Genomic DNA, 56,871 nt, shown 5'->3' on the forward strand with positions numbered 1-56,871 from the left:
CGCGTATTCGGCGTATCGCTGGTCCTGCCAGGGATGACCGCTGCTCATGACCGTGTAGGGCGCTGCGGCGTCGATGCCGGGACCGAGCCAGCTGTCGCGGATGGTCAGGGACGGCCAGGCGGTCGGGTTCGAGCCGGGGACCCACGGCCGTGAGAGCTTGTACTCGGCGTCGCCCGCGGCCGAGGTCACGCGGCAGCCGGTGGCCAAGTAGCCGTGTTCGAACTCGCGCGATGTCGAAGGCGCCCAGGGCATGCCCTTCGGGGTGAAGGTCACGTCCCGTTCGACGCAGTGGATCTCGCAGCGGTCGAAGACCGCCGTGCCGCGCCCGAAGATGAAGTCGACGTCGCCTTCGATGTGGCAGTGCCGGTAGTACTGGCGCGCCGCCACGGCCACCGCCGAGCTGTCGGCGTACAGCGTGTCCTGGTGGCCGAGGAAGCGGCAGTGGTAGAACGCCGAGCGGTCGCCGCGCACGCGGCAGGCGACGGCCTGGGTGCCGCTCATGCCGGGGTGGTCGGCGCGGAGCCAGTCGTTCGAGAAGGTGACGGCGCGGGCGGTGAAGCCGGCGCCGTCGAGCTTCACCGTGGCGGAACCGGCGGTGCCGACAGTGGTGCCGTCCGGGTTGAGCGTGCCCGCGGCGAGGTCGAAGACGATCACGACGTCGCGCGGGTCGTCGGTCGCGCCGACGAACGTGAGGCCGGTCTGCGCGGCCGTGACCTGCACGAGCTCGCGATAGGTGCCCGCGGCGATGACGACCGTTGAGCCGGGCGCGGCGGCGGAGACGGCGGCCTGCACCGTCGTGTGGTCGCCGCGGCCTCCTGGGTGGACGTAGAGGGTGTCGGCGCTGAGGCGGTCGTCCGGCGCGCCGTAGCGGCCGAATGGACCCCGGTGCGCTTGGGCCGCAGCGGGAACGGCAGCGGCGGCGGCCGTGGCGGCGCCTGCGGCGAGGAAGAGGCGGCGCGAGAGCGGAGGGGCCATGGCGACTGCTTTCGGGAGGGAGGGACAGCGCTTACCTCGCACACGGTAACCGATTGCCTCATTATATTCAAGTCTTTCGATGGACTTGCCGGCTCGCAACGCCGAACGGCCCCGCGAGACGCGGGGCCGTTGCAGCGCGCCGCTGGGACTCGGCTCCTTCGCGGTCATCCTCGGTCCCACCGGTCCGCCCGCGCGCCCGGTCCGGTCAGTCGTTGACGGCCCGCAGGACGGGCTTCGCGGTCAGCGCCTGCCGGAGTTCGGGCGAGGCGGCGATGGCATCGCTGGTGACGGTGAAGGTCGCGTGCTCGCCGGGGAGGAGCGTGATGAGGGCCTTGTCGACCAGCGCGTCAGGGTCGAGCCGGTCGGCGAAGAGGCACAGGTCGCGCAGGACGCTCTCGGCGTGGACGGTGACGGCGACCCCGCCCTCGGCCACGGCGACCTCGGTCGTGCACCGGGCCTTCGGCCAGTCCATGTCCTTGTCCTCCTTGGTGAACCAGGCCGCGCGCGGGAAATCCTCGCGGCCGGTCACCAGGAATTCGCCGTCCTTGGGGATCGCGCCGGGTTCGAGTTCGAGCACGGCGGTGTCGCGCGCGTCGATCTCCAGCTGCACGAGCGCGCGGCCGATGATGCGGCCTTCGGGGTTGCACTTCCAGAAGCCGATCACGCCGTTCCAGGCTTCGGCGGCGTCGTTGACGACGACCATGTTCAGGCCGTCGCCGTGGGGCTGGAAGGTCACCAAGCGCTCGGCGAAGGCGTCCCGCAGCGCGTACCAGAGCGGTTTGAGCCGCTCTTCGCCGTCGATCGCGGCCCAGGAGGTGACGGGCCAGCAGTCGTTGAGCTGCCACACGATCGCGCCGGTGCAGTATGGCTGGAGGGAGCGGAAGCGCTCGAGGCCGAGGCGGATCGCGCGGGCCTGGTTGACCTGCGTGTAGTACAGCCAGTCGTCGAAGTCGCGCACGGGCGGCAGGTGGGCGTCGAGGCCGCGCTGGAGCTTGGCCTGACCGTTCTGGGCCTTCTGGTGCCAGAGCATCGCGGCGCTGTCGGCGGTGAGGGGGTCGTCGGTGACCATGCGCCGCACCGTGGCCCAGGTGGGCGGGGCCTGGTAGCCGAACTCGGCGACGAAGCGCGGCTTCCAGTCGCGGTAGTGCGTGTAGTCGAGCTCGTTCCAGACGTCCCAGATGTGGACGGTGCCGTGCGCCTGCTCGTTCGGGTGCAGTTCGCGCGTGCCGGAGTAGGGGCTGCCGGGCCAGTACGGTCGGGTGCCGTCCACTTCGGCCACGAGCTTGGGGAGGAGGTCGTGGTAGTACCCGGCACCCCAGGTGCGGTCGCCGAGGCGGTCCTGCCAGTTCCAGTCGTGCCAGCCCCAGAGGTTCTCGTTGTTGCCCGTCCAGGTGACCAGGCTCGGATGCGGGGCGAGGCGGGCGAGGTTGTCGCGTGCCTCGGCCTCCACTTCGGACCAGAAGGGCGCTTCCTCGGGGTAGGCGGCGCACGCGAACGCGAAGTCCTGGCCCACGAGGAGGCCGAGCCCGTCGCAGATCCGGTAGAAGGCCTCGGACTCGTACACACCGCCGCCCCACACGCGGATGTAGTTGACCCCGGCCGCGACCGCTTGGCGCAGGCGCCGTTCGATGCGCGCGGGGTCGATGCGTCCGGACATCGCCTCGTCGGGGATCCAGTTGACGCCCTTGATCCAGACCGGTTCGCCGTTCACCTTCAGGCGGTACGGGCGGCCGTCCGCGTCGGGCTCGGTGTCGAGTTCGACGGTGCGGAAGCCGATCCGGCGTTCCCACGAGTCGAGCACCTCGTCGCCGGCGACGACGGCGACCGTCGCCTCGTACAGCGTCCGTCGGCCGTAGCCGTGCGGGCGCCACCGCTCCGGCGCGTCGACTTCGAGCCGCACGGTCGCGGTGTCGCTCCCTGCGGGGACCTGGACGTTCGCCTCCGCGACGAAGTGCCCGTCGCCGGAGGCCGAGTTCCGTCCGATGGCGCACTCGAGGACGACACCGGTCTCGGCGGCCCTCTTCAGGCGCACCTCGAGTTCGACGACGCCGATTCCGTCCTCAAGGGAGACTCGCGGCACGACCTCCTCGATGCGTGCGGTGTCCCAGCACTCCAAGCGCACCGGCCGCCAGATCCCGGCGCCCGCGAGGTTCGGGCCCCAGTCCCAGCCGAAGTCGCAGGCGGCCTTGCGGATGAAGTTGCCGGGCTCGGGGTAGGCGTTCGGCCGGTCGCCGAGCCGGTCCCGCTGCGCCTCGGCGTACGTGTACGGGGCCGTGAAGTGGACCTCGAGTTCGTTGGCGCCCTGGCGGATCGCGTCGCGCGTGTCGAAGCGGTAGCGGCGGTGCATGTTCGCGGTCTCGCCGAGGACGGTGCCGTTGAGGCTCACCCGGGCCACGGTGTCGAGCCCGTCGAAGACCAGGTCGATCCCGTCCCAGTCGCCTTGGTGGTCGAACGAGGTCCGGTAGGTCCAGTCGCTGCGGCCGACCCAGGCCAGGTCGCGCTCGGCCCCGTCCGTGTAGGGGTCGCTGATGAGCCCGGCGGCCAGCAGGTCGGCCACCACTTCGCCGGGCACGGCCGCCGGCGTCGCGGTGACGGCCACCGGGGCACCGGGGTCACCGGTGACGGTCCAGTCCTCGTGCAGGGTTCGCTTGGCGCTCAAAGAGACTCCTATGCGTTGGTCGACGGCGGGGCGCAGTGCGCCGCGCACCGGTCGGGCTCGTGCCTTGCCGCCCGAGAGGTCACCGCCCATGATGCCGCGCCGGTGCCGCCAGGAACTGGCGACGAGTAGCTTAACCGGATAAGCAGGCCGTACGCTACAGTCGGGGCACCGGCGGCCGGCGGCGCATCCCTTGCGCGACCGTGCCCGCAGCACACCTGAGAGGACCACCGATGGCCAGGCGAGTCACCATCGCCGACATCGCCGCCGCGGCGGGCGTGTCGAAGGGCGCGGTCTCCTACGCCCTCAACGGAAGGCCCGGCGTCTCCGAGGCCACGCGCACGAAGATCCTCGCCATCGCCGCCGAGATGGGGTTCGTCCCCAATCGCGCCGCCCGCTCCCTCTCGGTCTCCTCCGCGCAGACCGTCGGCATCGCCCTGCGCCGCCCCGCCCGGACCATCGGCATCGAGCCGTACTTCATGGAGCTCATCAGCGGCATCGAAGCGACCCTCTCGGGCGGGTCCTTCGGACTGACCCTGCAGATCGTGGGCACGGTCCAGGAGGAGCTCGAGGTCTACCGGCGCTGGTGGGCCGAGCGGCGCGTCGACGGGGTCTTCCTGTGCGACCTCGGCACCAGCGACCTGCGGCTCGACTTCGTCGCCGACCTCGGCCTCCCCGCCGTCGCCGTGGGCGGCCCGGTCGAGGGCGCGCGGTTCCCCGCCGTCTGGCACGACGACGTCGAGCCGAGCCGCGACATCCTCGAGTACCTGTACACCCTGGGCCACCGGCGCGTCGCCCGCATCGCGGGCATCCCCGGCCTCCTGCACACCGCGATCCGCGACGAGGCCTGCGCGGAGACCGCGGCCGGCCTCGACTTCGAGTCCGCCACCATGGTCCACAGCGACTACACCGGCGAGCAGGGCGCGCAGATCACAAGACGGCTGCTCAGCTCCGCCAACCGCCCCACCGCGATCGTCTACGACAACGACGTCATGGCCGTGGCCGGCCTCGGCGTCGCCCACGAGCTCGGCCTCGAGATCCCCGAGCAGCTCTCCCTCGTCGCCTGGGACGACTCGCCGCTGTGCCGCCTCACCCACCCCGCCCTCACCTCGCTCACCCGGGACATCCCCGCCTACGGCGCCAAGTGCGCCGAAGTGCTCCTGACGCTGATCGGCGCGGCCGAGGCGAGCGCGCCCCCGGGCCCCGAGGCCCGCGCTTTCTCGGTTCAGTGCAAGCCCGCCCAGCTGTCCCCGCGCGGCTCGACGGGTCCCGCCCTCGTCTGAACTGCGGTGCGCCGCAGCCCAATTCGGAACACGTCTTGAACCCCACCCATATTTATGATTCTCTATGTTGAGGTGTTGATTAACCGCTTCACCTGCAACCCGGATCTACAGATGGGATCGACATGGAACACGGCACCCCCGACGCCGCCCCGGCACGGCGTCGAACGCCCGGTCGCCGCCGCATGCGCAAGTGGCTCATGGCCGTCGCCGCCGCGCTCGCCGTCGTCTTCGCGGGCGTCTGGCAGCTCGTCCCCGCGGGCGCGCAGCAGGCCGGCGGCTTCTCGATCGACGGCACACAGCTCATCGACGCCAACGGCAACCCGTTCATCATGCGCGGCTCCACCCACCCCGACGTCTGGTACCAGGGCGAGTTCGCGAGCTTCGGCGAGATCTCCGACCTCGGCGCCAACACCGTCCGCGTCGTCCTCGGCTCGGGCCAGCGCAACTGGGGCGTCACCAGCGCCGCCCGCGTGCAGCAGATCGTCGACGAGTGCAAGGCGCAGCGCCTCATCTGCGTCCTCGAAGTCCACGACACCACCGGCTATGGCGAGGAGGCGGGCGCGGCCACCCTCGACCAGGCCGTCACCTACTGGGAGGGCCTGTACTCCGTCCTCGAGGGCGAAGAGGCCTACGTGCTCATCAACATCGGCAACGAGCCGATCGGCAACACCAACCCGGCGCAGTGGACGCAGGCGACGGTGAACGCCGTGGACCGCATGCGCGACATCGGCTTCGAGCACACCCTCGTCGTGGACGCGCCGAACTGGGGCCAGGACTGGACCAACACCATGCGGGCCAACGCCCCCACGGTCGCGGCGGCCGACCCGCTCGGCAACACCCTGTTCTCGGTGCACATGTACCAGGTGTACAGCTCCCCGCAGACCGTCATCGACTACTTCGACGCGTTCGAGGCGATGAATCTGCCGCTCATCGTCGGCGAGTACGCCGACACCCACCAGGGCTCCACGGTCGCGTGGGAGACCATCCAGTCCGAGGCGCACCAGCGCGGCATCGGCTGGATCGCGTGGTCGTACTCGGGCAACTCGGACCCGATCCTCGACCAGGTGCTCAGCTTCGACCCGAACCAGATGACCACTTACGGCCAGCGGGTCTTCGACTCCACCTACGGCATCGGGAACACCGCCGAGCGCGCCACGGTCTACGGCGACGACCCCGACCCGACCACCCCGACCTCGAGCCCCACCGAGAACCCGACCACGGGCGGTCCGACCGAGGGCGACTGCACCGCGAAGATCACCGTGGTCAGCTCCTGGAGCGGCGGCTGGCAGGGGAACGTCAGCATCACCGCCGACCAGGGCGCGGTCGACGGCTGGCGGCTGACCTGGACGTGGGCCGGGGCCACCCGGATCACCAGCAGCTGGAACGCCGACCTGACGGCCTCGGGCGCGGACGTCACCGCGGAGGACGTGGGCTGGAACGCCGCCGTCGCCGGCGGCCAGAGCCGCGAGGTCTTCGGGTTCATCGCCTCCAGTCCGACCGGCACCCCGGTTGTGACCTGCGAATCCATCTAGTAGTGCGGAGATGAGCGACGGGCGGCGGACCATCTGGTCCGCCGCCCGTTGCAGTACGACGCTGTCCGACTCGAACCGGCGCTTAGCCGTTCTTGGTCGGGAGCTGGAACTTGCCGACCCCGCCCTTCGGCATCTGGGAGCGGACGCTGCCCTTCTTGTTGCCGATGGCCTTGTGGCCGGTCTTCTCGGCCTTCTTGCCGCGGGCGAGCGCACGGCGCTGCTCGCGGTTCAAGGGCTCTTCGACAGTGGTTTCTTCAGCGGCTTCTTCGGCCTTGGGAGCTTCGGCGGTCATACGCTTCCCCTTTTCGGGTAGAGAGTGAAGAGACGTGAGCGCGAAACGGAGTCAAACTCGACGTCTCGAGAACTTGGCACTCAGTCGTATTGGCGGCCTCATCGACGGAGGCGGCCGAATCTCTTCTAAAAGATCATGCCGCCCACTCTAGCGGCTGCGCGTCCCGGGCACAACGGGCTTTGCGACGCGCCGAGCGGTGACTACCCTCATACGCATGAGCCGGAACCCTCCCGCGAGCCTCCCGCGCGTGCGCACCGCCGCGCAGGACGCGATGCGCGGCGCCCGCTGGTGGACGCTCCTGGACCTCGAGCGCAACCTGCGGTCCGACACCGAGTTCTGGCGCGACCTCTGGGCGCCCTCGCTCGCCATCGCTGCCCACAAGGTCGGCCTCAAGGGCGCGCGCTCGCGCCTGGACGAGGCGATCGAGGCCGGGTTCCACCAGATCGACCTGTTCGAGCCCGAGCTCTCGGCCGCGTTCGGCACGGACCCGGACTGGAAGCAGGTGCTCGAGCGCGCCCGCGCGAACGTCCCCGAGCCGGCCCTGCGGATCACGGCCTGGCCCGAGCCCGGCCCGGCCGCGCCCCTGCGCCTCGACCGCCCCGAGCCCCACCGCGAACCGCAACTGCTGCCGCGCCTCCCGAAGCCCCTGCCGGGCGCATGGGACACCGCCAAGCGGCTCCTGGGGTGGACGGCGGGACTGTGGCGGCACGCCAACACCCGCATCAACGCCGGCGACGCGCTCGATGTGCTCGAGCAGGTCGCGAACGGCGCCCGCTACTCGTGTGTCGAGTACTCGATCGTGCTCGCCCAGGGGCTCAACGTGCTCCGCGTCCCGGCCCGCCGCGTGTGGCTGCGGCGCGGGGACTACCACGACGGCGTGGGTCAGGGCCATGCCGTCGCCGAGGCCTGGATCGACGACCTCGACCAGTGGGTGCTCCTCGACGGGCAGCACGGCGCGTACTGGGCCGACGAGGACGGCCGGCCGCTGAGCCTGCCCGAACTCCAGGCGCGCGAACGCCCCGCGCGGCCGGTGCACGTCGGACCGCGCGCGCTGATGAAGGACCCGGGACTGTGGGCGGCGTACTTCCAGCACGCCTCGGTCACCGGGATCGCTTGGGAGCCCGAGGGTTTCGTGCCGGTGTTCCAGGACGGCCAGGTCCTCGCGACCGAACGGCTCGTCCGCGACAGCAGCGAGGCCTACCCGCGCCTCTCCGACCTCGCCATCGGCGTCACCGGCCTCGGCGGCTCCCCGGCTGTCGAGCTGAAGCCGGTGCACCCGTATGCGATCGGCGGCACCTGGAACGGCGAGGTCATCGCCGCACACGGACGCCAGCGCTTCGCCCAGGCCCTCGACCGCGAACCGGGCGAGCACAAAGCGGCGATCGCCGCCCTGACACCCTACGGCCCCTTGGCCTCCCGAGAGCTGCGCTGGACCGCCGCCTAGCGGCCGGCCGCCCGAGACAGCGCCGCCGAAATCTCCTTCGATTATTCCTAGTCTTATAGTAGGAATACTGCTACGCTCGAATCATGAAGCCCGCCAACGTCCTCGCACAGCGGCGCGAAGTCGACCAGATGCGCGTCGCCAGCGCCCTCTGTCGCTGACTCCCCGCCGGCTCGCGCGCCGCTCCTCCCTGCGGCGCCGATCCGAGTCGGCCCCCACTTCCGTCCTCCGGTCCGCCGCCGCTCCCGGCCGCATCCGACCGACCCGTTCGGCCGCTCGGCTTCGCCCTGCCCACCGACGGTTCCCGTCCGCACCTGCTTCCATCCCACCGCACCGCAAGGAGCGTCATGTCCTCCAACACCTCCCTTTCCCGCCGCGCCGTCATCGCCGCCGCACCGGTCGCCGCCGCCGGCATCGCGGTCGGCACCGCGTCCCCGGCCGCCGCGACGACTGCCACCGGCCCGTCGGCCGCCGCGCTGAGCTGGTTCGACACCACCGACGCCACGGTCACCGCCGTGCCCTCCCCGGTCCAGGTCGCCAACAGCCGCACCTGGGCCATCGCGTGGCTCGCCGCGGCGCGCGCCGTGCGCCGCGTGCCGAACGGCGTCCACGCGGGGCACTACCGCGAGGCCGCGCTGGCCTCGGCGGTGCACCGCGCGCTCGCGGCCATCACGCCGTCTCGCGTCACCGAACTCGATGCGGCGCTTGAGGAAGCGCTCGCACTCGTCCCTGACGGCAAGGCCAAGCGCAAAGGCGTTCTGGCCGGTCGCGACCGGGCCGACGCGCTGCTGGCCGAGCGCGAGGGCGACGGTCTCGACCCGGCATCGGTGAGCCCGCCCTTCACGGTCCCGCCCGCCGCGCCGGGCGTGTGGCAGCCGACTCCGACCGGCTACGCCCCAGCGGCGCAGGCGGGGACGCGCTTCGCCGCGCCGTTCGCGCTCGACAGCGCCGACCAGTTCCGCCTGCAGGCGCCGCCCGCGCTCGGCTCGGAGGCCTACCGGGCGGACCTGGCGGAGCTGTACGAGTTCGGCGGGCTGGCCAGCACGTCGCGCACGCAGGCGCAGACCGACACCGCGCAGTTCTGGTACGGCAGCTCCTTCGTGCTGTACACGCCGGTGCTGCGGGCGGCGCTCGAGCACCACACGGGGTCGCTGCGCGACCAGGTGGAACTGGTCGCGCTGTTCCACGTCGCGTCGGTGGACACGCAGATCGCCACGTCGGACTCGAAGTACGCGCACTTCCGGTGGCGTCCGGTCACCGCGATCGCCGGGCCGGTGGACGACGGCGACCCGCGGACCGTGCCCGACCCGGACTGGGCGCCACTGCACAACACGCCCGCGCACCCGGACTACCCGAGCGGCCACACCACGTACTCGGGTTCGGCCGAGGAGGTCCTGACGCAGCTGGTCGGCGACGGACCCGGTGCGGCGTACACGATCCCGAGCCCGAGCGCGCCCGGCGCGACCCGCACCTACACGACCTGGCACCCGCTCACGACCGAGAACGTCGACGCGCGCGTGTGGTCGGGCATCCACTCCCGCTCCGCGGACCTCGCGGGCGTGGAGCTGAGCACCGCCGTGGCCTCGTACGTGCTGAGCCGCGCGGGCGACCTGCTCGCCTGAGTCTTCGCTCCTGAAGAGGACGCCCCGGTCGACGCGCAGACGGCCGGGGCGTCCTGTTGCCCTGTACTGCGCGCCGATCGGATCGAACCGCCCACTGAACGTGATATTGACATTTGCCTATGTATTGACAGGCAAGCGCTCGCCCGGTAGGTTTGCTTTCACTTCCCTCAAAACCATCAGGAAGCCGCACTTGGCGGCGCTCACCAGATCTGCGAACGGCGACCGAACCCTTCCGTCGTCGTCTGGGAGCGCTCCACCGCGCGGTTCGCTTGGCCCCCGAGGCCTTGCAGCACAGGCGAAGACCCCCCGGCCCCCGGCTCGTCGGCGGGTCTTCGCCGCGCCAGGGCCCGGAACGGCCTAGCGCAGCGCCTCGTCCAGGATGTACCGCTCGGCGTCCAGCAGCCGCAGGTCCCGCGCGGGGCGGCGCAGGTGTCCCTTCTCGACGATCCGCTCGAACGCGGGGTCGCCCGCCTGGGCCATCCGCCGGATGCCCTCGATGTGGTCCACGATCCGCTTGCGGATCACCTTGATGAACCGCTGCCGGTCGCGGTCGGAGAGGCCGTACGCGTCCGCGAACATCCGCAGCCGCCGCGCCCGGTCGGGCTTCTTCCAGCCCAGCGTGATCGAGTCCCGGTCGGTGAAGATCGGCACCCAGGTCCAGGCCGCGTACGCGACGTCGTAGATCCGCGCGCCCGGGCTCGCCAGGTCGAAGTCGATGAGCGAGAGGGTCCCGTCCGGCCGCCACACCACGTTGTGCGGCGCGGCGTCGTGGTGGCAGATGACCTCGGTGTCCGGCGGCGGCGGCCCGAAGGACCGCCAGGTCGCGCCCTGCGGCGGGCGGAAGCCGTACTGCGCGTCGTGGAACATCCGCAGCATCTTCGCGACGGCGGCCATGGTCTCGTCGGTCGTCCAGTGCGGCGCCAGCGGGTACTTGCCCGGCTCGCCCTCGACGAACGACAGCACCTCCCGGGCGTGCTCGTCGATGCCGAGCACCCGCGGCGCGCCGGTGAAACCGGCCCCGTCGAGGTGCCGCAGCAACGCGTGCACCGCAGGCGTCCAGGGTCCCGTGTTCCGGCGGACGGTGTCGCCCAGCCGGACGACCGTGCTCGTGTTGCCGCCGATCAGCGGAATCTCGTCTTGGCTCACCGGTCCCCGCAGTGCCTGCCGTGGTCGTTGAAAAGGGGCGTCAGGACTCGTCGCCGGCGCTGCCGTCGACAATGGCGTCGACGAACGCTCCGACTTCGAACGGGGCCAGGTCGTCCGGCCCCTCCCCGAGTCCGACCAGCTTAACCGGTACCCCCAACTGCCGCTGAACCGCGATCACGATCCCGCCCTTGGCGCTGCCGTCGAGTTTGGTGAGCACGATGCCGGTGACGTCGCAGACCTCGCCGAAGACCTTCGCCTGCTGCAGACCGTTCTGCCCGGTCGTGGCGTCGAGCACGAGCAGGGTCTCGGCGACCGGGCCCTGCTTCTCGATGACCCGCTTGACCTTCCCGAGCTCGTCCATCAGCCCGGCCTTGTTCTGGAGCCGCCCCGCGGTGTCCACCAGGACGACGTCGGCGCCCTCCTCGGCCCCGGCCCTCACCGCGTCGAACGCGACCGAGGCGGGGTCGGCGCCCTCGCCGCGGCGCACCACCTTCGCGCCCACGCGAGAGCCCCAGGTCTCGAGCTGCTCGGCGGCGGCCGCGCGGAACGTGTCCGCCGCGCCCATGAGCACCGTCTGGCCCTCGGCGATGAGCACGCGGGCGACGCGGCCGCACGTCGTGGTCTTGCCGGAGCCGTTGACCCCGACCATCATGATCACGGCCGGGCCCTCGCCCGACGGCGAGACCGTCGCGATCGAGCGGTCGAGCTCCGGCTCCAGGACGGCGGTCAGCTCGGCCTTCAGCAGGCGCCGCAGCTCCTCGGGGTCGCGGGTGCCGAGGACCTTCACGCGCTCGCGCAGCCGCTCGACCACCGCGGTCGTGTCCGCGATGCCGACGTCGGCGGTCAGCAGGGTCTCCTCGACCTCGTCCCACACGTCGTCGTCGAGCTTGTCGCTCGCCAGCAGCGCCAGCAGGCCCTTCCCGAGCGCGTTGTTCGAACGGGCCAGACGCGAGCGCAGCCGCACCAGGCGGCCCTCGACCGGCTCGGGCTTCTCGATGGCAGGAGCGGCCGGCTTCGGGGTCTCCGCCTCCGGCTCAGCCTCCTTGGGGGCCTCGACCTGCGGTTCCTCGTCGGGAGCCTCGACTTGCGGCGCCTTCGAGCGGGACGCGCGAACGCCGAACGCGATGCCGACCGCCGCAGCGATCACGACGACGGCCGCGACCAGCCAGATCCACAGGTTGTCCACAGGAAAGTCCTCCACAGGTTCGAGTGCACGACCACTGTACTGGGGCGCGCTCAGTCCTCTTCGCGGGAGAACTTCTGGCTGATGACCTGCGTGACACCCGCGCGCATCGTCACGCCGTACAGCGCGTCGCCGATCTCCATCGTGCGCTTCTGGTGCGTGATGATGAGCAGCTGCGAGTTCTCTTGCAGCTGCCGCAGCAGGTCGAGCAGGCGGCCCAGGTTCACGTCGTCGAGCGCCGCCTCCACCTCGTCCATCAGGTAGAACGGGCTGGGGCGGGCGCGGAAGATCGCCACCAGCAGCGCCAGCGCGGTCAGCGACCGCTCGCCGCCCGAGAGCAGCGAGAGCCGCTTGACCTTCTTGCCGGGCGGGCGGGCCTCGACCTCGACACCGGTGCGCAGCAGGTCGTCGGGGTCGGTGAGCAGGATGCGGCCCTCGCCGCCGGGGAAGACGGTCTGGAAGACCATCTCGAACTCGCGGGCGGTGTCGGCGAAGGCCTCCGCGAAGACCTGCTGGATGCGGTCGTCCACTTCCTTGACGACCGTGGTGAGGTCGGCGCGGGTCTTCTTGACGTCCTCGAGCTGCTCATTGAGGAACTTGTACCGCTCCTCGAGGGCCGCGAACTCCTCGAGCGCGAGCGGGTTGACCTTGCCGAGGAGCTTGAGCTCGCGCTCGCCGCGGGCGGCGCGCTTCTCCATGGTGGCGCGGTCGAACTCGTACGGCTCGGGCTCGGGCCTGCCCTTCTCGAGGGCGGCGTTGACCTCTTCGGCGCTGGGCGGCACGGGCTGGTCGGGGCCGTACTCGGCGAGCAGGGTCTCGATGTCGACGCCGAACTCGGCGCCGGCCTTCTCCTCGAGCTGCTCGATGCGCAGGCGCTGCTCGGCGCGGGCGACCTCGTCGCGGTGCGCGGCGGAGGTGATTCGCTCGAGTTCGGCGGCGGTGGCCGCGGCGCGGGTGCGAAGGTCGGCGAGGGCGGCTTCGCGGCGGGCCTGCTCGGCGCCGATGCGGTCGCGTTCGATCGCCGCGGCCTCGAGGGAGTCGGTGAGCTGGACGCCGGCGTCCCCGGCGGCTTCGGCGACGAGCGCGGCCACTTTGGCGCCGCGGGCGCGGGCGGCCCGGCGGGCTTCGGCGCGGGCGCGGGCAGCGCGTTCGGACTGGGCCTGGCGGGCGAGCGCGTCGGCGCGGCCGGCCAGCGCTGAGGCGCGCTCTTCGGCGGTGCGGACGGAGAGGCGGGTCTCCATCTCGTTCTGGCGGGCGGCGTCGAGGGCCCGGGAGAGGACGTCACGCTCGTCGGTCGAGGGCTCTTCGATCTCGGGGAGCGCTTCGAGCGCTTCGAGTTGCGATTCGAGGCCTTCGAGGCCGGCGGTGTCGGTCTCGCGGGCGGCCTGGGCGCGGTCCTTGGCCTGCTGGAGGCGGGCGACCTCGGCTTCGGCGCTGCGGGCGGCGGCGCCGAGTTCGGCGAGGCGGCGGGCGACGACGGAGTGGGCGGCCTCGGCCTGGCGCTGCGCGGTGCGCACGGCTTCGGCGGCGGCTTCGGCTTCGGCGTGGGCTTCGCGGGCGGCCTCGAGCTGCTCGCCCAGTTGGGCGGCGGTGGATTCGGCGCCGAGCTTGCGGTCGCGGGCCTCGTCGACGGCGGCCTGGATCTCGATGTAGGACTGGGCCTTCGCGGAGCCACCGAAGGCTTCGGCCGCGCCGAGCACGTCGCCGTCGCGGGTGACGGCGGTGAGCTGCGGGTGGGCGTCCACAATGGCGCGGGCGGATGCGAGGTCGTCGGCGACGACCATCCCGGCGAGCACGGCGCGGACGGTGGAGGCGAGTTCGGCGGGGGCGGCGACGGTGTCGGCGACGGCCCTGCAGCCGGACGGGATGTCCATATGCGACTGCGCGCCGGCGACCAGGAACCCTGCTTGCCCCCCGTCCTCGTCGCGGAGGAACTGCATCGCCTGGGCGGCACTGGCGGGGTTGGCGACGGCGATGGCGTCGGCGAGGCGGCCGAGCGCGGCCGCGAGCACGGCCTCGTAGCCGGGCTCGACCGTGAGCAAGGCGGCGACCGACCCGAGCACACCCGGCACGGCGTCGGCGCGGGCGAGCAGTGCGGCGGCGCCGTCCTTGCGGCGCAGTCCGACGGCGAGGGCTTCTTCGCGCGCGGCCCACTGGGTGGCCTCGCGGTCGGCCTCGCGTTCGGCGGCCTGGAGCCGGTCCACTTCGGCCTTGGCGGCGGCGACGCGGGCCTTGGCCTCGGCGACGGCCTCGTCGAACTCGGCGTTCGACTCGACCGCTTCGTTCTCGGCCTCGGCTTCGGCGTGCGCCTCGGCGGCGGCTTCGGCGCGCTCGCGGGCCTCGGCGAGGGCGATGCTGGCGCGTTCGAGCTCTTCGGCCGCGGCGGCGGTGCGGGTCTGGAGCGAGTCGACGCGGCCGCGCAGTGTGGCGAGGGCTTCGCGGCGCTCGGCGGCGGCCTTCACGGCGGTGACGATACGCTGCTCGGCTTCGGCCAGCGCGGTCTCGGTCTCCTCGCGGGCCTCGACGGCGGAGGCGAGGCGTTCGGAGTCCTCGGCAATGGACTCGCGCAGTTCGACCTCCTGCTCGCGGATGCGCTCGGCCTCGGTCTCGAGGACGTCGGGGTCGCGTCCGGCGCGGTCGTCGCCGCTGTCCTCGGAGAGGTAGCGGCGGCGCTCGGCGGCGAGCTGCGCGGTCGAGCGGAGCCGCTCGGCGACGGCCTGGAGGCGGTACCAGGTCTCCTGGAGGCGGGCCAGGCGCGGCTTGTCGGCGGCGTGCGCGGCCTCGACCTCGCCCACTTGGGCGGCGAGGCGTTCGTGCTCGTCGGCGAGGACGGCCCTGCGCTCCTTGAGGGCCTCTTCGTCGGCGAGGTCTTTGGCGATGTTGCCGCGCAGGGAGGTGAGGTCGTCGGCGAGGAGGCGCAGGCGGGCCTCGCGCAGGTCCATCTGGATGGTCTGGGCGCGGCGGGCGAGTTCGGCCTGGCGGCCGAGGGGCTTGAGCTGGCGGCGCAGCTCGCCGGTGAGGTCGGCGAGGCGGTCGAGGTTGCCCTGCATGCCCTCGAGCTTGCGGAGGGCCTTCTCCTTGCGCTTGCGGTGCTTGAGGACGCCGGCGGCCTCTTCGATGAACGCGCGGCGGTCCTCGGGACGGGCGTGCAGATAGGAGTCGAGCTTGCCCTGGCCGACCAGGACGTGCATCTCGCGGCCGATGCCGGCGTCGGAGAGGAGGTCCTGCACGTCGAGGAGGCGGCAGCGGTCGCCGTTGATCTCGTATTCGCCCTCGCCGGAGCGGAACATGCGGCGGGTGATCGAGACTTCGGAGTAGTCGATGGGGATGGCGCCGTCGGAGTTGTCGATCGTGAGGGTGACCTCGGCGCGGCCGAGCGCGGGGCGGCCGGTGGTGCCCGCGAAGATGACGTCCTCCATCTTGCCGCCGCGCAGGGACTTCGCGCCCTGCTCGCCGAGGACCCAGGCGATGGCGTCGACGACATTGGACTTCCCGGAGCCGTTCGGGCCCACGACGCAGGTGATGCCCGGTTCGAAGCGCAGGGTCGTGGCCGAGGCGAAGGACTTGAAGCCCTTCAGCGTGAGGCTCTTCAGGTACAACGGTCGCTCCGGGCTGGTGTGCTGCGGTTCGGGTGCGGGACCGTCCCAGCCTACAAGGCGCGCGTCGGGGAGGGTGGCATATCAAAGGCCCCAAAGGGGACGAACCAGGGAGGGAGTGAGGGAAAGCGGTCCAGACATGACAATGCGCGCCGGCTGTCCCGCAGCAGGCGCGCTGATGTTTCGTTGTCGCGAGACGAACTAAGTCAACGCGGGCTCTTGCAGCCGCATCAACTCCTCGACATGATCGTGCTCGATCTCGTCCTCACGGGCCCGCATCTCGGCGAGCTCGGACTCGAGGTTGCGTACTCGCGCGCGTAGCTGGACCACTTCTTCGAGCAGGCGCTTGTTCGGAGCCTGGCCGAGGTGGCCGTAGAGGGCTTTCGCCATGGTTTCTCCTTGCGATCACGTCGGGTGGTGGCGTTGGCGTACGCACCACGAAAACGTCGCATTTGCTGAGTGAATTTTTTTAGCCGCTGGGGCCGATTGCCCCTAGCCGGACCAGTGGAGCACGGCTCGTGAACACTGGCCGTCTCCTGACATCATCCGCCTAATCGACGGTTCTCGTCAAGCTTTGCACATGCTTTGCCCACTGGATTCGACGGGGGTCACACCCGAGGGGGGTCCCTCACGCCTGCGCGCGCCCGATCGACGCGTGCGCGGCCCGCGAGAACCTGGTAGGGTCCCGCAAATCCGAATGATTTCCACGTAACCCCACGTGACGAGGCCGTACCCCCATGCGAAGACTCCAGGGCGGGCGCCACCGCGACCGCGCCGAACTCCGCCGCCGGATGCTCATGGTCATCCCCGCGGTCTTCGGCCTCACCGCGGGCGCGACGTCACTGTGGGCGCTCGGATCGCCACTCGACGGCATCGCCGCCTCCGACGCCGACCCCACCACCGCGGCGGTCGAGACTACCGGCGCCGAGGAGCCCGCCTCGCCTGGGGCCCAGGTGGAGGACGCGCCCGGCGAAGCGGGCATGCGCACGCAAGAGGCCGAGGAAGTCCCCACCACCGAGACGCCCGAGGAGACCTCCGCGGCACCGACCGAATCGGACGAGGGCGACTCCGGCGGCGGCGAGAACGAAGGCCCGACCGGCGAATACGCCGACGTCGAAGCCGCCGTGGCCGACCTCGTCGACCAGGAGCGGGCCGAAGCCGGCTGCGGCGCACTGGAACGCGACGACCGCCTCGACGCCGCCGCGCGCCTCCACGCCGAGGACATGGCCGCCCACGACTACTTCGACCACACCTCCCAGAACGGCCGCGGCCCCACCGAGCGCGCCGCCGCGCAGGGCTACGAAGGCGGCGTCGGCGAGAACATCGCCGCCGGCTACCCCGACGCCGCATCCGTCATGGAGGGCTGGATGAACTCCGAAGGTCACCGCGCCAACATCCTCAACTGCGACTACGACGTGCTCGGCGTCGGCGTCGCCGACCGCGACGGCACTCTCTACTGGGTCCAGAACTTCGGCTGAGGCGCCTGCATTATCGCAGGTGAAAGGCACTCGAACCTCTTACTGTCGTGCATCCGACTCAACGCTGGACGGGGCGATTACCAGCAGTCATGCTGGGGTGGCCGCCCGCTGAGGCGCGCATCTGGGGAGGCGACCGAAAATACCTGAAGGACGAGGTGCCAACCGTGCGTGTCATGCTGTACGACCCGAACCGGGTCTTCTCCGCCAGCATTCGACCCCTGCTCCACCGACGCGGTGACATCCCAGTCGAGGCCAGGACCGCGAAAGCGCTCGTGGCCGCGGATGCGCAGATCGACTGCTGCCTGGTCGCCCTCGAGGCGGTCTCCCGGAACCGGGTCCTGACCGACTGCAAGCGACCGGTCTTCCTCATCACCGACCGCGAGGACGGCTCCGTCCTCCGCAAAGCCGTCTCGGTCTCGGCCGCAGGCATAGCCAACACCCACATCATGCCCGGGGACCTGCTCGACGCGATCGACCGCGGCCTGCTCAGTCCGCCCTATTACGACCCGCAGCTGCTGCGCGCGGCCCTCCAGCCCGCTCCGCTCCTCGGCGAGCACGACGCGCTCGAACTCGCACACCACCTGACGCCCCGGGAGGACGACGTCCTGCGCCGCATCGTCCGCGGCGAGCCCACGGCCCAGATGGCCACCCAGATGGGCGTATCCGTGTCGACCGTCCGCTCGCACGTCCAGAACGTGCTCGGCAAGCTCGGCGTGAACTCCCGCCTCGCGGCCATCGCCTTCGCCATCAACTACGGCATCGACACGGTCCGGGAGCAGCACCCGCAGCTCAGCTGAGCCGCCGGGGCCGCGCGCGGCCGGGGGACCATACTTGAGGGGTGCCAGAGCTTCCCGAAGTAGAGACCGTCCGCCGCGGGGTCGACGAGGCCTTCCGAGGCGGACTCATCCGCGCCGCCGAGGTCTACAACCCCCGGACCGTGCGCCGCCACGTCACCGGCATCGACGACTTCCAGCTGAGCCTCAAGGGCCTGCAGGTGACCGGCAGCGGACGGCGCGGCAAGTTCATGTGGCTGACCCTCGCAGAACCGGTTGACGGCTCGCAAGCGTCGCCGCAGGGTGGCCGGGCGCTCGTGTGCCACCTGGGCATGAGCGGCCAGCTGCACGTCGTGACCGACGGCCGCGAGGCGCACAAGCACCTCCGCGGCCGCCTCAGGTTCGCCGACGAGCGCGAGCTGTGGTTCATCGACCAGCGCACCTTCGGGTACTGGGACCTCGCCGAACTCGAGGATGCGGTCCCGAAGACCATGGCGCACATCGCCCCCGACGTGTTCGAGGCCCAGTTCGACGCGACACTGGCGGCCGAGCGGCTGCTGCGCCGGACCATCGAGGTCAAGAAGGCCCTGCTCGACCAGACGTGGATCAGCGGCGTCGGCAACATCTACGCCGACGAGGCCCTGTGGCGGGCGCGGCTGCGCGGGCGACGGAGCGGCGACTCGCTCTCGAAGCGCAAGGCCCTCGAGCTGCTCGGGCATGTGAAGGACGTGCTCACCGAATCGCTGGCGGTCGGCGGCACCTCCTTCGACGAGCTGTACGTCGACGCCCGCGGCGAGGCTGGCTACTTCGCCCGCGAACTCGCCGTCTACGGCCGCGCCGGCCAACCGTGCAAGCGCTGCGGCACCGCGATCAAACGCGAGGTCATCGGCGACCGCTCGGCCCACTACTGCCCGAAATGCCAGCGCTAGCTCGCGCCCGCTCCCTGCCGCCATCACGGCCATCGCGTCATGCTTTCGGGTGACATTCCGGCCCGCAAGGCCGTTCGCGGCTCTTTCTTGTCGGACCGCCCCGGGAAGATCGCCCCATACGATCTTTCCCCTCCAGTGGTGGGTGGGGGCTGTGGACGGCCGAACGGCGACAACGCCGAAACGCGAGGGGCGGCACCGGAAACCGGTGCCGCCCCTCGCGATGCGAGCCTTAACGCTGTTTGACGCCCAAGCGCTCGGACAGCACTTGCCAAGCGAGCTTGGCGGCGATCTGCTCGGCGTCCTTCTTCGAACCGCCGGAGCCGTCGCCGAACTCCTCGCCCGCCACGACCGCCCAAGCGGTGAACTGCTTGGCGTGGTCGGGACCAGACTCGGTGATCCGGTACTCGGGCACGCCGAGACCGGAGTCGGCCGTCAGCTCCTGGAGGCTGGTCTTCCAGTCCAGGGCCGCGCCCTGGCCGGCCGCGGCCTCCATGAGCGGGTCGAAGAACCGGTGCACCACGACCTTGGCGGTCTCCACGCCGTACTGCAGGTAGACCGCGCCGAGCAGCGCTTCCACCGCGTCGGCGAGGATCGAGTTCTTGCCGCGCCCGCCCGAGGTCTCCTCGCCCTTGCCGAGCAGGAGGTACGGGCCGATGCCGCCCGCGCCCATGCGACGCGCCACACCGGCCAGCGCCTTCATGTTCACCACCGACGCGCGCAGGCGCGCGAGCTGCCCTTCGGGCAGGTCGGGGTGATCCTGGTAGAGCGCGGTGGTGACCACCAGGCTGAGCACGGAGTCCCCGAGGAACTCCAGGCGCTCATTGGTGGGCAGTCCGCCGTGCTCGTAGGCGTAGGACCGGTGCGTCAGGGCGAGACGCAGCAGTTCGGGGTCGATATCTCGAACCCCGAACACCGCTTCGAAATGTTGTACTGCCTTGTCGCCCATGCGCGGGAGGACTTAGGCCTCGAGGACCTGACGGCCCCTGTACGTGCCGCAGACCTCGCAGACCTGGTGGCCGCGCTTCTTGGCGTGGCACTGCGGGCACTCGACCAGCTGGACGGCGACAGCCTTCCACTGCGACCGACGGTGCCGGGTGTTGCTGCGCGACATACGACGCTTCGGAACAGCCACTTCAGAACTCCATACCTATACGCTTACGCTGTGCTATTTCGGTTCGCCGTCATTGTCGGCGAGCCGAAGCTTCTCCAAGCCCGCCCAACGGGGGTCCACGGTCTCGTGAACGTGGTCGTCGGGCAGTTCATCCCAGGGCACGCCGCATTCGGCGCACAATCCCGGGCAGTCAGGTCGGCACAGCGGGGTGACTGGCATCGCCAGCACCAGCGCGTCCCGGACCGCGGGCTCCAGATCGAGCAGGTCCCCCTCGAGCCGCATGATCTCGTCGGCCTCGGTGGTCGCTTCGGTGACGGAGCCTTCATAAGCGTACAGCTCCTGCACCTGGACGCTGAGAGCGTCCTGCACGGGTGCGAGGCACCTCGCACACTCGCCTTCGGCGACCGCCTCGACCTGGCCGCTGGCGAGCACGCCTTCGCTGACGCCGGTGAGGTGGATGTCGAGGTCGAGGACCGCGCCCTTGGGGACCGCGAACACGTCCTCGAGGCCGTAGGCCTCGGGGGCGGGGATCTCGCGCGCGATGTGCATCATCGTGCCCGCGCCACGCAGCTCCGCGGTGTCGAACACCAGCGGCGCGGCGGGATCCAGAGCGGTCTTGGTCATGGGTGTCTTGCGGTCCTTCGATAGGGAGGTGCGCCTCGATCGAGGCCGACCGGTAATGCTACATCAACGGCGGCACCGGCCCCAACCCAGGTAGCGGGCACCGTGACGCAGCTCAGGGCGCGCGGGCGCGCCGACCGTCTCCCGGGCGGTTCTAGAGCTGCGGCAGCGGCTTCTCCTCTTCGATGGGCTCCTGCGGCGAAGGCGCGAAGGTGCCGATCTCCCGGAGAGTGTGCATCTTGTCGCGGCCGCGCTCGACGCCCGAGAGGGCGCGGTGCAGGAACTGCTCGAAGTTCGCGAGCGTGGTGTCGACGTACTCGTCGACCTCGTCGCGCAGGCGCTGGGCCTCGCCGCGGGCCTCCGCGATGATGCGGTTGCCCTCGTGCTCGGCGGAGACGGTGATCTCGTGGCGGGAGACGAGCCGCGCGTGCTCGGTCTCGCCCTCGGTGATGATCCGCTCGGCCTCGCGCTCGCCGGCGTCGATGATCTTGTCGCGCTCCTGGAGCATGGCCTCGGCGCGGCGGAGGTCGCCGGGGAGTTCGTTCTGGAGCTCTTCGAGCATGGCGATCATCTCGGCCCGGTCCACTTTGCAGGCCCGAGACATGGGCACGGCCTTGGCCTGCTCCACGTAGGCGATGATCTCTTCGATCCGGTCGAGCGCACCCACCGATTTGCTCCCGTCGATGTCTGTCATGGGGACATTGTCCCGGATGAGGGTGGAAAGTGTGGCTATTCCTGTCGCAAGCGCTCGATAAGTCGCGATTGGACGATTTCAGGGACGTGCGATGAGACGTCGCCGCCCCATTTCGTAACGTCCTTGACCATCGAGGACGACAGGAAGGAGTAGAGGGGGTTGGTCGGGATGAAGACCGTCTCGATCCCCGCCAACCCGTAGTTCATCTGGGCCATCTGAAGTTCGTAGTCGAAGTCGGAGGCCGCGCGCACGCCTCGGACGAGCACCCCGGCGCCGTGCTCCTTGCAGAAGTCGACGACGAGTCCCTGGAAGGACGCGATGCGGACATTGGGAATGTCCGCGGTGGTCTCGCGAAGGAGCTCCACCCGTTCCTCGACGCTGAAGAGCGCGTTCTTGGAGGCGTTGTGGAAGACCGCGACCCAGACTTCATCGTACAGCTGGGCGGCGCGTCCGAAGATGTCGAGATGACCGTAGGTCACCGGATCGAATGACCCGGAGCAGGCGGCGATTCGGGCTTCAGGTTTCACAGGGCGTGACCGTAGCAAAGGGCCGTCGTGCCGTAACGGCGGACGCGGTCTTCTGCGATCTCGCGCGGCCACGGGACGGAGGCGTCCTTCCCGCCGCGTTCGACCACCACGTCGGCGTCCTCGGCGAGCCAGCCGTATCCGACCAGCGCTTCCAGCACTTCCGCGATGGCGTGGTCGGTGACGGCGTACGGCGGGTCGGCGAAGACGATGTCGTACGGCTCGCTCGGGGCGGTCTGCAGGGCCTTCTCGACAGGGGCGCAGATCACGTCCGCGCCGGTGACGCCGAGATCGGCGATGTTCTTGCGCAGGAGCTTCGCGGTGAGCGCGTGCGACTCGACGAACAGCGCCGCGGAGGCGCCGCGCGAGAGCGCTTCGAGCCCGACCGCGCCGGACCCGGCGTAGAGGTCGGCGAATCGCAGTCCGTCGAGGTCGCCGCCGGGGGCGAGCGAGTTGAACAGCGCTTCGCGGACCCGGTCGGAGGTCGGCCGGGTGCGGTCCCCCGGGGGCGTGGCGAGGCGGCGGCCCTTGAAGCTGCCGGCGATGATCCTAGTCATTTGCCCCAACAATAATCGGCCCCAGCGCAACCCGCAGCCTGCCGGTCCCCGGCCGGCTCTCAGCCCTTCTCCAGGAACTCGCCGCGGTCGGCCGCGAGGTCGTCGACGAGTTCGGCCAGGCCCGGTTCGCCCTTGAGCTGCGGGTCCGCGGCGATGAGCGCGGTCGCTTCGGCGCGGGCCGCCTCGATGATGTCCGCGTCCTTGAGCAGCGACAAGAGCTTCACGTGCGACTTCATGCCCGACTGGGCCGCGCCGAGCACGTCGCCTTCGCGGCGCTGCTCCAGGTCGAGCTCGGCCAGCGCGAACCCGTCGGTGGTGGAGGCGACGGCGTCGAGGCGTTCACGCGACGACGTGCCCTCGGCGGCTTCGCTCACGAGCAGGCACAGGCCCGGGTGGGCGCCGCGGCCGACGCGGCCGCGGAGCTGGTGGAGCTGGGAGATGCCGAAGCGTTCGGCGTCGAGCACGACCATCGCGGTCGCGTTGGGCACGTTGACGCCCACTTCGATGACCGTGGTCGCCACGAGCACGTCGATCTCGCCCGCCGCGTAGGCGCGCATCACACGGTCCTTCTCGTCGGCGTCGAGGCGGCCGTGCAGCAGGCCGAGGCTGAGGCCCTGGAGCGGGCCGCCGCGCAGGTACTCGATCACGTCGACGACCGCGAGCGGCGGGCGCTTGTCTCCGTTGCCGCCGTTGTCTTCGGCGTCTTCTCCCCCGACGCGGGGACAGACGACGTAGGCCTGGCGCCCCGCGGCGACCTCCTCGCGGACGCGGTTCCAGGTGCGGGTCATCCACCGCTGGTCCGTATAGGGCACCACATGCGTGGCGATGGGTGTGCGGCCGGCCGGAAGCTCGGTGAGGCGACTGGTCTCGAGGTCGCCGTAGACGGTCATGGCGACGGTGCGCGGGATCGGCGTGGCGGTCATGACGAGCGTGTGCGGGGTGCGCTTCGCCTTGGCGCGCAAAGCATCCCGCTGCTCGACGCCGAAGCGGTGCTGCTCGTCGACGACGACGAAGCCGAGGTCGGCGAAGTCGACGCCGTCGTAGAGGAGGGCGTGCGTGCCGATGACGATCCCGGCCGCGTTGGTCTTGACCTCGTCGAGCACGGTGCGGCGCTGCGCGGCGGTCGCGGATCCGGTGAGGAGGGCGACGCGGGTCGCCTCCGGAGGGGCGCCGAGCTCGCCGCCTTGAGCGAGGTCGCCGAGCATGTCGACGATCGACCGGTGGTGCTGGGCGGCGAGGACTTCGGTGGGGGCGAGGAGCGCGGCCTGGCCGCCGTGGGCGACGACCTGGAGCATGGCGCGCAGGGCGACGAGAGTCTTGCCGGAGCCGACGTCGCCTTGGAGGAGCCGGTGCATGGGGTGCTCGCCGGCGAGTTCGGCGGCGATCTCGTCGCCGACCTGGCGCTGGCCCTCGGTGAGCGCGAAGGGGAGCCGCGCGTCGAAGGCGTCGAGGAGAGCGCCGCCGCGCGCGTAGGCGGTGGCGGCGTCCCCTGCGGCTTCGGCTTTGCGGCGCACGAGCACGGCCTGCATGACCAGGGCCTCTTGCCATTTGAGGCGCTTCTTGGCCGCGCCGAGGGCCTCATGGGACTCGGGGCGGTGGATCTGGCGCAGCGCAGTGCCGTAGCCGAGGAGCTTCAGATCCTCGCGCAGGGCGCGCGGGAACGGGTCGGGCGGGGTCGGGACCAGGTCGAGGACGGTGTGGATGGCCTTGGCGATGTTCCAGGACGGGAGCTCGGCCGTGGCGGGGTAGACGGGGATGAGGGTTCCGGCGAACTCCTGGATGGCGCTGCCGGGGTCGGCGGCGTCCTCGGCGAGGAGCTGGTACTGCGGCGAGTTGAGCTGGAGGCGGCCGCGGAACTGGGCGACCTTGCCCGCGAAGAGGCCCCAGCGTCCGGCGACGAGTTCCTTGGCGCGCCAGGCCTGGTTGAAGAACGTGAGGGTGAGGGTGCGCCCGGCCTCGTCGGCGACGATCACTTCGAGGAGGTCGCGGGGCTTGCCGCCGGGCCTGGCGCCGCGCCCGCGTCCTTTGGGGACGAAGGATTTCTGGACGGCGGCGCGCACCTGCGCGGCGACGGTGACGTCCTCGCCGATCTCGAGCGCGCCGAGGTCGGTGCGCTCGCCGCGCTGGGCGTAGCGGAAGGGGTAGTGGCCGATGAGGTCCCCGACGGTCTCGAGGCCGAGGCCGTCCTTGAGCGCTTCCCAGGTCTTCTTGCCCAGGACCTCGCGCAGCCGGGTGTCCAGCCCAATGGTCATTCGGCTCCTAGCAGCAGCAGCGGTTCGTCGTCTCCGGCGGGCAGCTGCTGGATCTCCACCAGCGGCCACGCCTCCCGGACATGATCGCTCAAGGCTGTGACAATTCCGGCGTTCGAACCGGCGCCGGGCAGGACGGTGAGGAGTTCGGCGCCGTCGGCGCAGAGGCGATCGGCGAGGTCGCGGGCGGCCTCGACCGGGTCGGTCGCCGCGTTCTTGACGAGGTCGCGGATGACGACGGCGAAGCCCTTGTCGCCCTTGCGGACTTCGCCCATGCGGCAGGCCTTGACCGCCTCGGCCATGGCGGTGACGTCGTCGTCGAACTCCCGCTCGGGATCGTGGACGGCGACGGCGGCGGCCGCTTGGACGACGGTCGCGGCGGGGATCGAGGCGGCCTGGCGGCCTTCGTTCCGGGCGGACTCGACGGCGCGGTGGACGGCGCGGTCGGCGTCGGGGCCGGTGAGCACGACGACGCTCGCGGCGCCGCCGTCGAACGCGGCGGCGAGCTCGGCGCCGACGGTCGCGGCGGTCGCCGTTCGGCAGCCCTCGCCCTGCAGGAAGGCGCGCATGCTCGCGGCCGCGGTGATGACGACGAGCGCGCGTTCCGGCTCCTCGGCGACCGGGGGCGAGTGGTGGCGCGCGGGGACGGCGTGCATGCGGGCGCTCGCGTGGTGTCCGCCGAGGGTGTCGTCGAAGCGGGTCACGGAGATGCGGTGGACGCGGCCGCGCTCGATCCCGGCCTCGATGGCCGCGCCGATGTCGTTGACGTGCACGTGGACGTTGAACGTGGTGACGTCCTTGGCGGCGCGCGAGCCGATGATGACCACCGAGTCGCCGAGCGCGGTGAGGCGGTGGCGCAGGTCGGCGGCGGCCGCCGCGTTCGCCTCGAGGAGGTACTGGACCTCGTAGCCGTAGACCTCCGAGCCGGTCTCTCGCGGGACCTCCTCGACTTCGGAGACGGTGCGCACGCGGTGGCGTTCGAGGAGGTCGAGCGCGCCGGTCGAGACCGAGCCGGTGAGCGTCTCGACGAGCGCTTCGAGGATCACGGTGAGCGCGAGCCCCCCGGCGTCCACAACCCCGGCGCGGGCGAGCGCCGGCAGCTGCCCGGGAGTGGCCGCGACGGCTTCCGAGGCGGCCTCGGCGGCCGCGCGAGAGGCCGAGACGAGGCCGAACGGCGCGGCCTTCCCGGCGGCCGAGGCCGCGGCCTCGGCGACGGTCAGGATGGTCCCGGCGGTGGGGACGGCGACGGCCGCGGTGGCGGCGTCGGTCGCGGCGCGCAGCCCGGCGGCGAAGCCCTTGGCGTCGATCTCGTCGCTGTTCCAGACGTCGGCGAGGCCGCGGAGCATCTGGGCGAGGATCACGCCGGAGTTGCCGCGGGCCGAGAGGAGCGCGCGCCCGGCGGCCTCGTCGAGGAGCGGTTCGAGGGCGAGCCCGGGCGTGCCGCCCTGGAACGCGGCCTGCAGGGTCGCGACCATGTTCGTGGCCGTGTCGGAGTCGGCGACGGGGAAGACGTTGAGCTCGTCGACGCTGCGCCGGTGGCGGGTCAGCGTGTCGATGGCGCGTGCGGCCCACTCGCGCATGATGTCGGCGTCGAGAAGCTGTCGTCCGGTTTCAGGGATTTCCACCACGGGCTCAGAGGATACGCCCTCGCGGGGCCGTTGCGGGGGTTCGGACGCCGGAAAAGGGACCGGCCCGCGCGCTCTCGCGCGCGGGCCGGTCGATGCCTTGGCGTGTCGGAGCCTCGGGCTATGAGCCGAAACTGAGGCTGCCGCGGGCCGCCTCCAGGGCCTCGACCTGGTCGGCGGAGGCCGACCCGGCGAAGCCGACGTAGCCGTCCCCGTTCTCGATGATCGCGGTCATCACCGTCAGGTCGCCGACCGTGAAGGTGCTGAACTGCGCCGAGCGGGCGTCGACCCGGTACTGGACGATCTGGGCGCCTTCGGCGGCGCCGCCGGCCCAGGTCGCGGCCAGGTTCTGCAGGTTGGTGGCGATGTCGGGCAGCGGCACGTCGGGGCCGGCGCCGATCGCGGCCGGGTCGAGCGCGCCGAAGAACACCGTCGGGCCGGAGCCGCCCAGGACGAGGCCGGTCGGCGTCGTGAACCCGCCGGGCGGGTTGGCCGCCTCGGTGGAGCCTTCGGCGGCGAGGATGCTCAGTCCGGAGGCCTCGTCGGCGACGACGTTCCCGGCGGTCGGGTCGGGCGACTGGCTCTCGACGGCCTGGCTGCTCTCGATCGTGCCTTCGGTCCCGTTGCCGTTGTCGAGCGGGTTGAAGAGGATGAAGCCGCCGACGCCGAGAGCCAGCGCGATGACCACGATCCCGGCGACGATGAGCCACATCGGGCCCTTGCCGCCCTTCTTCTTGTTCTTGCGCTGGATCGTGTCGGGCGCGCCCCACGGCTGTGCGCCGCCGCCCGAGACGGGCACGAGCTGGCCGCCCTGGGGGCCGAACTGGCCGCCGAACGGGGGCTGGCCGACCGGGGACGAGACGGGCATCCCCGAGACCGGCATGCCTGAGGCGGGGATCGACGACACGGGGGGCATCCCGGAGACCGGCATGCCCGAGACGGGCATGCCGCCGGAGGGCCCGAACGGGTCGGAGACCGAGGGCGGCGGCGGGGACGCCTGGAACGGCTGCTGCGGCTGCGGGGGCATGCCCTGGAAGGCCTGCTGCTGCGGCGCGTCGAACGGGGAGACGGGGACTCCCGGGGGCGGGCCGTACTGCTGGGGCGGCGGCTGGCCGGGTCCGCCGACGTACTTGACGGTCCCGTCCTCTTCGACCGGGACGCCCTGCCGGCCCGACTGCGCCATGCGCTGACTCTCCGGCGACCAGGGCGCCTGCTCCTCCTGCGGAGGCTGCTCGTTCGGTCGGTACACCGGGGGCTGTTGCTGCGGCGGCTGCCAGCCGTCGGCAGGCTGCTGCGGGGTGTGGCTCATGTTCGACTCACCAAAGAAGATATGGGCATCGGCACATCATGTGTATGCGGCCAGCCTACGGGATCTGAACCCATCCTAGAGTCACCAACGGTAGCCGACCGCGGCAGCCGCCACAGCGCAGCGCCGCCGCGGATCGTCCTGGGAGGACCGACGAACCGACGCGATCCGGGCTTGGGTCCGATTGCGGCGCAGGTGTTCCGCCCGGGGAGGACCGGACCCGTACTAGGGCCGTCCCGGCTGCCGGGGGCGAGGCCTCCGGGGGCTGTGGCGCAGGTCCCGCCACCTGGATGGCCGGTGCTCCGCCGGGTCCGTTAGAATTACCGGGTTGCCCGCCGTCGGGGTGGGCCGAATGAACGTCAATGCAGGAGTTTTGGATTATGTCGAGCGTGTGTGAAGTCTGCGCCAAGCGCCCGGGCTTCGGCAACAACGTCCCGTGGTCCCACAAGAAGACCCGTCGTCGTTGGAACCCGAACCTGCAGACCATCCGCATCGCGACTGGCTCCGGTGACAACAAGCGCCGCGCCAAGGTCTGCACTTCGTGCATCAAGGCCGGCAAGGTCACCCGCTAAGGGCTGACGCCGCGAAGTCTTACGCCGCCGGGGCACCGCCCCGGCGGCGCTTTGTCGTACCCGGAATCGGATGCGTTCGGACCACCGCGCGGCGTTACCGAGGCAAGCAGCGCCTGCGATTGCGGCGCTGCCGCGACAAGTACCGGCCGTGATTGCGGCGACATCACGACTCGATCGGGTGCCGTTCTGTCCGACCGGGCGGGGACGCTGGACCTACCCACCCAGGGCTGGTGGTCCGCCCGCCGCGCCGCCGGCCTTACCGTGCCTCGCGCCCGCACGCGCTCGTTCTACCGCTCACTTCGCCGGTAGCGCGGGGGCGGCGACAAGGCGAAGCCTCTCGCCCGCCGCTCTCCTAACTCCTTCGTGAAGTGCTCCCAGCCCGTCGGGCCGGTCCAGCGGTGGCCGTCGACCGTGACGCCGGCGCCTTCGCTCACGGTGCCGATGCGGCGCCAGCCTTCGGGGAGGAGCACGTCGGGTGGGAAGACCGCCGCGAGCGCGTGGTCTTCGCCGCCGCTGAGGAGCCAGTTGCGGGCGTCGGCGCCGAGGGCTTCGGCGGCGTTGCGCATCGGCTCGGGTACCGGGAGGGCGGCGGTGTCGACGTCGATGGCGACGCCGGAGTCGTCGGCGATGTGGCCGACGTCGGCGAGGAGCCCGTCGGAGACGTCGATCATGGCGTGCGCGCCCATGAGGGCGGCGTCACGTCCGGCCGGGTACGGCGGCTGCGGCCGACGGTAGGCGCCGACGAGCGCGCCCGGGGATCGGAAGCCGCGGGAGAGCACGTTGAGGCCGGCGGCGGCCCAGCCGATCCGGCCGGCCAGCGCGAGCACGTCGCCGGGCCGGGCTCCGGACCGCGTGACCGGTTCGCGGCCTTCGAGGTCGCCGAGGGCGGTGACGGTGACGGTGAGGAGGTCGCCGCGGGTGGTGTCGCCGCCGATGACGGCCGCGCCGACTGCGGCGGCTTCGGCGGCGAGGCCCGAGGCGAGCCCTTCGAGCCATTCGGCGGGCAGGTCCTGCGGGGCGGCGACGGCGGCGAGGAGCGCGGTGGGGCGGGCGCCCATGGCGGCGATGTCGGCGAAGTTCGCGGCGGCGGCCTTGTGCCCGACGTCGGCGGCGGAGCACCAGTCGCGGCGGAAGTGGTTGCCTTCGACGAGCATGTCGGTGCAGGCGACCACGCGGCCGTCGGGGGCGGTGACGACGGCGGCGTCGTCGCCGGGGCCGAGGACGACGGCGGGGGTGGTCGCGAAGTGGCGCGTGAAGCGCTCGATGAGGCGGAACTCGCCGACCTCGGCGACGGTCTCACTCACGTGGGGCTCATTCCTCGGCATTTGAAGGTCGCTGGATGACTGGGTAATCTTCGCTCAAGGGCGTTCGCGAAGCGGTCAGGCCCGCCCGTGTCGGGTCGGGCCTCACGATCCCGTTCCGCCCTTGCTCCTGAGGGGGACTGCCGCATGGTGCAGGCGTACATCCTGGTTCAGACCGAGGTCGGCATGGCCGACCAGGTCGCCGAGGCCGTTTCGGCGCTCGAGGGCGCGGTCCGGGTCGACATCGTGACCGGCCCGTACGACGTGGTCGTGCTCACCGAGGCCGCCTCCGCGGACCATCTGCGGGCGCTCGTGGTGAGTAGAGTCCAGCGGGTGGCGGGCATTACCCGCACGTTGACCTGTTCGATTCTCAACGCCTGAGGAGCGCGGTGGGTTCCGAGAAGAAGTCGCGGCTTCCGGCGGTCGTGGCGACCGTCGTGGCGGTGCCCGTGGCGGTCGTCGCCGGTGTGCTGGTGTTCAACGCGATCGCGCCCGAGGCGGAGCCGGAGCACGAGGACCTGTCGCCGGTGTCGGTCGAGGCGCCCTCGCTGAGCGAAGAGGACGCGGTGATCTGCCTGGCGCTCACGGCGACCGTGCCGGAGAAGGCGGGCGGCCTGCAGGCGCGGCCGGTCGAGGGCGGCGCGGGCGCGGCGGAGTCGGTCATGGCGTACGGCGACCCGGCGGCGGTGGCGACCTGCGGGGTCGAACCCGTGGCGGTCGAGGACACGGCGCTGGTCTACAAGCTCAACGGGGTCTGCTGGTACTCGGACGAGGCGGGCCTGGAGTGGACGACGCTCGACCGGCAGGTGCCGGTCGGCGTGAGCGTGCCGGAGGCGAACGAGCAGCCGGTCGACGTCTTGAACGACCTCTCCACGGTGATCGCGGCGAAGATTCCGGCGTCCGCCGAAGCGCCGACCGGGTGCGCGTGAGCGCTGCGCTCCAGCGCGCGTTCTTCGCGCGCGATTCGGTCAAGGTGGCCCCGGAGCTGCTGGGCTGCATGGTGACCGCGAACGGCGTGACCGTACGGCTCACTGAGGTCGAGGCCTACCGCGAGGACGACCCGGCTTCGCATTCCTTCCGCGGCGAGACCGCGCGGACCGCCGTCATGTTCGGCCCGCCCGGCTTCCTATACGTCTATTTCACCTACGGAATGCATTTCTGCGCGAACCTGGTGTGCGGCCCCGACGGCTCGGGCGCGGCGGTGCTGCTGCGCGCCGGTGAGGTCGTGGCCGGCGTCGAGGCGGCGCGCGAGCGGCGCGGCGCGAAGGTGCCGGACCGGGACCTCGCGCGCGGTCCGGCGCGGCTCGCGCAGGCGATGGGCTGGGACCGCGAGGACGACGGCCGCGACATGGTCGGCGCGGTCATGCAGGGCACGGGCGCGGCGGCGGTCGCGGCCGGGCCGCGCACCGGCATCACGAAGGCGGCCGACACGAACTGGCGGTTCTGGATCCCCGGCGACCGCTTCGTCTCCCCGTACAAGCGCCACCCGAAGGCGCCGCCCGCGTCGGCGGACTGAGCGGACAGCGCGGCGGTTCGGCCTGGCGGGCGTACGCGCTGAACGGGTCGGGCGCGGGGGCGCGCGACACGGGGCGCGAGCGCTGCGGGCCTGCTACCCGCCCGGGGGGTGGATCGGCGCCTGCGGCAAGCATCCCTGCCGGGTACGACGATCCGGCCGGAGCAATGGTGCGGTCCGGCCGGATCGTGACGAGTGTCATGTCGCGTCGCGGGTTACTCGAGGTTCATTTCGTATTCGAGCTGCACGTCGAAGTACGGCGAGCGCATGAGCTCCTGGAAGGCCTCCAGCGTGTCCTCGTGCTGGTGCACCTCGGAGTTGCGGCCCTCGGCGTCCGGCGACTCGAAGTAGACGATCGCCTTCAGCCGCGGGTAGTGCGCCATCTGGTAGCGGGCCGCCTGGAAGACCGCCTTCTGGTGCTCCGGGTACTGCTCCTCGTGGAAGACGCCCCATTCGGCGAGCATCATCGGCTTGTCCGGGTGCTCGCGCGCGACCCAGTGGTAGAAGCCGGGCCAGGCGCTCTTGCCCTTGGTCTGGTCGACGATCTCGCCGAAGTCCGAGTGCCCGTCGTCGTGGAGGGACTGGCCGTAGCCGGAGAGGCCGATCCAGTCGACCACGTCCGCGCCCGGGTACAGGTCCTCGTGCCAGGGCTTCTCGACCCACTTCAGGTAGCCCATGTAGTTCATGACCGTCACGAGGTTGTCCACTCCGGCCCCGCGCAGGCGCTCGACGACGTAGCGGAACATGGCCGCGTAATCCGACGCCTCCATATTGGATCCCGCAGCGGGGTCCACGTCGTTCTCCGGCTCATGGTGGACGGTGAAGAAGAACGGCTTCTGGAAGTTCGCCTTCAAGTGCTCGGCGAGCTTGTCGAGGTACTCGTCGGTCTCCGGGTCGCCCGCGGCTATCGCGCCCCATTCGGCCATCTGCGGCTTCCAGTTGATGAAGAGCGTCCGCGGATGCTGCGGGTCCTCGGTCAGCGCGATCTGCTCGGGCGTCGGGAAAAGCCGGTTGCTCCCGCGCTCGTACGCGTGGTAGATCTGCTGCGTCTGGCCCACTCTGGATTCGAAGTCGAGGAGCGCCTGCTCCTTCTGCCGGGACGTGTGCGCCGCGGGCGCGACCCCTACGAGTGCGCCGCAGGTCGGAATGAGCTTGTCCCTTGTGGCGCAAACGGACAGCTGGTCCTCGACCTGGCCCGACTCGGGCTGGAGCGGCGGCCCCGGCGGCGTGGTCGGGTCCGCGGCCGGGAGGGCCGGGTCGGCACTCGGGTCCACGGAAGGCGTCGGGCTCGGGGACGCGCTCGGGTCGGCCGAGGTCGGCGCGTCCGGGGAGGCGGTTCCCGGCGTGTCGGTCGGGTCCGGCGGCAGGCTCGGGTCCGCCGGGACACTGGTCGGGTCGGGCAGCGGGACGGGCACGGTCGGCGGGACGGGGGTCGCCGGCGGCACGGCCGAGATGGTGCGCAGGTTCGGGCCCGAACCGTATTCGGCGCCCTCGAACTCGAGGTAGGCGTTCCGGTCGGGGGTCGTGACGGCGAAGCCGTAGCGGCCCGGCGCGTTGATCGCGCCCGTGACGTCGAGGACCACTTCCGTTGCCCCCTTGTCGATCTCGACCGCGTCCCATACCGTGCCGTACGGCGGGGCGGTCGCGGCCGTCAGCGAGCACAGGCAGGCCACCGGGTGCACGGAGGCGACCTCGACGGTCATGCCCTCGCTGTCGGGCGGCACCGCGACGGGCAGTCGCAGCTCGGCAGTGTGGTCGGGCCTGACCGTGGACTCGTCGACGGCGAACTGCAGGTGCGTCACCGCGATGCCGAGGTCGGCCGAGAAGCCCACGGGCAGCACCGAAGGCGACTGCGGCGCGGACCCGCTGACCTGCGTGGCCGTGAACGAAGCGGCCAGCGGCGCATGGTCGAAGACGCCCTCTCCGTCCTGCCAGGCCTCGTCGACGTCGACGCCCGGGCGGTCCCCGGTGCCGACCCCGTAGCCGACCACGAAGCCCGCCAGTACCAGCGGGAGCACCGCCAGGACGGTCACGATGCCGCGGCCCGCCCGGAGGCTCTGGCGCGTCTCGGTGTCGCCCATCGTCCACCTTCTTCCGTCCAATGTGACCTGTGCTCAAATGCTGCGATTCACCATATTAGCGAACATAATGGTTTTTACTAGTCTGCTCTCGCAAACACAACCCTTGTCCCGCGGGTGGCGCGCCTCAAACCCGCCCGGCCGTCACCTCGCGGTCGCGTCGCTCGTTACTCAATCGAGATCCCGTGAACGAGAAAGGCCTTCGCGTTGAGGACCCCTGCCGCCCGCACGCTCGCCGATTACGGCGTCATCGTCCGCCGCTCCTGGTGGCTCATCATCGGAACGGTGGCCGCGGCGCTGACCGCCGGGTTCGCCTTCACCTCGCTGAGCGAGGAGGTCTACGAGTCCACGTCCTCGATCCTGGTGCTGCCCACCGCGAGCGACACCGAAGTGGCGGGCGCCCGCACCGCTGGGCAGGTCAACCTCGACACGGAGGCCCAGCTCGTCAAATCCACCGAAGTCGCCGTGGCCGCCGCCGAAGCGCTCGGCTCGGCTGATCCCGACGACCTCGTCTCGCGCGTGTCGGTCACCGTGCCGCCCAACACCGCCGTGCTCGAGATCGCCTTCCGCGCCGGCGACGCCGAGGCCGCCAAGGCCGGGGCCGTCGCGTTCAGCGAGGCGTACCTCGAGCACCGCCGCGCCGGGGCCACCGCCTCGCTCGAGGGCGCCATCGCCGCCGGCACCGTGGAGCTCGACGCGGTCAAGGCCGACATCGCGGCCGCCGAAGACGAACTGTCCGGGATGGACTCGGGCGAGAACGGCCGGTCCCGGCTCGAAGCCGAGCTCGACGGGCTCCAGCAGCAGGCCGACGAGATCGAGGCCGAGATCGCCGGGATCGAGGCCCAGCAGGGCGCGATCTCGCCCGGCCGCGTCATCAACCAGGCCTCCGCACCCGGCAAGCCCGTGAGCCCCAACGCGATGTTCAACCTCGCCGCCGCACTCGGCATCGGCCTGCCGCTCGGCCTCATCCTCGCGTGGGCCCGGCACCGCCTGGCCCGCAAGGTCGCCTACCCGACCGACCTGGTCGAACGGTGCGAACTCGACGTGCTCGCGTCCGTGCCCCCGGCCGTGAAGTTCCAGCGCCGCGAGGTCTTCGGCGCCTACAGCCCCGGCGGCCGGGTCTTCTCCCAGCTCAGGAATGTCGTCTCCTCGCAGTTGACGCACGACCAGCGCGTCATCGTCGTCGCGGGCGTGGCCCCCGGACCCGCCGCGAGCGTCGTCGCCGCGAACCTCGCCACCGCGATGGCGCGCGCGGGCGACCGCGCCACCGCCGTCGCCGCCAACCCGAGCACCACCGTGGGCCTGCCGGAGCTGTTCGGCACGGACTCCGTGCCGGGCCTCGCCGACGTCTGGTCCGGCCGGGTCGACCTCGCCGTGGCCACGCAGGCCGCGCCGCGCCAGCCCAGCCTCAACGTGATCGGGCCCGGCGCCGCCGCCCGGGCCACCGGGCCGACCAGCGAGGCCGCCGCCGAGACGTTCTCGAAGCTCGCCGAAGCCGGGCGGTTCGTGGTCGTCGACGCCCCGCCGCTGTCGTGCAGCGCCGACGCGCAGCTGCTCGCCGGGCACGCCGACGCGGTGATCCTCGCCGTCCAGTCCGGCCGCGACTCGATCGGCGAGACCGCCGCGGCCGCGCTGGCCATGCGGCAGATCGACACGCCGCTGCTCGGCGCGGTCCTGCTCCCGAGCGTGCTCGGCCCGATGAACACCGTGCCGCTGCCGGGCGCGCGCCGCGAGGCGCCGCTCGCGCCGGCGGTGTCCGAGGACGAGACGCCCACGGACTCGCTCGAGCCGGTCGAGGACTTGGAGACCACGCAGGTCATCCCCGCGGTCCGCTCAGCGGCCGAGCCGCGATGACGCTCCTCGCGGCCGCCCGCTCCGCCGGGCGCGGCCGGCTCGACCTGCAGGCCCGGAAAGCCCGGGAGGGCGCCTCGCTCACCTGGCTGCTCGCGGGCTTCCCGCTGTGGTGGGCGCTCGGCATGGGCGTCCTCGTGATCCCGTTCGTGGCGGCCGTCGCGGCCGTGAAGCTGGTGCGGCGCCGGTCTATCGCCGTGCCGCCCGCGTTCGGGTGGTGGCTGCTGTTCCTCCTCGCGGTCACGCTGAGCCTCGCGAACCTCGGCGTCGACCCGCCCGGGACCGTGCCCGAGACGTGGTTCTCGAGCCTGCCGGGGGCGACGTTCAGGTTCGGCTTCTACTGCTGCTGCACCCTCATCGCCTTGTGGGCGTACAACCTCGTGGTCGAGGGGAAGCTCCGGCGGGAGCGGCTGATCCGGCTGCTGGGAGGGCTCTTCGTAGTCACCGTCGCGGGCGGGTTCCTCGGCACGTTCTTCGGGTCGTTCGAGTACACGTCGCCGGTGGAGGCGCTGCTGCCGAAGGCCGTCGCGAAGGACGGCTTCGTGCAGTCCCTCGTGCACCCGGCCGCCGCGCAGACCATGGACTTCCTCGGCTACGAGACGCCGCGCCCGGCCGCGCCCTGGGGATACACGAACACGTGGGGCAACAACTTCGCGATCACCGCCGTCTGGTTCGCGATCGCCGCGTTCTGCACGCCGGTGAAGACGAAGTGGCGCATCGCCGCCGTCATACTGCTGGTCGCCTCGCTCGTGCCCGCCGTGTACTCGATGAACCGCGGCCTGTGGCTCGGGCTCGCCGCCATCGCGGTCTTCGCGGCGCTGCGGCTGCTCGTCTCCGGCAGACCTGGCGGCATGCTCGCCCTCGCCGGAGCCGGGTGCGCCGCAGTGCTGCTCGTGGTCCTGACGCCATTGGGGACGGTGGTGCAGACCCGGCTCGACAACGGGCACTCCGACGACGGCCGGGCGTTCTCCTCGGAACGCGCCACGGAGCTCGTCGTCGAGCACTCCCCCGTGATCGGCTTCGGATCGACGCGCAAGACGCTCGGCTCGGGCGAGTCGATCGCCGTCGGCCCCACCCCCGAATGCCCCCGCTGCGGCGGTCGCACCCTCGGCGGGAACGGGCAGCTGTGGCAGGTCATGTTCGCCCACGGGATCCTCGGCACCGTCACCTACCTCGGGTTCGCGCTCGCGGTCCTGTGGCGGTTCCGGCACGACCACACCGCGGTCGGCATCGCCGGGAGCGCCGTCGTCGGCTTCTCGCTGATCACGATGTTCTACTACAACGCCCTCGTGACGCCGCTCCTGTTCACCCTGCTCAGCTACGTCCTCCTCGCCACGGGCCGCCCGCCCGGGGTTCCACACCACGGCCCAGAGACGGAGAACCGATGAGCCGAGCCCTGAAGACCACCGACGACCTGCGCAGGCGCGCGACCTACCTCGCGGAGGTGGTCGACCAGCTGTACCCCGGTGCGGCGCAAGGCGACGCGCCGCGCCCGTACATCGTGGTGCCCGGCCGCCGCAAGCCGCGCGTGCTCATCCCGGCGGCCGACCGCAAGGTCGCCGCCGCCGCGCTCCACCGCTACGCCCGGCCCGCCGCGCGCGGCGCGCGCCTCAAGCGCGACGCCGCCGTGTGGGCGCTGCGCCTCGGCCTCGACCGGATGCTGCTGCCGCACCGCATCAAGGTCGGCGGGGCCGAGGGCATCGACGACCATCTCGCCACGGTGCTCGGCCACGAGGTGCACCTGAGCGTCCACATCGGCCCGGCGCGGGCGAACCGCAAGCCGGTGCTGCAGATCCTCAACGGGGACGCCGAGACCGTCGCGTTCGCCAAGCTCGGCGTCAACCCGCTGACCCGCGAGCTCGTCGAGGCCGAGACGAACGCGACCCGGCGCCTCAGCGAGTTCTGCGACCTGCGGCTGCTGCGCGTGCCCGAGCTCCTGCACGCCGGGAACTGGAACGGCCACAACCTGATGGTGACCTCGGCGCTCCCGTCCTGGGACGCCCCGTCCGACCTCGGGCCCTCCCGCCGCACCGCCGCCATGCGCGAACTCGCCGACGCGTGCGGCACCGCCCGCTCGCCGCTCGGCGAATCCGACTACGCGGCGCGGCTGCGCGGCCGGCTCAAGGACCTCACCGAGCGGGGCGAGACCGACGCGGACACGCTCCAGACCGCGGGCGAGACCCTGCTCGACCGGTACGCCGGCACTGAGCTGACCTTCGGCGCGTGGCACGGCGACTGGTCGCCGTGGAACACCCGCGAGACCGAGGACCTGGTGTACCTGTGGGACCTCGAGCGGTTCGAGACCGGCGTCCCGTACGGGTTCGACGCCGTCCACTACCGGCTCCAGGATCACATCGTCACCCGCGGGGCCGACCCGACCACGGCCGTCCTCGGCCTCGTCGCCGAAGCCCCGTCCATCCTGGCGCCCATGGGGGTCGCGCCCGGAGAGTCCGAACCGACCGCGCTGCTGTACCTCGTCGACCTCGCCGCCCGCTACATGGGCGACCAGGCCGAGCGGGCCGGCGCGGCGCTCGGTGCCCTCGGCCGCTGGCTCCTGCCCACCCTGCTGCGGCACATCGCCCGCCAGCGCACCGCTTCCGAGACGGGAGGCCAGTGATGAGCCCGAGGTCGCTCCGCGAGCGCTTCCCCAGCCAGTTGAAGGCCGTCGTCGGCCACTCCTCGCGCACGTTCGGGCGGTTGACGGCGTCATCGCGCATGCTGCCGGGCCTGCTGATCTGCGGCGGCCAGCGCTGCGGCACCACGTCCCTGTACCGGGCGCTCGCGCAGCACCCGGCGATCATGAAGCCGGTGTTCCACAAGGGCGTGCACTACTTCGACACCGGCTACGACAAGGGCATGGCCTGGTACCGGGGGCACTTCCCGACGCAGGCGGCCTCGCGGCGGATCGCCGACCACACCGGGCTCGCGCCGGTCGCGTTCGAGTCGAGCCCGTACTACCTGTACCACCCGCTCGCGGCGGAGCGCTTCGCGCGGGACCTGCCGGGGGTCAAGGTGATCGTGCTGGTGCGCGACCCGGTCGAGCGGGCGTGGTCGCACCACGCGCACGAGGTGGCGCGCGGGTTCGAGCCGATAGCGGACTTCGAGGAGGCCGTCGCCGCGGAGGCGGGGCGGCTCGAGGGCAAGGAGGCGGCGCTGCGGGCCGATCCGTCGCTGTACGACTTCGACCACCAGCACCACGCGTACACGGCGCGGGGGCAGTACACGGACTTCCTCGAGCCGCTTGCGGAGCAGGTGGGCCGGGACCGGGTGCTGGTGCTCGACTCGGGCGAGTTCTTCTCCCGGCCGGAGGACGCGTTCGAGCGCGTGCTGCGGTTCCTGGGGCTGCCGTGGCTCGGGGAGTTCGCGTTCGCGCGGCACAACGCGCGCGGGCGTCCTTCGCCGATGTCCGCGACCCTGCGCGAGCAGTTGACCGAGCACTACGGGCCCTATGACGAGCGGCTCGCCGATTGGCTTGGGGGCGTGCCGAGTTGGCGTCGCTGACGTCCGCTGCGGGGACCGCGGCCGCCGAGGAGGCGGGCCGCGAGGAGCTGCGCGGCACCGCCCGCGGCGGGCTCGTCAACCTCGTCGGCGCGGCGGTGTCCGGGCTCGGCGGCCTGGCGGTCACGTGGCTCGCGGCCGTGGCGCTCTCCCCCGCCGAGGCGGGCGCGTTCTTCGCGGCGACTTCGGTGTTCCTGCTGGCGGGCGCGATCGCGCGGCTGGGCACGCCGACGGGGCTCGTGTACTGGGTGGCGCGGCTGCACCAGAACGGGCGGGACGGCGCGGTCGGGTCGGTGCTCAAGCTGGGGCTGTGGCCCGCGGCGATCGTGTCGATGGCGACGGCGTTCGGGCTGCTGCTGGCCGCGCCGATGTTCGCGAGCCCGGACCTGGTGCGGCTCATTGCGGTGTTCCTGCCGGCGTCGGTGGCGATGGAGGCGCTGCTCGCGGCGACGCGCGGGTACCGCCTCATGGGGCCGTCGGTGCTCATCGACAAGCTGGGGCGCACCGTCGCGCAGCTGGTCGGATTGGGCGCGATCGCCTTGGCGGGCACGGCGTCGCCGCTGACGATCACGTTCGCGTGGGTGCTGCCGTACCTGCCGGCGGCGGTCGCGGCGGGCTGGTACCTGCTGCGGCGGCACCGCCGGTCGCGCCCGGACCAGGGGTTCCCGGACCGGGTCTCGGCCCGGGCGTTCTGGGGGTTCACGGCGCCGCGCGCGGCGGCGGGCGTGGCGCAGCTGGGGCTGCAGCGGCTCGACATCATCATGGTCGCGGCGCTCGCGGGGCTCGGCCCGGCGGCGGTGTACACGGTCGCGACCCGGTTCGTGATCGTGGGGCAGATGGCCTCGGGCGCGGTCGGGCAGTCGGTGCAGCCGCGCGCGGCCGCGGCGATGGCGGCCGGGAAGCCCGCGGCGGCGCGGTCGCTGTATCAAGCGTCGACGGCGTGGATCGTGGCGCTCACCTGGCCGGTGTACCTGGGCGTGGGGCTGCTCGCGGACTGGTACCTGCGGCTGTTCGGCGGGGAGTACGTCGGCGGCGACGCGCGGCTCGTGGTGTGGATCCTGGTGCCCGCCATGATGGTGAGCTCGGCGTGCGGCGTGGTCGACTCGATGCTGGCGATGGCCGGCAAGACCTCGTGGCAGCTGGTCGACGTCTCGATTTCACTCGCCGTCAACGTGGGGTTGAACCTCGCGTTGATCCCTTCGATGGGGGTCGTCGGCGCGGCGATCGCGTGGTCGGCGGCCGTTCTGGTCAATAATTTGGTTCCACTCGCGCAACTGTGGCGCACGTTCGGCTTGCACCCGTTCGGGGCGTTGACGAGGCGGGCGCTGTTCGCGGCCGCTCTCGGATTCGGGGTCCTGCCGCTGGTTGTCTCGCCACTCGGCCCATTTCTGACGGCGGCCGCGCTCGCGGCCGCGGGCCTCGCGTGGGCGGTGGCGCTGCTGCGCTACCGGAACCGGATCTGACCTTGAAAGGGAATTCGTGGCCAGCAACTACACCGAGGTGTTCCAGGACCCGAACGCGGTAGAGAAGTACGCCGAGCGCACCTACGCCCCGGGCACGTTCTCGTCGATCGTCTCCACCCGCCAGGCCGGATGGCTGCGCGGCTTCGTGCCGAACGCGTTCGCGACCCGGCCGACCCACCACGACTTCGCGTGCGGCACCGGCCGCGTCTCGCGGATGCTCGCGGGGCTGGTCGCGGTCTCGCACGGCTACGACACCTCCGAGGCCATGCTGCAGAAGGGCCGCGAGCTGGGCACGCCCGGGTACGCGCACCTGGTGCGCCCGGGCCTGGCCGCGCCCGAGGTCGACCCGAGCCGCCCGGCGCTGGTGACGGCGTTCCGGTTCGTGCTCAACGTGGACCTGCACCTGCGCGACCAGCTGATGGACTTCGCCTCGGCCGCGCTGCCGGACGCGGAGGCGGGGCTGCTGCTCGTGGAGAACCACGGCAACGCCTCGTCGCTGCGGCACCTGCGCAAGACCTTCGGGCGCTTGGACGCGAGCACGTGGTTCCAGGAGCTCTCGCACCAGGAGATGCGGGACCTGTTCGATCGCCACGGCTTCGAGCTGGTCGGCATGCAGGGCTTCACGCTGTTCACGCAGGGCTGCTACCGGGCGCCGTGGGGCTGGGCCGCCAGGGCCGCGGACGCCGCGCTGGCGTCCCCGCTGTCGAAGCAGGCCAGTGACGTGGTCTACATCGCCCGACGGCGCTTAGCCGGCGTTGCGGCGACGTTCCCGGTAGGCCTCCGCGAGGAGGCGCACGGCTTCGGGAACGTCGTCCTTGAGGTAGCGGCGGACGAGGCGGCGCGGCTCGGAGAGCATCCGGAAGACCCATTCGGTGCCGGTGCGCTGCATCCATTTCGGGGCGCGCCGGCGGTATCCGGCGATGAAGTCGATGCTCGCGCCGCACCCGAGGAACCACGCGGCGGGCGCGGCCGAGCGCAGGCGCACCGTCACATGCTCCTGCTTGGGGAAGCCGAGGCCGACGTAGACGAGGTCGGGGGCGGCGCTCTCGACGCGTTCGACGAGCGCTCGCCACTGCGACTCGTCCTTGTCGAAGCCCATGGGCGGGCACCACGCGCCGACCACTTTGAGGCCCGGGTACCGGGCTTCGAGGAGGTCGGCGGCGCGCTCGGTGGGCCGCGCGGCGGCGTCCGGCGTGCCGCCCAGGAGGGCCACGCGCAGGCCGCGGGTCGCGGCGGCCGCTGAGAGCGACCAGACGAGGTCCGAGCCGGCCACACGGGCGGGCAGCGGCGTTCCGGCCACTTTGGAGGCCCACACGAGGGGCGCGCCGTCGGCGACGACGAGGTCCGAGGCGGCGATGATGGCGCGCAGCTCGCGGCTGCGGCGAGCCGCGGCGACGATGTCCACGTTCGGGGTCACGATCTGGCCGCCACGCCCGGCCTCGAGCGCGTCGAGCACGCGTGCGACGGCCCCCGCTTCGGTGACCGGGTCGATGGCGATGCCGCCCAAGGACACCCGCTTCGCGGGCCCTGAGCTCAGCCGAGGTGTCGCGCCGCTGCCGCGGTCCGCGCGGGAAGGGCCCAAACGCTCCATGCGATCAGACGTTAGAGGTCCGCGTGCGATTTTCCGGGAATTTTGGCGACAGGGCGTGTCCCCCACCCCACCCCCCGTCGTTATACGAATCATCAAGGGGCGTCCGCAGGTTTCGAGCCCGGCTCGGATCGCGGCCCCGGAAGCAGCGAAGCACCAGGGTGAGCGAGGGATCAGTGAGCGTGAAGATCGCCGACACGGCCGAGCGGTCCGAGAACCGCGTCAAAGTGGTCTTCATCGGAGGTCTCGGTCGCAGCGGCACGACGCTCCTCGAACGCCTGCTCGGTCAGCTCCCCGGCGTCGTCCCCCTCGGCGAGATCACCCACCTGTGGGAACGGGACCTCGTCGGCAACGAGATGTGCGCCTGCGGGGCCACCTTCTCCCACTGCGAGTTCTGGCAGCGGATCGGCGAGCGGGCCTTCGGGTCCTGGGAGCGCGTCGACGTCGAGCGGCTCAACGCTCTCAAGGCCACAGTGGACCGCACCCGGCACATCCCCGCGCTCGCGGCCAAGCGCCTCGCGCCCGCGCAGCACCAGCTCGTCACCGAGTACGCCGAGTACTTCGAGAAGATCTACACCGCCGCCGCGAAGGACACGCGCGCGCAGGTCGTCGTCGACTCCTCCAAGCACGCCTCGCTCGCGTACTGCCTGCGCTGGTCCCCCAAGATCGACCTGCGGGTGCTGCACGTCGTGCGCGACTCGCGGGGCGTCGCCTACTCGTGGACCAAGAAGGTCGCCCGCCCCGAGTCGCCCACGGGCGACCAGATGACCCGCTACTCCCCCGCGAAGGCCGCGATGCTGTGGAACGCGCAGAACGCCGCGTTCAGCCTCCTGGCCCGCCGCGGCGTGCCGGTGCGCCGGGTCCGGTACGAGCGGATCATCCAGCGCCCGCGCAAAGTGATCGCGTCCCTGGGCCGGTTCTGCGGTTTGGACCTGACCGAATCGGACTACAACTTCATCGGGGACGGCTGGGCCGACCTCGGCCCCAGCCACTCGGCGGCCGGCAACCCGATGCGGTTCACCGTGGGCCGCATCCCGATCTACCCCGACGAGGCCTGGACCGCGGACCTGCCCGAGAGCACCCGGCGCATGGTCTCCACCCTCACCCGGCCCCTCCTGGGCCGCTACGGCTACCTCGACGAAGAGGAGACCCCTGTGGACGAACCCGTTCTGGAAGAGGTGACCGCCCGTGACTGACTGGCCGTCGGTGGGCATCGTGATCCCCACGCACAACCGCCCGCAGCAGGTGCGCGCGGCGCTGCGCTCGGTGCTGACCCAGTTCTACCCCGGCGCGCTCGAAGTGATCGTCGTCTTCGACCGCGCCAAAGTGGACGAAGACCTCGCGGCGGACGGCAAGCGGCCCGTGCGCGTGGTCAAGAACGACCGCACGCCCGGCCTCGCCGGCGCCCGCAACACCGGGATCACCGCGCTGGACACCGATCTCGTGGCGTTCCTCGACGACGACGACGAATGGCTCCCCGGCAAGCTCGCCGCCCAAGTGACCGCGCTCGGCACCGAGGCCGAGCTGTGCACCACCGCGATCGAGGTCGACTACCGCGGCCGCCGCAACTCCCGGCTCGCGCAGAAGACCATGGTGCGCCACGTCGACCTGCTCCGCTCGCGCATGATGATGCTGCACTCGTCCACGTTCCTGTTCCGCCGCTCCGCGCTCCTGGGCGGACTCGGCCTCGTCGCCGAGGACGCGCCCGGCAGCCAGAACGAGGACTGGGACATGCTCCTGCGGGCGTCCCGGCGCCGCCCCATCGCGCACGTCGACGTCCCGTACGCCCTCGTCAACTGGGCCGGCTCGCACTTCGAGACCCGCTGGGACACCAAGATCTCCTCGCTGCGGTGGATACTCGACCGCCACCCCGAGATCCACGGCAGCCCCGAGGGCGCCGCCCGCGTCTACGGCCAGATCGCCTGCTGGCACGCCGCCACCGGCGACCGCAAAGAGGCCCTGCGCTGGGCCATGCGGGCCACCAAGGCCAACCCCGGCGAGCCCCGCGCCGCCGTCGCCGCCGCGGCAGCGGCGGGCATCGTCGGCGTCCCCGCAGTGATGGCCGCCCTCCACCGCCGCGGCCGCGGCATCTAGACCACCGCAGCAGCGGCTTTCGGAAACCCGGCGTATTTGGCGATCCGCCGGTGAGAAAGCGGCCCCGGAACCGAGGTTCCGGGGCCGCTTTCGATAAGCGTCGCAAGAGGTTAGCCCTTCTTGCGCAGCTCCTCTTCGTTCTTGTGCAGGTCGTCGAGGCCACCGCACATGAAGAACGCCTGCTCGGGGAAGTGGTCGTACTCGCCCTCAGCGATCTTCTTGAAGGCCTCGACGGTCTCCTTGACGGGGACGAACGAGCCCTCGACGCCGGTGAACTGCTTCGCCGCGAACGTGTTCTGCGACAGGAAGCGCTCGATGCGGCGCGCGCGGCCCACGACGAGCTTGTCCTCTTCCGAGAGCTCGTCCATGCCGAGGATGGCGATGATGTCCTGCAGCTCGTTGTACTTCTGCAGGATCTGCTTCACCGTCGACGCCACCGCGTAGTGCTCCGCACCGACGACCTCGGGCTCCAGAATGCGGGAGTTCGAGGCGAGCGGGTCGATCGCCGGGTAGATGCCCTTGTCGGAGATCTTCCGCTCGAGGTTCGTCGTCGCGTCCAGGTGGGTGAACGCGGTGAACGGCGCCGGGTCGGTGTAGTCGTCCGCGGGGACGTACACGGCCTGCATCGAGGTGATGGCCTTGCCGCGCAGCGAGGTGATGCGCTCCTGGAGCTCACCCATCTCGTCCGCCAGGGTCGGCTGGTAACCCACGGCCGAGGGCATGCGGCCCAGCAGCGCGGAAGTCTCCGAACCGGCCTGCGTGAACCGGAAGATGTTGTCGATGAAGAGCAGCACCTCCTGGTTCTTGACGTCGCGGAAGTACTCGGCCATCGTCAGGGCCGACAGGGCGACGCGGAGGCGCACCCCCGGCGGCTCGTCCATCTGGCCGTAGACCAGCGAGGTCTTCGGGAGGACGCCGGCCTCGGCCATTTCGGCGATGAGGTCGTTGCCCTCACGGGTGCGCTCGCCGACACCGGCGAACACCGACGAACCGCCGAAGTTCTGGGCGACGCGGATGATCATCTCCTGGATGAGCACCGTCTTGCCCACGCCGGCGCCGCCGAACAGGCCGATCTTGCCGCCCTTGACGTACGGCGCGAGCAGGTCGATGGCCTTGATGCCGGTCTCCAGCATCTCGGTCTTCGGCTCCAGCTGCGCGAACGCCGGGGCGTGGCGGTGGATCTCCCAGTAGTCGTCGGCTTCGAGCTCCTGGCCCTCTTCGAGGTTCAGGCACTCACCGAGGACGTTGAACACCTTGCCCTTGATGCCGTCGCCGACCGGGACCTTGATCTGCGCACCGGTGTCGCGCACCTCGGACCCGCGGACCATGCCGTCGGTCGGGGCCATGCAGATGCCGCGGACCTGGTTGTCACCCAGGTGCTGGGCCACCTCCAGGGTCACGGTCTTCTTCTGGTCCCCGTACTCGATGTCCACATGCAGTGCATTGAAGATCGCCGGGATGGCGTTGCGAGGGAACTCGACGTCGACGACCGGCCCGATGACCCGTACGACGCGCCCCACTCCTTGAGTGTCAGTCATCGTTACTCTCTTCCTGCGGCGGAAAGGGCCGAGGCCCCGCCCACGATTTCGCTGATCTCCTGCGTGATCGCCGCCTGCCGCGCCGCGTTCGCGCTCCGCCGCAGGGTCTTGATCAATTCATCGGCATTGTCGGAAGCCGCCTTCATGGCCCGACGCTTCGACGCCAACTCGCTCGCGGCGGCGTCGATCAATGCCGCGTAGATGCGAGTCGTCAAGTACTTCGGCAGCAGCGCGTCGAGCAGCGCCTCCGGGTTCGGCTCGAACTCGTAGTCCGGAAGGAGCACGTGCTCTTCGAGCTCGGACTCCTCCACCTCTTCGACCTCGAGGGGAGCCAATTGCCGCGGTTCAGGGGTCTGCGTCAGCAGCGAGACGAACTTGGTGTGGACGATGTGCAGTTCGTCGACTCCAAGGATACCGTCCGCTCCGGCGTCGTCACCAACGTCGTCGGCGCCGGACATGAACGCCGCGAGCAGCGTCCGGGTGATCTCCTGCGCGTCCGAGACCTTCGGCAGCTGGGAGAACCCGGTCCACGAGTGGGCGATCGCCCGGGAGCGGAACCGGTAGTAGTCGACGCCCTTGCGGCCGGCGACGTACAGGACCGGCCGCTTGCCCTCCTCGGCGAGCCGGGAGACCAGCTGCTCGGCCGTGCGGATGACGTTCGCGTTGTACGCGCCGCACATCCCCTTGTCGGCCGTGACCACCAGGACGCCCGCCCGGCGCACCTGCGGCCGCGGTTGCAGCAGCGGGTGGTTGATCGACGCGTTGCTCGCGAGCGAGGTCATCACGCCGGTCATGGCCCGGGCGTACGGCAGCGAAGCCGCCACCCGGTCCTGCGCCTTGGCGATGCGGCTGGTCGCGACCAGCTCCTGCGCCTTGGTGATCTTCTTGATGGACTGGGTCGACTTCAGCCGCTTGCGCAAAGTACGAAGCTGCGCTGACATGGCTAACCCTTCTTGACGCGCTTGACGGTCTCGACGTCGACGTCGCCCTCAAGGGCGTCCTCGGCGGCGTCGGTCACGTGAAGGTCGTCGGCGGTGGCCTTGAACATCTGCTTGAACTTGGCGATCGCGCGCTTGAGGGTGTCCTCGATCTCGCCGGTGACCTTGTCCTTGCCGACGGTGAGCTGCGCGACGACGTCCTTGTGGTTGGCGCGCATGTAGGTGAGGAACTCGACCTCGAAGCGGCGGATCTCGCCGACGGGGATGTCGTCGAGCGCACCCGAGGTGCCCGCCCAGATCGAGATCGTCTCCTCGCCCATCGGGAACGGCTCGGCCACACCCTGCTTGAGGAGCTCGACCAGGCGCAGACCGCGGTCGAGCTGGGCCCGCGACGCGGCGTCCAGGTCGGACGCGAAGGCCGCGAAGGCCTCCAGGTCGCGGTACTGGGCCAGGTCCAGACGCAGCGAACCGGCGACCGAGCGCATGCCCTTGGTCTGCGCGGCGCCACCGACACGGGAGACGGACGTACCGACGTTGATCGCCGGACGCACACCCGAGTTGAACAGGCCCTCTTCGAGGAAGACCTGGCCGTCGGTGATCGAGATGACGTTGGTCGGGATGAACTGCGAGATGTCGCCGGCCTTGGTCTCGATGATCGGCAGACCGGTCATCGAACCGCCGCCCAGCTCGTCCGAGAGCTTCGCGCAGCGCTCGAGGAGACGGGAGTGCAGGTAGAAGACGTCACCGGGGAAGGCCTCGCGGCCCGGGGGACGACGCAGCAGCAGCGACACGGTGCGGTACGCCTCGGCCTGCTTCGACAGGTCGTCGAAGACGATGAGGACGTGCTTGCCGCCGTACATCCAGTGCTGGCCGATGGCCGAACCGGTGTAGGGCGCCAGGTACTTCAGGCCCGCGGGCTCGTCGGCGTTGGCCGCCACGATGGTGGTGTACTCCATCGCGCCGTGCTCTTCGAGCATGCCCTTGATGCCGGCGACGGTGGAGCCCTTCTGGCCGACCGCGACGTAGATGCAGCGGAGCTGCTTGTTCGGGTCGCCGGACTCCCAGTTCGCGCGCTGGTTGATGATCGTGTCGATCGCGACCTGCGTCTTGCCGGTCTTGCGGTCGCCGATGATCAGCTGGCGCTGGCCGCGGCCGATGGGGGTCATCGAGTCGATGGCCTTGATACCGGTCTCGACCGGCTCGAACACCGACTGGCGGTTGATGACGTTGGGGGCCTGGGCCTCGAGCTCGCGCTCGCCCTCGGCCTCGATCGGCCCCAGGTCGTCGATGGGGTTGCCCAGGGCGTCGACGACGCGGCCCAGGAACTTGTCGCCGACCGGGACCGAGAGCACCTTGCCGGTGCGCTTGACGGACTGGCCCTCGCCGACCTTGGTCGGGTCGCCCAGGAGGACGGCGCCGATCTCGCGGACGTCGAGGTTCAGGGCCAGGCCCATCACGCCGCCCTCGAACTCCAGGAGCTCGTTGGCCATGACGGAGGGCAGGCCCTCGACGACGGCGATGCCGTCGCCGGCGGAGGTGACGGTACCGACCTCTTCGCGGGTGATCTCCGGCCGGTACGACGAGACGTAGGCGTCGAGCGCGCTACGGATCTCGTCAGAGGAGATGGTCAATTCAGCCATCTGAACGTTTCCCTTTCTGTAATTACCGGCTGGATCAGCGTCCGGCCAAGGCTTGGCGGGCTTCGTCGAGGCGGCGTGAGACGGTGCCGTCCCACAGCTCCGAGCCGACTTGCACTCGGATGCCCCCGACGATCGCGGGGTCGACGGTGACCTTGAGCGCCACGTGGCGCCCGTAGACCAGGCTGAGCTTGGCGGCGAGCTGCCGCTCTCCGGCCTCGTCGAGCGGCTTCGCCACGGTCACGTAGGCCACGGCCTCGTCGCGGGCCGCCGCGGCGGCCTCGACCAGGTGGGCCAGCGAGGCGTGGAAGCTGCGACCGCCGATGCCGTAGGCGGCGGCGGTCGCGAGCTTCACGGTCACCGGCTCGGCCTTGCCGTCGAGCAGGTTCTCGATCAGCGAGGCCCGGCCCTTCGGGTCGGTGCCGGTGGCGCCGAGCGCCGCGCCGAGTTCGGCGTCGCCGTCGACGAGCCGCCCGAAGCGGAACAGCTCGTCCTCGACGTTGGCGAGGCTCCCGTCCTTGGCCGCGGCGAGCAGCAGCGCGCTGACGGCGAGCTGCTCGGTGCCGTCGGCCAGTTCGGACGGGGTGCCCCAGCGGCCGCGCACGAGCGCGGCCACCACGTCAGCGGCGGTCTCGCCCACTTGGCCCGCGATGAGCCCGCGGATCAGGCCCTCCCGGTCGTCCGCCGTGCGGGCGGGGTCGGACAGGGCGCGACGCAGCCGAGGCTGGTCGACGAGGAACCTCGTCACTCCCAGCAGCTGATCGCCGCACTCGGTGAGCTGCTCGGCCGAGGCGCCGGAGGCGGCTGCCTCCAGCACGGCCCGGCCGGCCTCGATGCTTTCGCGTCCAGTCGTCGACATCAGCGCGCTCCGCTCGTCTCGGCCGTGTCGTCGGCGATCTGGGACAGGAACTGGTCCACAGTCGCCGTCGTGTCGGCGTCGCCGGCGAGACGCTGGCCGATGATCTTCCCGGCCAGGTCGACGGCCAGGTTGCCGACCTCGCTGCGCAGCTCGCGGACGAGCTGCTGGCGAGAGGCCTCGATCTGCGCGTGGCCGGCCGCGATGACGCGGTTGGCCTCTTCGCGGGCGGAGACCAGGATCTCCTCCTTGGCCGCCACAGCGTCTTTACGAGCCTCGTCGCGGATCGCGGCGGCCTCTTCCTGCGCGGTGGCGAGCTTGCGGCGGTATTCCTCGAGGGTCCGGTTGGCCTCTTCTTGAGCCCGCTCAGCCCGCTCGATGCCGCCTTCGATCGCGTCCACTCGTGCCTCGAAGGTCTTCTCCATCATGGGGAAGACGAACTTCATGAGCACGAAGCACAGCAGACCGAAGGCGATGGCGCCGACGAGAATCTCTTGCCAGATCGGGAAGAGAATCGCCGTGCCCCCTTCGGCGGCGTGAATCATGTTCGCTCCGTAAGGTGGTGGTTAGGAGTTGATGAACGCGAGGACCAGGCCGAACAGGGCCAGAACCTCGACGAGGGCGAAGCCCATGAACAGCATCGGGCGGGTGATACCGGCCGACTCGGGCTGACGAGCGGTGGCGGTGATCCACGCGGCGAAGATCAGGGCGACACCGATACCGGGGCCGATCGCAGCGAGGCCGTAACCGACGACGTTGAGGCTGCCTTCCATGGCGTTTTTCTCCTAGGTGTCAGCGTGGCGTGTCCGTCACGCGCACGTTGTTCTTCAATTGCGAAATCTGTGTGGTTGAGGGATGGAAGCTCGGGGAGCGTCTAGTGCTCGTCCGCGAGGGATCCCTGGATGTACATGCCCGTCAGCAGGGTGAACACGTAGGCCTGCAGCAGGATGACGATGAGCTCGAAGAAGGTCATCGCGATGCCCATGGCGAACGAGAAGACCGACAGGCCCTGCACGAAGATGTTGCTCGCGTTGAGCATCTCGAAGCCGCCGAGGATGAACACCAGCAGGATCAGGTGGCCGGCGAACATGTTCGCGAAGAGCCGCAGTGCCAGAGTGACCGGTCGCAGGATGATGTTCTGCAGGAACTCGATCGGGATCAGCAGCGGGTAGATGAACCAGGGGGCCCCCGGGGGCACGCAGGTCATCTTGAGGAAGCCGATGAAGCCGTGCTTCTTGAAGCCGACGAACATGTAGATCGCCCAGGAGAGCACGCCGAGCATCAGCGGGAACGCGATGTGCGAGTTCGGGGAGATCTGGATGCCGGGCACGATGGCCCAGAAGTTCATGACGAGGATGAAGAGGAAGAGCGTCGCGAGGTAGGGCGCGAATCGCACGCCTTCCTTCTTGCCCATCTGGTCGATGGCGACGGTGTTCCGGATGAAGCCATAGGCGGATTCGGCGATCCACTGCTTCTTGGTCGGCACGATCTGGGGCTTGCGGTACGCCCACAGGAAGAAGACGATCAAGACCGCTACAGAGGCCCACACCGCGAAGGTGATGGTGGTGAACATGTGAGCGAGGGCGGTGTCGCTGAGCCCGGTGAACCAGTCACGGAAGTCAAAGTTGTGAAGGCCGGGCGGAAAGTGGGAGTCCCCTTCGGCCAGCACGGTGGCTGAGTCGGTCACGCGAGTCACGCCTCTCAGTCAGTGTCGGTCAAGTTACGGCGACATCTGCTTGATCAGCAGGTAGATTCCTGCTGCAGCACCGACAAGCATCCCTACCAGGAGCCCGACTTTGGGCAGTTCGAGCCAAAGGTCGACCAGGTATCCGAGACCACCCCAGAAGATGAGCCCGGACAGCAGATATCCCAGCGCGCGCCAGCCCATGTCCGAACCGTCCGGCTGGGGCTTGCGATCGGGGGGTTCCATGTCGGCCATGTCGAGCTGAACTCTAACAGCTACTACACAGGAACTGCCCAGCGGGTTCGCTGAGATGAGCGCCATCCGTGCAGAGTTGTCAACCTCCAAGAAACACCGCGTGTCGCGTGGAGGCGTCAAGAATTCGTCAAGATCGCGAATCGAGCTCGATATAAGGGATTTTCGCCTTGTAGGCCCAGACGACCTGGGTGGCGAGCCAGGCGACGGCGCCGCCGATCACTCCGTAGGCGAAGGGCAGCAGGGCGTCGGGCACGGCCGTTCTGACGATCGAGAGGATCGTCAGGACCAGTGCTAGTTTGACCGAATAAGTGATCAATGCCATAGGCAGAGTGAGACGCAGGTCAAAGGTCTCGGCCAGTGCGACCGCTGCCGCAGAACCCGCGAATCCCAAGGCGGCCAAGGCTACTCCTGCCGGAGCGGCCCACGCGCCAGTGCCTCCGGCTGTGATCCCGCCGACGACGGCGGCGATGACCGCCGCGATCGCCGCGGCGAGGAGGCACGGCTTCAAGAAGCCTTTGACCTTGCCCATCAGCGCGCTTCCAACGCGGCAGCGACGGGCTTGAGCGCCGCCTCGAGCTGGTCGGCGATCTGCGCGTAGACCTCTTGGCGCATCCCCCACGGGTCGGCGAGGTCGAGCTCCTCGTAGTCGCCGCGCCGGGCGTCGGCCGCGTCGACGAGCGCCTTGCCGCGCACGGCGGTGTCGCCGTCGGGCAGGGTCTCGGCGAGGTCGGCGGCCATCGGGCCGAACGAGCGTACGAGGAAGGTCTTGCCGGAAGCCTCGGGGAACCGCTCGGCGATGTAGTCGAGGTGCCCGGTCGTGGCGACCAGGATGAGGTCAGAGGCCTCGACGTGCTCGCGCAGGAGGTGCCTCGCGCGGTGGCCGTCGGGGTCGAAGCCGCGCGACTCGAGTTCGGTCATCGCGTTGTTCTGCATGTTCTCGCCCTCGTGGTAGGCCGAGATGCCCGCGCCGTGGTTGTACACGTCCTCGCCGGTGAGCCCGGCGAGGATGCGCTCGGACATGGGCGACCGGCAGATGTTGCCGGTGCACACGTGCAGCACGGTGAAGGGCGAAGTCACTCTTGGTCGGCCTTCGCTTCGGCGGGCTCGTCGGCGGCTTCGGCCGGCTCGACCTCGTCCGCTTCGGGCTCGTCGTCCTCGGGTCCCTGGCCGGGGCCGTAGCCGTCGCGGTCGAGGGTCTCGGGCACGATCTTGCGGATCTGCTCGAGGCTCAGCGCGCCCAGGCGCAGGATCTGCGGCGGGTGGGCCACGCAGTCGATGATCGTCGAGGGCTCGTTGTCCTCGCTCGGGCCGGCCTCCAGGTACACGGAGACGTCGGAGCCGAGCTGCGCCTTCGCGTCGGCGGCGGTCTCGGCCGGCGGCTGGCCGGTCTTGTTCGCCGAGGACACGGCCATCGGGCCGGTCTCCTTGAGCAGTTCGAGCGCGAGCGGGTGCAGCGGCATGCGCACCGCGACCGTGCCGTCCGTGTCACCGAGGTCCCAGGTCAGGGACGGGGTGTAGGGCACGACGATGGTCAGCGGGCCGGGCCAGAACGCCTCGATGAGCTCCTTGGCGGAGTCCGGGATGTCGGAGGCGATCCCGTCGAGCGCCCGCTTCGAGCCGATGAGGACCGGCGGCGCCATGTCGCGCCCGCGGCCCTTGGCGGCGAGCAGCGCCTTGACCGCCGTGGGATTGAACGCGTCGCAGCCGATGCCGTAGACGGTGTCGGTGGGGATGACGACGAGCCGGCCGCCGGTCACGGCCCTGGCCGCGGACTTCAACCCGGTCGCGCGGTCCTTGATCTTCCTGCAATTGAACAGCCTCACGGCGACAAGCCTAGCCTTCCCGTCGCGAACCTCGGGCGGCCCGCCAGGTCGTCGTGGTCCTCGGTCTCGGTGAACCCGCTGACACTCAGGATCGCCGGCGCGGCCTTCCCGTGCGTGTCGTCGTGCTCGAAGCCGAACCAGCCCCCGGGCTTGAGCCAGCTCGCGGCGCGCACGGTCAGCGGCTGGATCACGGCCAGGCCCGCTTCGTCGGCGTAGACCGCGCCGGACGGGTCGAAGTCGACCTCGGGCGCGACCTCGATCTCGAACGGGACGTACGGCGGGTTCGCGGTGACGAGGTCCACGGTCCCGTCGAGTTCGGCGAGCGTCCCGGCGGCGGTCGCATCGGCCAGGACCGGGGTCGCGCCGGTGCCGTCGAGGTTCGATTCGAGCCATTCGAAGGCGTCGGGGTCGATCTCGACGGCCCACACGGTCGCGTCGGGCCGCTCGGTCGCGATCGCGTGCGCGACCGCACCGGAACCGGAGCAGGCGTCGATCACGATGCCGCCCTTGGGAAGGTGCGCGAGCGCCCAGTCCACGAGCAGTTCGGTCTCGGGCCGGGGCACGAACACGCCCGGCCCGACCGCGAGTTCGCCGTAGCGGAACGCGGCCGAACCGGTCAGGTGCTGCAGCGGCTCGCGGGTGGTGCGGCGCGCCACGAGCGCTTCGAACGCCGCGAGCTGCAGGTCGGTGGGCGCGTCGGCGATGAGCAGCTGCGCCCGCTTGAGCCCGGAGACATGGGCGGCCAGCAGCTCGGCGTCGTTCCGCGGGGAATGGACGCCGGCCGCTTCGAGCCGCTTCGCCGCCGCGGCGATGGCCTTCGGCCAAGTCGTCATTCGGAGCCGCGGGCCATGCGCTCGGCCCGGTCGGCGGCGGCGAGGGCGTCCAGGACCTCGTCGAGCGCGCCGTCCATGACCTGGTCGAGGTTGTAGGCGGTGAAGCCGACGCGGTGGTCGGTGAGCCGGTTCTGCGGGAAGTTGTAGGTGCGGATGCGCTCGGAGCGGTCCGCGGTGCGCACCTGCGAGAGGCGGGCGGCGCCGGCCGCGGCGGCGGCCTCCTCCTGCTGCTTGGCGAGGAGCCGGGCGCGGAGCACCTTGATCGCGGCTTCCTTGTTCTGCAGCTGGCTCTTCTCGTTCTGGCTGGTCACGACCACGCCCGTGGGCACGTGCGTGAGGCGCACCGCGGAGTCGGTGGTGTTGACCGACTGGCCGCCGGGGCCGGAGGAGCGGTAGACGTCGACCCGCACGTCGTTCATGTTCAGCTCGAAGTCGACCTCTTCGGCCTCGGGCATGACCACGACCGCGGCGGCGGAGGTGTGCACGCGGCCCTGCGACTCGGTCACGGGCACGCGCTGCACGCGGTGCACGCCGCCCTCGAACTTCATGCGCGACCACACGCCGTTGCCGCCCTCGGGCGTGCCCTTGGTGCGCACGGCGATCGAGGAGTCCTTGATGCCGCCGAGGTCGGTGGGCACCATCTCCAGGGTCTCGACGGCCCAGCCCAGGCGCTCGAAGTACCGCAGGTACATGCGCATGAGGTCGCCGGCGAACAGGCCGGACTCCTCGCCGCCCGCGCCCGCCTTGATCTCGATGATCACGTCCTTGGCGTCGTCGGGGTCGCGCGGGACCAGCAGCTCGGCGAGCTTCGACTCGAGCTCGGGGATGCGCTTGCGGATGCTCTCGGCCTCGTCCGCGAAGTCGGAGTCCTCCTTCGCCAGCTCCTCGGCGGTCTCGAGGTCCTCCTTCGCGGTCGCGATGTCCTCGGCGGTCTTCGCGATCGGCGAGAGCTCGGCATAGCGGCGCCCGACCCGCCGCGCCTGGGCCTGGTCGGCGTGCAGGGCGGGGTCGCCCATCTGGACTTCCAGGTCTCGGAATTCGGCGAGGAGCGATTCCAGGCGGTTGTCGGCAGCGGTCGTCATTGCGGTTCCTTAAAGAGAGCAGTGCCAGTGAACATTCAAGTACGAAAAAACGCAGCGCCCGCGTCAAAGGACACGAGCGCTGCGCGGCAAAGCTACTTAGCGGCCTGAGCAGCCTTCTCCTGGGTCTTGGCGTAGCGGGCCTTGAACTTGGCCACGCGACCGCCGGTGTCGAGGATGCGCTGCTTGCCGGTGTAGAACGGGTGGCACTTGTTGCAGGTCGCAGCCTGGATCTTGCCACTGGCGACCGTCGACCGGGTGGTGAACGCGTTCCCGCAGGAGCAGGTCACCTCGGTGACGACGTACTGAGGGTGGATCCCGTCTTTCATGACTTCCCTTTCATTCGGCCGCCGGGTCGGCCGCCGCAGCGGCCGTGAACCGGAACCGGTAAGGCCCCGAAGGGCTCATTGGTCAGGGTGCGCGACCTGCGCACCAGCTCTCCATAGTAAGGCGTGAGGCCGCTCTCAACCAGAGCGGCCTCACGTCCTGCACACTTACTCGCCGGGCGTGTTCTTGACGATCTGCATCAGGAACTCGGCGTTCGTCTGCGTCTTCTTCAACCGGTCGATCAGCAGGTCGATCGCCTGCTGCGGGTCCAGCGAGGACAGGACCCGGCGGAGCTTCAGCATGACCGCCTGCTCCTCGGGGCTCATCATGAGCTCGTCCTTGCGGGTGCTCGACTGGTGGACGTCGATCGCGGGCCACGTGCGCTTCTCGGCGATCTTGCGGTCGAGCTTGAGCTCGGCGTTGCCCGTGCCCTTGAACTCCTCGAAGATCACCGTGTCGCCCATGGAACCGGTCTCGACCAGCGCTGTGCCGATGATGGTCAGCGACCCGCCGTGCTCGATGTTCCGCGCCGCGCCCAGGAAGCGCTTCGGCGGGTAGAGCGCGGTGGAGTCGATGCCACCGGACAGGATGCGACCCGACGCGGGCGACGAGTTGTTGTACGCGCGGCCCAGGCGGGTGATCGAGTCGAGCAGCACGACCACGTCGTGGCCGAGCTCGACCAGGCGCTTGGCGCGCTCGATCGCGAGCTCGGCGACCGTGGTGTGGTCCGACGGCGGGCGGTCGAAGGTCGAGGCGATGACCTCGCCCTTCACCGAACGCTGCATGTCGGTGACCTCTTCGGGCCGCTCGTCCGCGAGGACCACCATGAGGTGGCACTCGGGGTTGTTCGTGGTGATCGCGTTGGCGATCGCCTGCAGCACCATCGTCTTGCCGGCCTTGGGCGGGGAGACGATGAGCGCGCGCTGGCCCTTGCCGATCGGGGCCACCAGGTCGATGACACGGGTGGTGATCGCGTTCGGCTCGGTCTCCAGGCGCAGGCGCTCCTGCGGGTACAGCGGCGTGAGCTTGTAGAACTCGTCGCGCTTCTTCGCGTCGTCGGGGCTCATCCCGTTGACGGTGTCGAGGCGCACCAGCGGGTTGTACTTCTCGCGGCGCTGCTGCTGCTTGCCGCCCTGGCCGTTCGACTCCTCGCTGCCGCCGCGGCTGGGCTTGACGGCGCCGGTGATGGCGTCGCCGCGGCGCAGGCGGTACTTGCGGACCTGCGACATCGAGACGTACACGTCGTCCGGGCCGGCGAGGTAGCCGGTGGTGCGGATGAACGCGTAGTTGTCGAGGATGTCGAGGATGCCCGCGACGGGGACGAGCTGCTCGTCGTTCTGCTGCGGCTGGCGGTCGCGCTGCTCGGCCTCGTCGCGCCCGCCGCGCTGGCGGCGGTCGGAGCGGTCGCGGCGCTTGCGGCGGCGGCTGTCGCCGTCGCCGTCACGGGGGCCGCGGTCGTCGTAGCCGTCGTCTTCGCGGCGCTCGCGGGTCTCGGTGCGGGCCTCGGACTGGTCGGCGCGCTCAGTGCGCTCCTGGCGGTCTTCGCGGCGACCGTTCTCGCGGCCGCCGTCACGGCCGGCTTCGCGGTTGTCGCGCCCGTTCTCGCGGGAGCGGCGGCGGCGCTGCGGGCGGTCCTCTTCGGACTCGATCACGGCGACGTTGGACGACTGGGCTTCGGACTCGACGGCTTCGGTCTGACGCTCTTCGCGGCGGCGCGGCTGCGGCGGGCCGGCCGGGCGGGTCGCCCGGCGGGCGGCGGTGCCGCCCTTGGCCTCTGCACTCTCGGAGCCGCCGCCGGCGGGCGCGGCGTCGACAGTGGTCGACGGGGCCTCGGCGATGGGCGTTTGGTCAGAGTCAGGCACTGGCGGGGCCTCCTTTTCCGCGCTGGCACCGCCGGGCTGCGAGCCCGCATCCTGCCGTTCCTGGATGGCGGCGATCAGCTCGCTCTTGCGCATCCGGCCAACGCCGGTGATGCCGAGCGATTGCGCCATCTGCTGGAGCTCGGGCATCAGCATAGAGGCCAGACCGGTTCCTGCCCGACGGCGCTTCTTGGTCTCCGGAAGCTCTTCCGAAGCCGAAGCCGCATCGCTCATCCGGTCCGACGTCGTGCCGGTGGTGTCGCTCAATGGATTCCTTCCCTGGCGGAACTTCGAACTGGATTCGAGGAGTTTCCGCGTCTTTCAAATAGCCGCAATGCCGATGTTCTGGTCTGCGTCTCGCCATCGCTTCGGCCGCTTTCGGCCATGCTGCGGCCTCGGCGGTTGGAAGACGACGGTTGACACTGGGTGCAACACCCCTGGGCTGTCCGCTGAGCAGACGGTCCTGATCGTGGTGAACAGCCTCTGGGCCT

At 70.9% G+C, this 56,871-nt stretch carries 52 protein-coding genes and 1 pseudogene (1 of these 53 running past the window's edge); 18 read left to right on the top strand and 35 right to left on the bottom strand.

Annotated elements, in window-relative coordinates; translation table 11 throughout:
• Both J5V16_RS06535 and J5V16_RS06540 read right to left on the bottom strand, forming a co-directional pair.
• Positions 1-975: the 5' portion of a pectinesterase family protein gene (locus J5V16_RS06535; RefSeq protein WP_208495279.1), read on the bottom strand. 879 nt of this gene lie to the left of the window's left edge; 975 of the gene's 1,854 nt are visible here — the first part of the coding sequence; its start codon is at positions 973-975; its stop codon lies off the left edge, out of view.
• A 205-nt stretch (positions 976-1,180) separates the two neighbouring features.
• The gene (locus tag J5V16_RS06540) at positions 1,181-3,634 is read right to left on the bottom strand and encodes a glycoside hydrolase family 2 protein (protein WP_208495280.1); all 2,454 of its coding nucleotides are present in this window, start codon (positions 3,632-3,634) and stop codon (positions 1,181-1,183) included.
• A gap of 230 nt (positions 3,635-3,864) precedes the next feature.
• Here J5V16_RS06540 and J5V16_RS06545 point away from each other — a divergent pair, with 230 nt between their 5' ends.
• Entirely contained in the window at positions 3,865-4,914 is a 1,050-nt protein-coding gene (locus tag J5V16_RS06545; RefSeq protein ID WP_208495281.1) for a LacI family DNA-binding transcriptional regulator, read from the top strand.
• 122 nt (positions 4,915-5,036) lie between these two features.
• Entirely contained in the window at positions 5,037-6,446 is a 1,410-nt protein-coding gene (locus tag J5V16_RS06550) for a cellulase family glycosylhydrolase (RefSeq protein ID WP_208495282.1), read from the top strand.
• Between the two features lie 82 nt (positions 6,447-6,528).
• On the opposite strand, the gene J5V16_RS06555 is transcribed toward J5V16_RS06550, so the two are convergent.
• Positions 6,529-6,738 (bottom strand): hypothetical protein, encoded by a 210-nt coding sequence (locus tag J5V16_RS06555; RefSeq protein ID WP_208495283.1) that lies wholly within the window; start codon positions 6,736-6,738, stop codon positions 6,529-6,531.
• A 214-nt stretch (positions 6,739-6,952) separates the two neighbouring features.
• Here J5V16_RS06555 and J5V16_RS06560 point away from each other — a divergent pair, with 214 nt between their 5' ends.
• Both J5V16_RS06560 and J5V16_RS06565 read left to right on the top strand, forming a co-directional pair.
• Positions 6,953-8,182, top strand: coding sequence for a hypothetical protein (locus J5V16_RS06560; RefSeq protein ID WP_208495284.1), 1,230 nt, complete (start codon positions 6,953-6,955; stop codon positions 8,180-8,182).
• A 344-nt stretch (positions 8,183-8,526) separates the two neighbouring features.
• Entirely contained in the window at positions 8,527-9,801 is a 1,275-nt protein-coding gene (locus tag J5V16_RS06565; protein ID WP_208495285.1) for a vanadium-dependent haloperoxidase, read from the top strand.
• A gap of 357 nt (positions 9,802-10,158) precedes the next feature.
• On the opposite strand, the gene J5V16_RS06570 is transcribed toward J5V16_RS06565, so the two are convergent.
• The 4 genes from J5V16_RS06570 to J5V16_RS06585 form a co-directional block, all read right to left on the bottom strand.
• Entirely contained in the window at positions 10,159-10,947 is a 789-nt protein-coding gene (locus J5V16_RS06570) for a phosphotransferase enzyme family protein (protein WP_307792886.1), read from the bottom strand.
• A gap of 40 nt (positions 10,948-10,987) precedes the next feature.
• Complete coding sequence (gene ftsY, locus J5V16_RS06575) at positions 10,988-12,148, bottom strand: signal recognition particle-docking protein FtsY (protein WP_307792887.1); 1,161 nt, start codon at positions 12,146-12,148, stop codon at positions 10,988-10,990.
• A 35-nt stretch (positions 12,149-12,183) separates the two neighbouring features.
• Positions 12,184-15,729 carry a chromosome segregation protein SMC gene (smc, locus tag J5V16_RS06580; RefSeq protein WP_208495286.1) on the bottom strand — a complete coding sequence of 1,182 codons (3,546 nt, stop codon included), beginning with the start codon at positions 15,727-15,729 and terminating at the stop codon, positions 12,184-12,186.
• A gap of 198 nt (positions 15,730-15,927) precedes the next feature.
• Positions 15,928-16,116, bottom strand: coding sequence for a hypothetical protein (locus J5V16_RS06585; RefSeq protein ID WP_208495287.1), 189 nt, complete (start codon positions 16,114-16,116; stop codon positions 15,928-15,930).
• 347 nt (positions 16,117-16,463) lie between these two features.
• Between J5V16_RS06585 and J5V16_RS06590 the strand changes: the two genes are divergently transcribed.
• The 3 genes from J5V16_RS06590 (at position 16,464) to mutM (ending at position 18,906) form a co-directional block, all read left to right on the top strand.
• A complete protein-coding gene (locus J5V16_RS06590; protein ID WP_208495288.1) occupies positions 16,464-17,204 on the top strand; it encodes a CAP domain-containing protein in 741 nt (246 codons plus the stop codon).
• Between the two features lie 173 nt (positions 17,205-17,377).
• On the top strand, positions 17,378-18,001 hold the full coding sequence (locus J5V16_RS06595) for a helix-turn-helix transcriptional regulator (protein ID WP_243900921.1): 624 nt from the start codon (positions 17,378-17,380) through the stop codon (positions 17,999-18,001).
• 41 nt (positions 18,002-18,042) lie between these two features.
• Positions 18,043-18,906, top strand: coding sequence for a bifunctional DNA-formamidopyrimidine glycosylase/DNA-(apurinic or apyrimidinic site) lyase (mutM, locus tag J5V16_RS06600; protein WP_208495290.1), 864 nt, complete (start codon positions 18,043-18,045; stop codon positions 18,904-18,906).
• A 229-nt stretch (positions 18,907-19,135) separates the two neighbouring features.
• Here mutM and rnc read toward each other — a convergent pair whose 3' ends face one another.
• The 9 genes from rnc to J5V16_RS06645 all read right to left on the bottom strand — a co-directional run bounded on the left by rnc (position 19,136) and on the right by J5V16_RS06645 (position 27,596).
• A complete protein-coding gene (gene rnc / locus J5V16_RS06605; RefSeq protein WP_208495291.1) occupies positions 19,136-19,852 on the bottom strand; it encodes a ribonuclease III in 717 nt (238 codons plus the stop codon).
• Positions 19,853-19,864: 12 nt separating this feature from the next.
• Positions 19,865-20,038 carry a 50S ribosomal protein L32 gene (rpmF, locus tag J5V16_RS06610; protein ID WP_208495292.1) on the bottom strand — a complete coding sequence of 58 codons (174 nt, stop codon included), beginning with the start codon at positions 20,036-20,038 and terminating at the stop codon, positions 19,865-19,867.
• A gap of 33 nt (positions 20,039-20,071) precedes the next feature.
• Complete coding sequence (locus J5V16_RS06615; RefSeq protein ID WP_208495293.1) at positions 20,072-20,641, bottom strand: YceD family protein; 570 nt, start codon at positions 20,639-20,641, stop codon at positions 20,072-20,074.
• A gap of 151 nt (positions 20,642-20,792) precedes the next feature.
• Positions 20,793-21,332, bottom strand: coding sequence for a hypothetical protein (locus tag J5V16_RS06620; RefSeq protein ID WP_208495294.1), 540 nt, complete (start codon positions 21,330-21,332; stop codon positions 20,793-20,795).
• A 35-nt stretch (positions 21,333-21,367) separates the two neighbouring features.
• Entirely contained in the window at positions 21,368-21,859 is a 492-nt protein-coding gene (gene coaD, locus J5V16_RS06625) for a pantetheine-phosphate adenylyltransferase (RefSeq protein WP_208495295.1), read from the bottom strand.
• Positions 21,856-22,413: a 16S rRNA (guanine(966)-N(2))-methyltransferase RsmD gene (gene rsmD, locus J5V16_RS06630; protein WP_208495296.1), complete on the bottom strand. Its 558-nt coding sequence runs from the start codon at positions 22,411-22,413 to the stop codon at positions 21,856-21,858. Before rsmD ends, coaD begins: the two co-directional genes overlap by 4 nt.
• 59 nt (positions 22,414-22,472) lie before the next feature.
• A complete protein-coding gene (gene recG / locus J5V16_RS06635; RefSeq protein ID WP_208495297.1) occupies positions 22,473-24,665 on the bottom strand; it encodes an ATP-dependent DNA helicase RecG in 2,193 nt (730 codons plus the stop codon).
• Entirely contained in the window at positions 24,662-26,290 is a 1,629-nt protein-coding gene (locus J5V16_RS06640; RefSeq protein ID WP_208495298.1) for a DAK2 domain-containing protein, read from the bottom strand. Before J5V16_RS06640 ends, recG begins: the two co-directional genes overlap by 4 nt.
• Before the next feature lie 118 nt (positions 26,291-26,408).
• Positions 26,409-27,596 (bottom strand): hypothetical protein, encoded by a 1,188-nt coding sequence (locus J5V16_RS06645; protein WP_208495299.1) that lies wholly within the window; start codon positions 27,594-27,596, stop codon positions 26,409-26,411.
• A gap of 377 nt (positions 27,597-27,973) precedes the next feature.
• Here J5V16_RS06645 and rpmB point away from each other — a divergent pair, with 377 nt between their 5' ends.
• Positions 27,974-28,165 (top strand): 50S ribosomal protein L28, encoded by a 192-nt coding sequence (rpmB, locus tag J5V16_RS06650; RefSeq protein ID WP_030157716.1) that lies wholly within the window; start codon positions 27,974-27,976, stop codon positions 28,163-28,165.
• A 365-nt stretch (positions 28,166-28,530) separates the two neighbouring features.
• Here rpmB and J5V16_RS06655 read toward each other — a convergent pair.
• Positions 28,531-29,469: pseudogene (locus J5V16_RS06655) on the bottom strand (thiamine-phosphate kinase); the annotation flags it as partial.
• A 144-nt stretch (positions 29,470-29,613) separates the two neighbouring features.
• On the opposite strand from J5V16_RS06655, the gene J5V16_RS06660 reads away from it, so the two are divergent.
• The 3 genes from J5V16_RS06660 to J5V16_RS06670 are packed head-to-tail and all read left to right on the top strand — an operon-like array spanning position 29,614 to position 30,982.
• Positions 29,614-29,847 carry an Lrp/AsnC ligand binding domain-containing protein gene (locus J5V16_RS06660; RefSeq protein WP_208495301.1) on the top strand — a complete coding sequence of 78 codons (234 nt, stop codon included), beginning with the start codon at positions 29,614-29,616 and terminating at the stop codon, positions 29,845-29,847.
• Between the two features lie 8 nt (positions 29,848-29,855).
• Positions 29,856-30,395 (top strand): DUF3515 family protein, encoded by a 540-nt coding sequence (locus J5V16_RS06665; protein ID WP_208495302.1) that lies wholly within the window; start codon positions 29,856-29,858, stop codon positions 30,393-30,395.
• Positions 30,392-30,982 carry a DNA-3-methyladenine glycosylase gene (locus J5V16_RS06670; RefSeq protein WP_307792889.1) on the top strand — a complete coding sequence of 197 codons (591 nt, stop codon included), beginning with the start codon at positions 30,392-30,394 and terminating at the stop codon, positions 30,980-30,982. Before J5V16_RS06665 ends, J5V16_RS06670 begins: the two co-directional genes overlap by 4 nt.
• A 212-nt stretch (positions 30,983-31,194) precedes the next feature.
• Here J5V16_RS06670 and J5V16_RS06675 read toward each other — a convergent pair whose 3' ends face one another.
• Complete coding sequence (locus J5V16_RS06675) at positions 31,195-33,060, bottom strand: glycoside hydrolase family 26 protein (RefSeq protein WP_208495304.1); 1,866 nt, start codon at positions 33,058-33,060, stop codon at positions 31,195-31,197.
• A 204-nt stretch (positions 33,061-33,264) separates the two neighbouring features.
• On the opposite strand from J5V16_RS06675, the gene J5V16_RS06680 reads away from it, so the two are divergent.
• The 5 genes from J5V16_RS06680 to J5V16_RS06700 are packed head-to-tail and all read left to right on the top strand — an operon-like array spanning position 33,265 to position 39,869.
• Entirely contained in the window at positions 33,265-34,911 is a 1,647-nt protein-coding gene (locus J5V16_RS06680; protein ID WP_208495305.1) for a Wzz/FepE/Etk N-terminal domain-containing protein, read from the top strand.
• Positions 34,908-36,296: a hypothetical protein gene (locus J5V16_RS06685; protein WP_208495306.1), complete on the top strand. Its 1,389-nt coding sequence runs from the start codon at positions 34,908-34,910 to the stop codon at positions 36,294-36,296. The genes J5V16_RS06680 and J5V16_RS06685 overlap by 4 nt, the downstream gene beginning before the upstream one ends.
• Entirely contained in the window at positions 36,293-37,525 is a 1,233-nt protein-coding gene (locus J5V16_RS06690) for a hypothetical protein (RefSeq protein ID WP_208495307.1), read from the top strand. The genes J5V16_RS06685 and J5V16_RS06690 overlap by 4 nt, the downstream gene beginning before the upstream one ends.
• Entirely contained in the window at positions 37,525-38,409 is an 885-nt protein-coding gene (locus J5V16_RS06695; RefSeq protein ID WP_208495308.1) for a sulfotransferase family protein, read from the top strand. The genes J5V16_RS06690 and J5V16_RS06695 overlap by 1 nt, the downstream gene beginning before the upstream one ends.
• Positions 38,397-39,869, top strand: coding sequence for an MATE family efflux transporter (locus J5V16_RS06700; protein WP_208495309.1), 1,473 nt, complete (start codon positions 38,397-38,399; stop codon positions 39,867-39,869). The genes J5V16_RS06695 and J5V16_RS06700 overlap by 13 nt, the downstream gene beginning before the upstream one ends.
• Positions 39,870-40,115: 246 nt before the next feature.
• On the opposite strand, the gene J5V16_RS06705 is transcribed toward J5V16_RS06700, so the two are convergent.
• Both J5V16_RS06705 and J5V16_RS06710 read right to left on the bottom strand, forming a co-directional pair.
• Positions 40,116-40,481, bottom strand: coding sequence for a hypothetical protein (locus J5V16_RS06705; RefSeq protein ID WP_208495310.1), 366 nt, complete (start codon positions 40,479-40,481; stop codon positions 40,116-40,118).
• Positions 40,482-40,614: 133 nt separating this feature from the next.
• Complete coding sequence (locus J5V16_RS06710) at positions 40,615-41,382, bottom strand: WecB/TagA/CpsF family glycosyltransferase (protein WP_408612389.1); 768 nt, start codon at positions 41,380-41,382, stop codon at positions 40,615-40,617.
• Positions 41,383-41,633: 251 nt separating this feature from the next.
• On the opposite strand from J5V16_RS06710, the gene J5V16_RS06715 reads away from it, so the two are divergent.
• A complete protein-coding gene (locus tag J5V16_RS06715; protein WP_307792890.1) occupies positions 41,634-42,653 on the top strand; it encodes a sulfotransferase in 1,020 nt (339 codons plus the stop codon).
• A complete protein-coding gene (locus J5V16_RS06720; protein ID WP_208495312.1) occupies positions 42,646-43,551 on the top strand; it encodes a glycosyltransferase family 2 protein in 906 nt (301 codons plus the stop codon). The genes J5V16_RS06715 and J5V16_RS06720 overlap by 8 nt, the downstream gene beginning before the upstream one ends.
• Before the next feature lie 110 nt (positions 43,552-43,661).
• Here the strand turns inward: J5V16_RS06720 and atpD are convergent, their stop codons facing one another.
• The 15 genes from atpD to rho form a co-directional block, all read right to left on the bottom strand.
• Complete coding sequence (gene atpD, locus J5V16_RS06725; RefSeq protein ID WP_208495313.1) at positions 43,662-45,089, bottom strand: F0F1 ATP synthase subunit beta; 1,428 nt, start codon at positions 45,087-45,089, stop codon at positions 43,662-43,664.
• A 2-nt stretch (positions 45,090-45,091) separates the two neighbouring features.
• Positions 45,092-46,030 carry a F0F1 ATP synthase subunit gamma gene (locus J5V16_RS06730; RefSeq protein ID WP_208495314.1) on the bottom strand — a complete coding sequence of 313 codons (939 nt, stop codon included), beginning with the start codon at positions 46,028-46,030 and terminating at the stop codon, positions 45,092-45,094.
• Positions 46,031-46,032: 2 nt separating this feature from the next.
• Positions 46,033-47,667, bottom strand: coding sequence for a F0F1 ATP synthase subunit alpha (gene atpA, locus J5V16_RS06735; RefSeq protein WP_208495315.1), 1,635 nt, complete (start codon positions 47,665-47,667; stop codon positions 46,033-46,035).
• 34 nt (positions 47,668-47,701) lie between these two features.
• A complete protein-coding gene (locus J5V16_RS06740) occupies positions 47,702-48,526 on the bottom strand; it encodes a F0F1 ATP synthase subunit delta (protein ID WP_408612390.1) in 825 nt (274 codons plus the stop codon).
• On the bottom strand, positions 48,523-49,065 hold the full coding sequence (locus J5V16_RS06745) for a F0F1 ATP synthase subunit B (protein ID WP_208495317.1): 543 nt from the start codon (positions 49,063-49,065) through the stop codon (positions 48,523-48,525). Before J5V16_RS06745 ends, J5V16_RS06740 begins: the two co-directional genes overlap by 4 nt.
• A gap of 21 nt (positions 49,066-49,086) precedes the next feature.
• Complete coding sequence (locus J5V16_RS06750) at positions 49,087-49,293, bottom strand: ATP synthase subunit c family protein (protein ID WP_208495318.1); 207 nt, start codon at positions 49,291-49,293, stop codon at positions 49,087-49,089.
• 101 nt (positions 49,294-49,394) lie between these two features.
• Complete coding sequence (gene atpB / locus J5V16_RS06755) at positions 49,395-50,207, bottom strand: F0F1 ATP synthase subunit A (RefSeq protein ID WP_208495319.1); 813 nt, start codon at positions 50,205-50,207, stop codon at positions 49,395-49,397.
• A 33-nt stretch (positions 50,208-50,240) separates the two neighbouring features.
• Positions 50,241-50,459 (bottom strand): AtpZ/AtpI family protein, encoded by a 219-nt coding sequence (locus J5V16_RS06760; RefSeq protein ID WP_208495320.1) that lies wholly within the window; start codon positions 50,457-50,459, stop codon positions 50,241-50,243.
• A gap of 127 nt (positions 50,460-50,586) precedes the next feature.
• Positions 50,587-50,988, bottom strand: a complete 402-nt coding sequence (locus J5V16_RS06765; RefSeq protein ID WP_208495321.1) for a hypothetical protein — start codon at positions 50,986-50,988, stop codon at positions 50,587-50,589.
• Positions 50,988-51,536, bottom strand: a complete 549-nt coding sequence (locus tag J5V16_RS06770) for an arsenate reductase/protein-tyrosine-phosphatase family protein (protein WP_307792891.1) — start codon at positions 51,534-51,536, stop codon at positions 50,988-50,990. The genes J5V16_RS06765 and J5V16_RS06770 overlap by 1 nt, the downstream gene beginning before the upstream one ends.
• Positions 51,533-52,282, bottom strand: a complete 750-nt coding sequence (locus tag J5V16_RS06775; RefSeq protein WP_208495322.1) for an L-threonylcarbamoyladenylate synthase — start codon at positions 52,280-52,282, stop codon at positions 51,533-51,535. The genes J5V16_RS06770 and J5V16_RS06775 overlap by 4 nt, the downstream gene beginning before the upstream one ends.
• Positions 52,279-53,115, bottom strand: a complete 837-nt coding sequence (prmC, locus tag J5V16_RS06780) for a peptide chain release factor N(5)-glutamine methyltransferase (protein ID WP_208495323.1) — start codon at positions 53,113-53,115, stop codon at positions 52,279-52,281. Before prmC ends, J5V16_RS06775 begins: the two co-directional genes overlap by 4 nt.
• The gene (gene prfA, locus J5V16_RS06785) at positions 53,112-54,197 is read right to left on the bottom strand and encodes a peptide chain release factor 1 (protein ID WP_208495324.1); all 1,086 of its coding nucleotides are present in this window, start codon (positions 54,195-54,197) and stop codon (positions 53,112-53,114) included. Before prfA ends, prmC begins: the two co-directional genes overlap by 4 nt.
• 92 nt (positions 54,198-54,289) lie before the next feature.
• Complete coding sequence (gene rpmE, locus J5V16_RS06790; RefSeq protein WP_208495325.1) at positions 54,290-54,523, bottom strand: 50S ribosomal protein L31; 234 nt, start codon at positions 54,521-54,523, stop codon at positions 54,290-54,292.
• 165 nt (positions 54,524-54,688) lie between these two features.
• Positions 54,689-56,614 (bottom strand): transcription termination factor Rho, encoded by a 1,926-nt coding sequence (rho, locus tag J5V16_RS06795; RefSeq protein ID WP_408612391.1) that lies wholly within the window; start codon positions 56,612-56,614, stop codon positions 54,689-54,691.
• Positions 56,615-56,871 lie beyond the last annotated feature (257 nt).

The organism is Glycomyces niveus, assembly GCF_017592475.1.
In the GTDB taxonomy this organism is placed as follows: Bacteria; Actinomycetota; Actinomycetes; order Mycobacteriales; family Micromonosporaceae; genus Glycomyces; species Glycomyces niveus.

Bases quoted from the DNA above. Each gene is read 5' to 3' on its own strand.
- J5V16_RS06545 (WP_208495281.1), top strand. From the start codon at position 3,865: ATGGCCAGGCGAGTCACCATCGCCGACATCGCCGCCGCGGCGGGCGTG.
- J5V16_RS06550 (WP_208495282.1), top strand. From the start codon at position 5,037: ATGGAACACGGCACCCCCGACGCCGCCCCGGCACGGCGTCGAACGCCC.
- J5V16_RS06555 (WP_208495283.1), bottom strand. From the start codon at position 6,738: ATGACCGCCGAAGCTCCCAAGGCCGAAGAAGCCGCTGAAGAAACCACT.
- J5V16_RS06560 (WP_208495284.1), top strand. From the start codon at position 6,953: ATGAGCCGGAACCCTCCCGCGAGCCTCCCGCGCGTGCGCACCGCCGCG.
- J5V16_RS06565 (WP_208495285.1), top strand. From the start codon at position 8,527: ATGTCCTCCAACACCTCCCTTTCCCGCCGCGCCGTCATCGCCGCCGCA.
- J5V16_RS06585 (WP_208495287.1), bottom strand. From the start codon at position 16,116: ATGGCGAAAGCCCTCTACGGCCACCTCGGCCAGGCTCCGAACAAGCGC.
- J5V16_RS06590 (WP_208495288.1), top strand. From the start codon at position 16,464: ATGCGAAGACTCCAGGGCGGGCGCCACCGCGACCGCGCCGAACTCCGC.
- J5V16_RS06595 (WP_243900921.1), top strand. From the start codon at position 17,378: ATGCTGTACGACCCGAACCGGGTCTTCTCCGCCAGCATTCGACCCCTG.
- rnc (WP_208495291.1), bottom strand. From the start codon at position 19,852: ATGGGCGACAAGGCAGTACAACATTTCGAAGCGGTGTTCGGGGTTCGA.
- J5V16_RS06615 (WP_208495293.1), bottom strand. From the start codon at position 20,641: ATGACCAAGACCGCTCTGGATCCCGCCGCGCCGCTGGTGTTCGACACC.
- J5V16_RS06620 (WP_208495294.1), bottom strand. From the start codon at position 21,332: ATGACAGACATCGACGGGAGCAAATCGGTGGGTGCGCTCGACCGGATC.
- rsmD (WP_208495296.1), bottom strand. From the start codon at position 22,413: ATGACTAGGATCATCGCCGGCAGCTTCAAGGGCCGCCGCCTCGCCACG.
- recG (WP_208495297.1), bottom strand. From the start codon at position 24,665: ATGACCATTGGGCTGGACACCCGGCTGCGCGAGGTCCTGGGCAAGAAG.
- J5V16_RS06645 (WP_208495299.1), bottom strand. From the start codon at position 27,596: ATGAGCCACACCCCGCAGCAGCCTGCCGACGGCTGGCAGCCGCCGCAG.
- rpmB (WP_030157716.1), top strand. From the start codon at position 27,974: ATGTCGAGCGTGTGTGAAGTCTGCGCCAAGCGCCCGGGCTTCGGCAAC.
- J5V16_RS06660 (WP_208495301.1), top strand. From the start codon at position 29,614: ATGGTGCAGGCGTACATCCTGGTTCAGACCGAGGTCGGCATGGCCGAC.
- J5V16_RS06675 (WP_208495304.1), bottom strand. From the start codon at position 33,060: ATGGGCGACACCGAGACGCGCCAGAGCCTCCGGGCGGGCCGCGGCATC.
- J5V16_RS06685 (WP_208495306.1), top strand. From the start codon at position 34,908: ATGACGCTCCTCGCGGCCGCCCGCTCCGCCGGGCGCGGCCGGCTCGAC.
- J5V16_RS06690 (WP_208495307.1), top strand. From the start codon at position 36,293: ATGAGCCGAGCCCTGAAGACCACCGACGACCTGCGCAGGCGCGCGACC.
- J5V16_RS06695 (WP_208495308.1), top strand. From the start codon at position 37,525: ATGAGCCCGAGGTCGCTCCGCGAGCGCTTCCCCAGCCAGTTGAAGGCC.
- J5V16_RS06705 (WP_208495310.1), bottom strand. From the start codon at position 40,481: ATGCCGACCAGCTCGAAGCCGTGGCGATCGAACAGGTCCCGCATCTCC.
- atpD (WP_208495313.1), bottom strand. From the start codon at position 45,089: ATGACTGACACTCAAGGAGTGGGGCGCGTCGTACGGGTCATCGGGCCG.
- J5V16_RS06730 (WP_208495314.1), bottom strand. From the start codon at position 46,030: ATGTCAGCGCAGCTTCGTACTTTGCGCAAGCGGCTGAAGTCGACCCAG.
- atpA (WP_208495315.1), bottom strand. From the start codon at position 47,667: ATGGCTGAATTGACCATCTCCTCTGACGAGATCCGTAGCGCGCTCGAC.
- J5V16_RS06745 (WP_208495317.1), bottom strand. From the start codon at position 49,065: ATGATTCACGCCGCCGAAGGGGGCACGGCGATTCTCTTCCCGATCTGG.
- J5V16_RS06750 (WP_208495318.1), bottom strand. From the start codon at position 49,293: ATGGAAGGCAGCCTCAACGTCGTCGGTTACGGCCTCGCTGCGATCGGC.
- J5V16_RS06760 (WP_208495320.1), bottom strand. From the start codon at position 50,459: ATGGCCGACATGGAACCCCCCGATCGCAAGCCCCAGCCGGACGGTTCG.
- J5V16_RS06765 (WP_208495321.1), bottom strand. From the start codon at position 50,988: ATGGGCAAGGTCAAAGGCTTCTTGAAGCCGTGCCTCCTCGCCGCGGCG.
- prmC (WP_208495323.1), bottom strand. From the start codon at position 53,115: ATGACGACTTGGCCGAAGGCCATCGCCGCGGCGGCGAAGCGGCTCGAA.
- prfA (WP_208495324.1), bottom strand. From the start codon at position 54,197: ATGACGACCGCTGCCGACAACCGCCTGGAATCGCTCCTCGCCGAATTC.
- rpmE (WP_208495325.1), bottom strand. From the start codon at position 54,523: ATGAAAGACGGGATCCACCCTCAGTACGTCGTCACCGAGGTGACCTGC.
- rho (WP_408612391.1), bottom strand. From the start codon at position 56,614: ATGAGCGATGCGGCTTCGGCTTCGGAAGAGCTTCCGGAGACCAAGAAG.